At 57.5% G+C, this 56,330-nt stretch carries 57 protein-coding genes and 2 pseudogenes (1 of these 59 running past the window's edge); 35 read left to right on the top strand and 24 right to left on the bottom strand.

From position 1 onward, the window contains the following. Window positions 1-189, bottom strand: the 5' portion of a protein-coding gene (locus ASD32_RS21430; protein ID WP_060640097.1) for a DUF3072 domain-containing protein. Its footprint begins 27 nt before the window's first position; only the first 189 of its 216 coding nucleotides appear in the window; the start codon lies at window positions 187-189; its stop codon lies beyond the left edge, outside the window. 344 nt (window positions 190-533) lie between these two features. Between ASD32_RS21430 and ASD32_RS21420 the strand changes: the two genes are divergently transcribed. Continuing rightward, window positions 534-971 carry a DUF1810 domain-containing protein gene (locus ASD32_RS21420; RefSeq protein ID WP_060640088.1) on the top strand — a complete coding sequence of 146 codons (438 nt, stop codon included), beginning with the start codon at window positions 534-536 and terminating at the stop codon, window positions 969-971. Window positions 972-1,089: 118 nt separating this feature from the next. Here the strand turns inward: ASD32_RS21420 and ASD32_RS21415 are convergent, their stop codons facing one another. From ASD32_RS21415 to ASD32_RS21375, 10 genes and pseudogenes are all read right to left on the bottom strand, one after another. Continuing rightward, window positions 1,090-1,353: a hypothetical protein gene (locus tag ASD32_RS21415; RefSeq protein WP_156383284.1), complete on the bottom strand. Its 264-nt coding sequence runs from the start codon at window positions 1,351-1,353 to the stop codon at window positions 1,090-1,092. Between the two features lie 374 nt (window positions 1,354-1,727). Then, window positions 1,728-2,072 (bottom strand): hypothetical protein, encoded by a 345-nt coding sequence (locus tag ASD32_RS21410; RefSeq protein WP_244490224.1) that lies wholly within the window; start codon window positions 2,070-2,072, stop codon window positions 1,728-1,730. An 8-nt stretch (window positions 2,073-2,080) separates the two neighbouring features. Next, a complete protein-coding gene (locus tag ASD32_RS21405; RefSeq protein ID WP_156383283.1) occupies window positions 2,081-2,251 on the bottom strand; it encodes a hypothetical protein in 171 nt (56 codons plus the stop codon). A gap of 288 nt (window positions 2,252-2,539) precedes the next feature. Next, entirely contained in the window at window positions 2,540-2,986 is a 447-nt protein-coding gene (locus ASD32_RS21400) for a hypothetical protein (protein ID WP_060640084.1), read from the bottom strand. A 67-nt stretch (window positions 2,987-3,053) separates the two neighbouring features. Further along, window positions 3,054-3,497: pseudogene (locus ASD32_RS21395) on the bottom strand (DUF892 family protein); the annotation flags it as partial. Window positions 3,498-3,541: 44 nt separating this feature from the next. Beyond that, on the bottom strand, window positions 3,542-3,958 hold the full coding sequence (locus ASD32_RS30740) for a hypothetical protein (RefSeq protein ID WP_244490223.1): 417 nt from the start codon (window positions 3,956-3,958) through the stop codon (window positions 3,542-3,544). A gap of 41 nt (window positions 3,959-3,999) precedes the next feature. After that, complete coding sequence (locus ASD32_RS21390; protein WP_060640082.1) at window positions 4,000-6,066, bottom strand: ATP-dependent helicase; 2,067 nt, start codon at window positions 6,064-6,066, stop codon at window positions 4,000-4,002. 513 nt (window positions 6,067-6,579) lie between these two features. Continuing rightward, window positions 6,580-6,819 carry a hypothetical protein gene (locus ASD32_RS21385; protein WP_060640081.1) on the bottom strand — a complete coding sequence of 80 codons (240 nt, stop codon included), beginning with the start codon at window positions 6,817-6,819 and terminating at the stop codon, window positions 6,580-6,582. A 137-nt stretch (window positions 6,820-6,956) separates the two neighbouring features. Continuing rightward, window positions 6,957-7,778, bottom strand: coding sequence for a Ku protein (locus ASD32_RS21380; protein WP_060640080.1), 822 nt, complete (start codon window positions 7,776-7,778; stop codon window positions 6,957-6,959). 3 nt (window positions 7,779-7,781) lie between these two features. Beyond that, complete coding sequence (locus ASD32_RS21375; RefSeq protein WP_060640079.1) at window positions 7,782-8,669, bottom strand: Ku protein; 888 nt, start codon at window positions 8,667-8,669, stop codon at window positions 7,782-7,784. Window positions 8,670-8,884: 215 nt separating this feature from the next. Between ASD32_RS21375 and ASD32_RS29095 the strand changes: the two genes are divergently transcribed. Genes ASD32_RS29095 through ASD32_RS21360 form a run of 4 tightly spaced genes read left to right on the top strand, consistent with a single transcriptional unit; the run spans window position 8,885 to window position 13,334 of the window. Further along, window positions 8,885-9,193 (top strand): hypothetical protein, encoded by a 309-nt coding sequence (locus tag ASD32_RS29095; protein WP_082546863.1) that lies wholly within the window; start codon window positions 8,885-8,887, stop codon window positions 9,191-9,193. Window positions 9,194-9,250: 57 nt separating this feature from the next. Then, on the top strand, window positions 9,251-11,914 hold the full coding sequence (gene ligD / locus ASD32_RS21370; protein WP_060640078.1) for a DNA ligase D: 2,664 nt from the start codon (window positions 9,251-9,253) through the stop codon (window positions 11,912-11,914). Between the two features lie 23 nt (window positions 11,915-11,937). Next, the gene (locus ASD32_RS21365; RefSeq protein ID WP_060640077.1) at window positions 11,938-12,801 is read left to right on the top strand and encodes a hypothetical protein; all 864 of its coding nucleotides are present in this window, start codon (window positions 11,938-11,940) and stop codon (window positions 12,799-12,801) included. Between the two features lie 35 nt (window positions 12,802-12,836). After that, on the top strand, window positions 12,837-13,334 hold the full coding sequence (locus ASD32_RS21360; protein WP_060640076.1) for a DUF4334 domain-containing protein: 498 nt from the start codon (window positions 12,837-12,839) through the stop codon (window positions 13,332-13,334). A 498-nt stretch (window positions 13,335-13,832) separates the two neighbouring features. On the opposite strand, the gene ASD32_RS21355 is transcribed toward ASD32_RS21360, so the two are convergent. Then, the gene (locus ASD32_RS21355; RefSeq protein ID WP_060640075.1) at window positions 13,833-14,756 is read right to left on the bottom strand and encodes a LysR family transcriptional regulator; all 924 of its coding nucleotides are present in this window, start codon (window positions 14,754-14,756) and stop codon (window positions 13,833-13,835) included. A 136-nt stretch (window positions 14,757-14,892) separates the two neighbouring features. On the opposite strand from ASD32_RS21355, the gene ASD32_RS21350 reads away from it, so the two are divergent. Then, on the top strand, window positions 14,893-15,222 hold the full coding sequence (locus tag ASD32_RS21350) for a nuclear transport factor 2 family protein (protein ID WP_060640074.1): 330 nt from the start codon (window positions 14,893-14,895) through the stop codon (window positions 15,220-15,222). Beyond that, on the top strand, window positions 15,219-15,998 hold the full coding sequence (locus ASD32_RS21345) for an SDR family oxidoreductase (protein WP_060640073.1): 780 nt from the start codon (window positions 15,219-15,221) through the stop codon (window positions 15,996-15,998). Before ASD32_RS21350 ends, ASD32_RS21345 begins: the two co-directional genes overlap by 4 nt. A gap of 28 nt (window positions 15,999-16,026) precedes the next feature. Here the strand turns inward: ASD32_RS21345 and ASD32_RS21340 are convergent, their stop codons facing one another. Further along, window positions 16,027-16,494 carry a MarR family transcriptional regulator gene (locus tag ASD32_RS21340; protein WP_060640072.1) on the bottom strand — a complete coding sequence of 156 codons (468 nt, stop codon included), beginning with the start codon at window positions 16,492-16,494 and terminating at the stop codon, window positions 16,027-16,029. A gap of 144 nt (window positions 16,495-16,638) precedes the next feature. Between ASD32_RS21340 and ASD32_RS21335 the strand changes: the two genes are divergently transcribed. Both ASD32_RS21335 and ASD32_RS21330 read left to right on the top strand, forming a co-directional pair. Continuing rightward, on the top strand, window positions 16,639-17,433 hold the full coding sequence (locus ASD32_RS21335) for an alpha/beta hydrolase (RefSeq protein ID WP_060640071.1): 795 nt from the start codon (window positions 16,639-16,641) through the stop codon (window positions 17,431-17,433). Between the two features lie 180 nt (window positions 17,434-17,613). After that, window positions 17,614-19,233: a GMC family oxidoreductase gene (locus tag ASD32_RS21330; protein WP_060640070.1), complete on the top strand. Its 1,620-nt coding sequence runs from the start codon at window positions 17,614-17,616 to the stop codon at window positions 19,231-19,233. Between the two features lie 162 nt (window positions 19,234-19,395). Here ASD32_RS21330 and ASD32_RS21325 read toward each other — a convergent pair whose 3' ends face one another. Beyond that, on the bottom strand, window positions 19,396-19,785 hold the full coding sequence (locus tag ASD32_RS21325) for a RidA family protein (RefSeq protein ID WP_060640069.1): 390 nt from the start codon (window positions 19,783-19,785) through the stop codon (window positions 19,396-19,398). A 210-nt stretch (window positions 19,786-19,995) separates the two neighbouring features. Between ASD32_RS21325 and ASD32_RS21320 the strand changes: the two genes are divergently transcribed. From ASD32_RS21320 to ASD32_RS21300, 5 genes are all read left to right on the top strand, one after another. Next, a complete protein-coding gene (locus ASD32_RS21320) occupies window positions 19,996-20,529 on the top strand; it encodes a TetR/AcrR family transcriptional regulator (RefSeq protein WP_060640068.1) in 534 nt (177 codons plus the stop codon). A 71-nt stretch (window positions 20,530-20,600) separates the two neighbouring features. Then, window positions 20,601-22,031 carry an MFS transporter gene (locus ASD32_RS21315; protein WP_060640096.1) on the top strand — a complete coding sequence of 477 codons (1,431 nt, stop codon included), beginning with the start codon at window positions 20,601-20,603 and terminating at the stop codon, window positions 22,029-22,031. A gap of 121 nt (window positions 22,032-22,152) precedes the next feature. Beyond that, a complete protein-coding gene (locus ASD32_RS21310; RefSeq protein WP_060640067.1) occupies window positions 22,153-22,908 on the top strand; it encodes an SDR family oxidoreductase in 756 nt (251 codons plus the stop codon). Between the two features lie 66 nt (window positions 22,909-22,974). Next, on the top strand, window positions 22,975-23,958 hold the full coding sequence (locus ASD32_RS21305; RefSeq protein WP_060640066.1) for an aldo/keto reductase: 984 nt from the start codon (window positions 22,975-22,977) through the stop codon (window positions 23,956-23,958). A 67-nt stretch (window positions 23,959-24,025) separates the two neighbouring features. Then, window positions 24,026-24,715, top strand: a complete 690-nt coding sequence (locus ASD32_RS21300) for an aspartate/glutamate racemase family protein (RefSeq protein WP_060640065.1) — start codon at window positions 24,026-24,028, stop codon at window positions 24,713-24,715. A 49-nt stretch (window positions 24,716-24,764) separates the two neighbouring features. Here the strand turns inward: ASD32_RS21300 and ASD32_RS21295 are convergent, their stop codons facing one another. Beyond that, window positions 24,765-25,676 carry an AraC family transcriptional regulator gene (locus tag ASD32_RS21295; RefSeq protein WP_060640064.1) on the bottom strand — a complete coding sequence of 304 codons (912 nt, stop codon included), beginning with the start codon at window positions 25,674-25,676 and terminating at the stop codon, window positions 24,765-24,767. 91 nt (window positions 25,677-25,767) lie between these two features. Between ASD32_RS21295 and ASD32_RS21290 the strand changes: the two genes are divergently transcribed. The 8 genes from ASD32_RS21290 (at window position 25,768) to ASD32_RS21255 (ending at window position 31,103) form a co-directional block, all read left to right on the top strand. Then, window positions 25,768-26,595 (top strand): oxidoreductase, encoded by an 828-nt coding sequence (locus tag ASD32_RS21290; RefSeq protein ID WP_060640063.1) that lies wholly within the window; start codon window positions 25,768-25,770, stop codon window positions 26,593-26,595. A 57-nt stretch (window positions 26,596-26,652) separates the two neighbouring features. Next, entirely contained in the window at window positions 26,653-27,243 is a 591-nt protein-coding gene (locus tag ASD32_RS21285) for a TetR/AcrR family transcriptional regulator (RefSeq protein ID WP_060640062.1), read from the top strand. A gap of 67 nt (window positions 27,244-27,310) precedes the next feature. Beyond that, a complete protein-coding gene (locus tag ASD32_RS21280) occupies window positions 27,311-27,937 on the top strand; it encodes a hypothetical protein (protein ID WP_060640061.1) in 627 nt (208 codons plus the stop codon). 110 nt (window positions 27,938-28,047) lie between these two features. After that, window positions 28,048-28,902 carry a cytochrome b/b6 domain-containing protein gene (locus ASD32_RS21275; RefSeq protein ID WP_060640060.1) on the top strand — a complete coding sequence of 285 codons (855 nt, stop codon included), beginning with the start codon at window positions 28,048-28,050 and terminating at the stop codon, window positions 28,900-28,902. Then, entirely contained in the window at window positions 28,899-29,675 is a 777-nt protein-coding gene (locus tag ASD32_RS21270) for a molybdopterin-binding protein (RefSeq protein WP_060640059.1), read from the top strand. Before ASD32_RS21275 ends, ASD32_RS21270 begins: the two co-directional genes overlap by 4 nt. Before the next feature lie 34 nt (window positions 29,676-29,709). After that, on the top strand, window positions 29,710-30,039 hold the full coding sequence (locus tag ASD32_RS21265) for a hypothetical protein (RefSeq protein ID WP_060640058.1): 330 nt from the start codon (window positions 29,710-29,712) through the stop codon (window positions 30,037-30,039). A gap of 46 nt (window positions 30,040-30,085) precedes the next feature. Then, window positions 30,086-30,673, top strand: coding sequence for a DUF308 domain-containing protein (locus tag ASD32_RS21260; protein WP_060640057.1), 588 nt, complete (start codon window positions 30,086-30,088; stop codon window positions 30,671-30,673). A 133-nt stretch (window positions 30,674-30,806) separates the two neighbouring features. Further along, window positions 30,807-31,103, top strand: a complete 297-nt coding sequence (locus ASD32_RS21255) for a chorismate mutase (RefSeq protein ID WP_060640056.1) — start codon at window positions 30,807-30,809, stop codon at window positions 31,101-31,103. Between the two features lie 680 nt (window positions 31,104-31,783). On the opposite strand, the gene ASD32_RS21250 is transcribed toward ASD32_RS21255, so the two are convergent. Genes ASD32_RS21250 through ASD32_RS21240 form a run of 3 tightly spaced genes read right to left on the bottom strand, consistent with a single transcriptional unit; the run spans window position 31,784 to window position 34,989 of the window. Continuing rightward, entirely contained in the window at window positions 31,784-32,632 is an 849-nt protein-coding gene (locus ASD32_RS21250; protein ID WP_348270747.1) for a TIGR01459 family HAD-type hydrolase, read from the bottom strand. A gap of 2 nt (window positions 32,633-32,634) precedes the next feature. Then, on the bottom strand, window positions 32,635-33,903 hold the full coding sequence (locus tag ASD32_RS21245; protein ID WP_060640054.1) for an FGGY-family carbohydrate kinase: 1,269 nt from the start codon (window positions 33,901-33,903) through the stop codon (window positions 32,635-32,637). A gap of 3 nt (window positions 33,904-33,906) precedes the next feature. After that, window positions 33,907-34,989: a class II aldolase/adducin family protein gene (locus ASD32_RS21240; protein ID WP_244490222.1), complete on the bottom strand. Its 1,083-nt coding sequence runs from the start codon at window positions 34,987-34,989 to the stop codon at window positions 33,907-33,909. A gap of 203 nt (window positions 34,990-35,192) precedes the next feature. Here ASD32_RS21240 and ASD32_RS21235 point away from each other — a divergent pair, with 203 nt between their 5' ends. The 6 genes from ASD32_RS21235 (at window position 35,193) to ASD32_RS21210 (ending at window position 41,917) form a co-directional block, all read left to right on the top strand. Beyond that, on the top strand, window positions 35,193-35,972 hold the full coding sequence (locus tag ASD32_RS21235) for a DeoR/GlpR family DNA-binding transcription regulator (RefSeq protein WP_060640053.1): 780 nt from the start codon (window positions 35,193-35,195) through the stop codon (window positions 35,970-35,972). Next, entirely contained in the window at window positions 35,969-37,378 is a 1,410-nt protein-coding gene (locus ASD32_RS21230; protein ID WP_060640052.1) for a hypothetical protein, read from the top strand. The genes ASD32_RS21235 and ASD32_RS21230 overlap by 4 nt, the downstream gene beginning before the upstream one ends. Continuing rightward, window positions 37,375-38,955, top strand: coding sequence for a sugar ABC transporter ATP-binding protein (locus ASD32_RS21225; protein WP_060640051.1), 1,581 nt, complete (start codon window positions 37,375-37,377; stop codon window positions 38,953-38,955). The genes ASD32_RS21230 and ASD32_RS21225 overlap by 4 nt, the downstream gene beginning before the upstream one ends. Beyond that, a complete protein-coding gene (locus tag ASD32_RS21220; protein ID WP_060640050.1) occupies window positions 38,952-39,929 on the top strand; it encodes a ribose ABC transporter permease in 978 nt (325 codons plus the stop codon). The genes ASD32_RS21225 and ASD32_RS21220 overlap by 4 nt, the downstream gene beginning before the upstream one ends. A 68-nt stretch (window positions 39,930-39,997) precedes the next feature. Then, window positions 39,998-40,936 (top strand): ABC transporter substrate-binding protein, encoded by a 939-nt coding sequence (locus ASD32_RS21215; RefSeq protein ID WP_060640049.1) that lies wholly within the window; start codon window positions 39,998-40,000, stop codon window positions 40,934-40,936. 84 nt (window positions 40,937-41,020) lie between these two features. After that, the gene (locus tag ASD32_RS21210; RefSeq protein ID WP_060640048.1) at window positions 41,021-41,917 is read left to right on the top strand and encodes a sugar phosphate isomerase/epimerase; all 897 of its coding nucleotides are present in this window, start codon (window positions 41,021-41,023) and stop codon (window positions 41,915-41,917) included. Between the two features lie 708 nt (window positions 41,918-42,625). Here the strand turns inward: ASD32_RS21210 and ASD32_RS21205 are convergent. Genes ASD32_RS21205 through ASD32_RS21190 form a run of 4 tightly spaced genes read right to left on the bottom strand, consistent with a single transcriptional unit; the run spans window position 42,626 to window position 47,228 of the window. Continuing rightward, on the bottom strand, window positions 42,626-43,447 hold the full coding sequence (locus ASD32_RS21205) for an alpha/beta hydrolase (RefSeq protein ID WP_060640047.1): 822 nt from the start codon (window positions 43,445-43,447) through the stop codon (window positions 42,626-42,628). Between the two features lie 20 nt (window positions 43,448-43,467). Continuing rightward, window positions 43,468-44,955: an NAD-dependent succinate-semialdehyde dehydrogenase gene (locus ASD32_RS21200; protein ID WP_060640046.1), complete on the bottom strand. Its 1,488-nt coding sequence runs from the start codon at window positions 44,953-44,955 to the stop codon at window positions 43,468-43,470. 15 nt (window positions 44,956-44,970) lie between these two features. Next, on the bottom strand, window positions 44,971-46,197 hold the full coding sequence (locus ASD32_RS21195; protein ID WP_060640045.1) for an iron-containing alcohol dehydrogenase: 1,227 nt from the start codon (window positions 46,195-46,197) through the stop codon (window positions 44,971-44,973). Next, window positions 46,194-47,228, bottom strand: coding sequence for an Ldh family oxidoreductase (locus ASD32_RS21190; protein ID WP_060640044.1), 1,035 nt, complete (start codon window positions 47,226-47,228; stop codon window positions 46,194-46,196). The genes ASD32_RS21195 and ASD32_RS21190 overlap by 4 nt, the downstream gene beginning before the upstream one ends. Before the next feature lie 87 nt (window positions 47,229-47,315). Between ASD32_RS21190 and ASD32_RS21185 the strand changes: the two genes are divergently transcribed. The 6 genes and pseudogenes from ASD32_RS21185 to ASD32_RS21160 all read left to right on the top strand — a co-directional run bounded on the left by ASD32_RS21185 (window position 47,316) and on the right by ASD32_RS21160 (window position 53,705). Continuing rightward, window positions 47,316-48,017, top strand: a complete 702-nt coding sequence (locus tag ASD32_RS21185) for a GntR family transcriptional regulator (RefSeq protein ID WP_060640043.1) — start codon at window positions 47,316-47,318, stop codon at window positions 48,015-48,017. A 100-nt stretch (window positions 48,018-48,117) separates the two neighbouring features. Then, window positions 48,118-49,605, top strand: coding sequence for a sugar ABC transporter ATP-binding protein (locus ASD32_RS21180; RefSeq protein ID WP_244490226.1), 1,488 nt, complete (start codon window positions 48,118-48,120; stop codon window positions 49,603-49,605). After that, a complete protein-coding gene (locus ASD32_RS21175) occupies window positions 49,602-50,594 on the top strand; it encodes an ABC transporter permease (protein ID WP_060640041.1) in 993 nt (330 codons plus the stop codon). The genes ASD32_RS21180 and ASD32_RS21175 overlap by 4 nt, the downstream gene beginning before the upstream one ends. A 56-nt stretch (window positions 50,595-50,650) precedes the next feature. Next, entirely contained in the window at window positions 50,651-51,601 is a 951-nt protein-coding gene (locus ASD32_RS21170) for a substrate-binding domain-containing protein (protein ID WP_060640040.1), read from the top strand. A 61-nt stretch (window positions 51,602-51,662) separates the two neighbouring features. Continuing rightward, a complete protein-coding gene (locus ASD32_RS21165; protein ID WP_060640094.1) occupies window positions 51,663-52,277 on the top strand; it encodes a DJ-1/PfpI family protein in 615 nt (204 codons plus the stop codon). 255 nt (window positions 52,278-52,532) lie between these two features. After that, window positions 52,533-53,705: pseudogene (locus ASD32_RS21160) on the top strand (DUF3095 domain-containing protein). 113 nt (window positions 53,706-53,818) lie between these two features. Here ASD32_RS21160 and ASD32_RS21155 read toward each other — a convergent pair. Next, window positions 53,819-54,739, bottom strand: a complete 921-nt coding sequence (locus ASD32_RS21155; protein WP_060640039.1) for an AraC family transcriptional regulator — start codon at window positions 54,737-54,739, stop codon at window positions 53,819-53,821. Between the two features lie 72 nt (window positions 54,740-54,811). On the opposite strand from ASD32_RS21155, the gene ASD32_RS21150 reads away from it, so the two are divergent. Then, window positions 54,812-55,546 carry an SDR family oxidoreductase gene (locus ASD32_RS21150; RefSeq protein ID WP_060640038.1) on the top strand — a complete coding sequence of 245 codons (735 nt, stop codon included), beginning with the start codon at window positions 54,812-54,814 and terminating at the stop codon, window positions 55,544-55,546. A 154-nt stretch (window positions 55,547-55,700) separates the two neighbouring features. Here ASD32_RS21150 and ASD32_RS21145 read toward each other — a convergent pair whose 3' ends face one another. After that, complete coding sequence (locus tag ASD32_RS21145; protein WP_244490225.1) at window positions 55,701-56,294, bottom strand: glutathione binding-like protein; 594 nt, start codon at window positions 56,292-56,294, stop codon at window positions 55,701-55,703. Window positions 56,295-56,330: the final 36 nt, after the last annotated feature.

Here is a 56,330-nt window from a genome sequence, read left to right as displayed (position 1 = left end):
CTCGTCAATGCGTTTGGAAGCTTCAGCCTTGCTTAAGTCATCGGCGTAAACCTCAGGCTGGTGGGCCTGCTCTGATAGAGTTTTCAGATATGAGCGCTGTGCACCGGTCATCGGCTCATTTCCGCTGACCCACTCATCCGGGTCTTTCTGCGTGTTGGACGATGTGTCGGTTTTCGGGTTGTCAGTCATAATGATCTCCTGAATTTCAGCAAACGTTCCAATCACCGTCGTTGTTCCCGGTGCCTGGGCAACAGTTTATGGAGTCAAAACGAAAACTCGTCCTCCGCGGTGTTCGTCATCGTTAGAACGAGGCCGCCCACTACGAGATCCGGCGATTTTCGCGCCAGCCAACGTAGCCGAGAGTGTATTTTCGAGATGACCGCTTTCAAATCATACAAACGAGCCGAATTCGCTGAAACGTTCCCCGATTCCGTGATCGCTTCAGAAGTTAAGGCGCCTTTAGTTTTCAAATCAGACATAGTTAAATCTGGAGACGGACCGAAGCACGGCTTTCCTGAATTGGAGTGCATCATATGAGCGACCCCTATAACCTCTTACGCTTCATCGAGGCGCAGGGTCCCGTGTATGACACTGCGCTTGGAGAGCTGAAGCAGGGCCGTAAACGAAGCCACTGGATGTGTTTCATCTTCCCCCAGCTTGCTGGCCTCGGCCACTCTCCAACTGCGCACCGGTTTGCAATTTCCGGGCTCGACGAGGCCCATGCTTACCTTGCCCACCCATTGCTCGGTGATCGTATTCTCAAGTGCACCACCACGATTAACACCGTGCACAATCGCACAGCCAACGAGATTTTCGGCTCTCCCGACGATCTAAAATTACATTCGTCGATGACGCTGTTTCAGGAGACGGCCAACGACCCACAACCGTTCCGGACAGCGATCGAGCGCTATTTTGACGGGAATGCGGACGCGCGGACCTTGAAACTCCTAGCGAAACACAACTCACCATGACGACCGACCCAATGCGTCTTGCGACATGAGCTGCTGCTAAGACCTTCATCCAGACTTTCCTCATGTTTTACAGGGAAGAAATAGACTGGCAACCGTCCTCCAAAACGTCGATCCAAGTTTAATCGAGAAATGCACCGCGTGCGCCGAGAAGCTCATGCGCTAATTTACGGATTGCCTCTTCTGCGACGTCCAACGTCCACCCCATGCTTTCCGCCCTGCGAGCGAGCGCAACAAATACTTCCGGCATGTCTGGCCCAGCCGCAGCCTCGACGCGGACGTTGGCGAGTGAAACGAGATCGTCAAACGATGGCCGAATGGCTTCGACAGCATTATCCAGTGTCGGATCGCCGTCTGGGCGGTGGATTGATTGCATTGGAGGCATTGTGTCGGGTCCTCTTTTTTATGGAGCGGGCTGCGCCTTTAAACAGGCCGCCGGTGAATTCATCAATTGATCACGATCCATTTGCGCTTGAAGCTTGGCTCTGGTTCAGCCCGTCCTGCCGTTTGGCCTCAGGCTGATCGTCGATGTCGACTTCCATCTTGCGCATGGTGTCGTTGATAGTCTGGGCGCTTTCCGTTGCCGACGGATCTCCTCGATGACACACCACGTATAACGGCCGTGTAGAGACGACCTATCCCAATGACCTGACTTATGGAGCGGCTTTGTCACGTGGCCACATCTTGGAACTCCCTGAAGCGATTGGTGATATTTCACCGCAGAGAATTGCGAGATCAACACGCCCAGGGCCTATGCCTTCAACGTGTAGTGCCCCATAGATATCCCACTGCTACCACAATTGCCGCAGTTGCCAGGGGTCGTTCGCTGACAACCTTGCGGAAGTCGCCGAAAAGTGTTTTCGTGTCCTCGACAATCTCGGTCACCAAGGCGGTTGGATCCGGTTTGACGCTGACTCTCTCTGCCTTTTCCGCGTCAGTACGGCCAGAGGGGATAGACGTCGACGTCATGGAAACCGGGTCAGATGCTGGAAATGTATCTTCCAGACCCGTGTCGAGCTCCCCCTTGGCGGCTTGCTCCTGCTGTCGCGCCCGTTCTTGTTGAAGAGATTTGACTGCGGGAGAATTTTTCGGGTTATCGGTCACTATGTACCTCATCTCGCTAATTTAGCCATTTTTGCCTGCAGGATTCTTTCCACTACGCCATCGTCCGTGACTTCGATGAGTTTGAGGCTTCCTGATTTGTGAAGCGCCCCCAATCCACGTTCGATGGCCACGTCGTTGGCCTCCAGTAGAGCCTTCACATTCTCGATGGTCTGGGGCATTGACCCGATCGCCACGAGGTCGCTTTCGATTCGAGGCAGGAAGTAACGCATTCACTTGGTAGTCACCGGATTGCTCCTTAAGAAGGCGGCCAGTTGGATTTGCTCTAACTCACTGGTTGTGCACATGTTCCGATTAGTGATCCAACTCGGTGAAATTTCGGCTGTCGCTGCTTCAGCGTAACGGCAGGCTGTTGAGCAAGCTGTAAAGATCATCCGTCACGGCGGTAGAAAAAAGTCGGCTGTGATTTGATCGCCGTATCGATAGTCGGTTACCTGCGGCCGGCATTCTTAGAGCTGAACGGGCTTAATCGTCGCTACCGAAATCTCGCCTTCGAGCACGCCGCGTGTGAGGTCCAACCGAGCGCGATCGATTTCAATGACGGTATAGAGCTTTTCCGAACGAAACGCGCTGGCATTGCTGGTCGTAACATCTTCGGCCGGGGCGGCGTCGATTTCCATGAAATCAAGTTCGCGCTCTGCAGCAACGATACGGGCATCTCCTGAAGTGCGTGCGGCGACAACAACCACTCCCTGGTGGGGAGAATTGTCCCATCGTGGGTCGTTTGGCTCGGCAATCGGCTCGAGCCGATAGACATTCAGTCGCTCACGCTCAAAGCCACCCGTCGTGACGGCGTCGTCCCTCTGCGCTTTGCTCTCGACAGATTGTCCGAACTCCGTCGGGCTGGTCGCATCGGTAGGACCGACGTGCTTCTGATCGTTGGTTGCGTTCGACATGGTATGGCTCCTCGACCGTCCTGATTTGCTGGATCCGCAGGTCTGCCCCGGATCCAGACTTAATTGTTCAGCCTTCAGCCTTCTGATTGACGACGGTTGTCGCAATCGACGTCAAAGCCAGGTCTGTCGCCTGCTCTTCGTCGAGTGTGGGCTGAAGCAGCCCGGCGGCATCGGTCAGTCCGAGTTCCGAAGCCCATGTGCGAAGGGTGCCGTAGCGCGACATCTCGTAATGCTCTGCCGCCTGCGCTGCCGCCAGAAGTCCGGCGTCGAGGGCAGGGGACCCTTCGTATTCTTCCATGATGTCGGCACCCCCGTCTGTGATCCCGAGAATGGCGTCGCAGGTCTTGGCCTCGGGCTTCTCGCCGATGATCTCGAACACCTGTTCGGGGCGCGCAACATGAACCTCGGTTTCGGCCAGATGCTTGGTAAAGGCGTCCTTGAGCTGGACGCTCGTCGCTGCTTCTTCCATTTTTGGAAGTGTTTCGATGATTTTCTGCTCCGCGAAATAGACTTGTGATGGCTGCTGAACCCAAAATTGCTAAGATAGTTCCATGGTCAATTTGCTGGTGCAATCCAGCGTATTGAACGCTTTGAAATTAGACGTGGGGTTTGGGTGGCCATTGTTGCACTCGTCACCGCCCGGCTTGAATAACCGATCTCGGCCAATAGGATCGAAGGGGTTGACCGTAGTTGGTTATCATCATGCGGTGCGCCATTCTTGCGACGAAGATGGCCACCTGATGGAGGGGAGAGAAGATCTCGTTTAGCGAAGTGGTCAAAAACGCGGTGACGCCCGTAATTCTTCACAAAGGCAGGCGTTGACGGCATGCCCCAGGTGGCCTGTGCAATCTCCCGCTGACCATCCTCTGCGATGCGGATAATTGTTGCCTGATAGACCGGGTAAATATCGAAGCTCGCTTTGTTCCAGCCGGCGAGATCTCCAAGGGCCTTTTTGAACTGGAGAACCGGCACGGGTGGTGGTCACATCGTAGATTTTGCACATCGATCCTCTCCTATTTCCACATGGCTCGCATACGGGCGCCGACATCGATACGGATCTGCTCAGCACTTCGCTCGGAAGCTGCTGCCGAGACCTTCAGCCAGGTTGTGGTCTCGAAAAATTGCAGCAGCGTGGTAGGAATGAACCGCGTCCTCGCCGCATAAACGTGCCGATCCCCTTGAGCGTTCTGCCCGTGGGTAAAAAACCGCTGCGGTGTGACCAGCGCCAAGCTGTCCCTGGCGCGTGTCATGGCGACGTAAAGCAGCCGGCGCTCTTCTTCGAGTTCTTGGCTGGTCCCAGTTCCCAAATCTGAGGGAATGCAACCATCCACCACATTGAGCATGAAGACCGCCCGCCATTCCTGACCTTTTGCCGAATGAATGGTCGACAGGATCAGATAGTCCTCGTCGAGCAGCGGCACACCGGCCTGATCGCTGGTGGCATCAGGCGGATCAAGCGTTAGTTCTGTCAGGAAGCGCTCGCGCGAGGGATAGCCGCTAGCGATCTGCTCGAGTTGCAGCAGATCAGCCTTGCGGGTGTCAGCATCCTCATGGATCCGATCGAGATACGGCTCATACCAAATGCGTGCTTGCCCGATATCCGAAGGCCAGCCATATTCGGTCTTGCGCAGATTAGCGAGCAACTGGACGAAGGATGTCCAATCCTCGCCGGTCTTGGGCGGTGACGGGATTTCGGCAAGGGCCAGCAGCGGCTCCGGGTCGGCTGCCATCGTCTCAAGAATGTTGCCGGCCGTCTTCGGCCCAATGCCCGGCAACATCTGCAGCAGCCGGAAGCCGGCAACGCGGTCGCGGGGGTTCTGGGCGAACCGCAGCACCGCCAGCATGTCCTTGACATGGGCGCTGTCGAGAAATTTTAGGCCGCCGAACTTGACGAAGGGAATGTTGCGGCGGGTGAGTTCGACCTCGAGCGGACCGCTGTGACTGGACGTGCGGAACAGCACGGCCTGTTGCTTCAGCGTGATGCCGCTCTCGCGATTGGCGAGCACTTGGTCGGCGATGAAGTTTGCCTGCTCCGTTTCATCCTTGACGGTGACGAGCTTCGGCGGCTCCAGCGATTGCCGCTCGGTCCACAGGTTCTTGGTGAAGCGCTCGCGGGCAAGATCGATGACGCCGTTTGCCGCAGCCAGGATCGGCTGGGTCGAGCGGTAATTACGGTCGAGCGTGATGATATCGGCGGCCGGGCTGAAGGATGATGGGAAATCGAGGATGTTGCGGATCGTCGCCGCGCGAAACGAATAGATCGACTGCGCATCATCGCCGACGACCGTCAAACCGCCACCGCCGGGTTTGAGCGCCATCAGCACCGAGGCCTGTAGCCTGTTGGTATCCTGGTATTCGTCAACCATCACATGGTCAAAGCGATTGCCGATATCATCGGCAAGATCGGGATCGCTGACCATCTGGGCCCAGTAAAGCAGAAGATCGTCGTAATCGAGCACGTTCTGGACCTGCTTGGCCTCGACGTAAGCGGCAAATAGTTGTTTCAGCTGCTCTTCCCAGGTTGCCACCCAAGGATAGTGCTGGCGCAGGATCTCGTTCAATGGCGTCTGCGAATTGACCGCACGCGAATAGATCGACAGGCAGGTCCCCTTAGTTGGAAAGCGGATTTCGGTCTTGGAAAATCCAAGCTCGTGACGGGCAAGGTTCATCAGGTCCGCACTGTCCTCGCGATCATGAATGGTAAAATCCACGTTCAGACCAATTTGTTCGGCATAGATCCGCAGCAACCGCGCCCCGATCCCGTGGAACGTGCCGGACCAGGCAAGCGCGTCGGTGAGAACCCCGGAATTGGCGCCAAGCACCTGATCGCATATACGCTCGACACGCCGCGACATCTCTGACGCGGCACGCCGTGAAAACGTCATCAGCAGGATGCGGCGCGGATCGGCGCCGTTGACTATCAGATGCGCGACCCGGTGAGCCAGCGTGTTGGTCTTGCCGGATCCGGCGCCGGCGATAATCAGCAAAGGTCCCGCCCTCTGTCCGTCTGCCAGTCCAACGCCGTGTTCCACAGCCTGCCGCTGCTGCTCGTTCAGTTTTTCCAGATAGGCAACCGTCATGCTGTGATCCCCGATAAGTGCCTGTCTGTTCTGGCTGTTTTGGTTTGGATGCCCGTCGCTTGCGCGTCCCATTCCGCCATCCGCGCCCTGCCTACCGCCGAATCAGCATTGACTCATTTGGAGGATAAGAACAAATAATGAACTATCAGCCGCGATAGCCGCTGAAAAGCCCTGAACGGCATGAGAAAGATATCCGCAGCTGTCCTAACTCCGCCTTCAATCCGACAGCTGCAGACTTCTCGAGTGCATCCAGTGCCCTCGAAGGGAGGCTTGAGGGCAAGGTTCTTTCATGCGGACAATAGATCCGGGAACGGAAGGGCTTCCGCGCTAATCTAAACAGCCAGCCTCTTCTCCCGGAACGTTGGCGATCTACGGATTTTCAATATCAACCATCACTAAAGTGGATCAAGTTCCCTCGTAGAGGGTGCCGGAGGGTTCAATCCACGTTTTCGGCCGCACCGGCGAAAGTACGGCTCCCTGCTGCGGTTGTACGGGAGGTGAATCTTCAAATTGTCAGGACGAGCGGCGGAAGACGTCAAGACTTAAGCGCACGTCGGCCCGAGTTATTCCTTCAGCATCTTGAATTTCGATAGCAATCATATTGACAGGACTGATGGGGAGAAAATCTAACGCCAACTCACAGATGGCAACACGGGCCTGCCCAATGGCCTGCTCTAGATCGTCAAATTCAATTTCATCATCAGAACTTGGTGCGGCGAGGTCATACGGGCTCCTAAAAAAAAAGATCGGCATACTTGCCTCCTGCTAACGAGAGCTTGGGTTGGTGGAAGCTCCGTTTCGCCGGCTAGCGGCAGACACAGAAACTCGCATTCTCATCCTTCTCGGGGACTGGTTTAGGCGCTTATCAAGTCGGTATGCGGCAAAAGAGGTTACCCGGTTTTGCGGGATTTCAGCTCCTTTGCAACCGACTTCTTCAATGCGTCCATAATGTTCACAACGTTGCTCTTTTCCTCGTCATCATTCTTCTTGGATTTCGCAGTCATGGCCTTCGACGGCTTTTTGGATTTCTTCTTATCCGCTATCAGCTTCAGCAAGCTTTCCTGGATCGGGTCGGACGCCATTTCCGGCGACCAGTCCTTCAGCCGTTTTTTAATCACTGCCTCAAGTGCGGAAACGCCTTTAGGATCTGACTTTTTATCTATGCCTGTAAAATATTCGCTTTCCGGCCGCACTTCATCTCCGAAGCGAAGGGTCCAGACGACGATGCCTTCGCCGCGCGCCTCCAGCACGACCGCCCGTTCCCGACGACTGAGGACAACGCGAGATATGCCGACGACATCCTCTGCCGCCATAGCTTGCCGTATGACCGCGAAAGCTTCGTCGCCCATTTTGTCGTTTGCGGTAAGATAGTACGGGGTTTCGAGATAGATCCATTCGATGCTGCCACGCGGAACGAACTTTTCGATGTCAATTGTCCGGACCGTCTCCAATTCGACGGAGTCCAGATCCTCGTCGGTCAGGAGCACATAATCGTTCTCACCGCGCTCGTAGCCCTTTGCTTCGTGTTCATCATCGACGGGCTTGCCGGTCACGCTATCCACGTACTGGGAGACCACCCGGTTCCCGGTATCTTTGTTCAGCGTATGAAAGCGGACTTTTTCGGAGTCATAAGTGGCTGGGGTCATTACCACAGGGCAGGTGACGAGCGAGAGCTTGAGGTAGCCTCTCCAATATGGGCGGCGCGGTGCCATCGATCAGCTCGCCTTCTTTTGTGCGGGTTTCGCCCGGCTTTTGGTGGATTTGGAAGCTGTGGCCTTCTTGCCCGAATTGGCATTGGCGGCCTTCGGCTTGCTTGCCGCCAGCTTATCCATACCGGCGCTCTCGCGCAGAGCCTTGAGTAGGTCGTTCGGCCTGGAAACCTTGATGGGCTTGGGCTTCGGCAGAGTCTTGCCCTCCGCCTTCGCCTTCACCAGCGCGGCGAGGGCATCCTCGTAGCGATCATCGAATTTCGCGGGGTCGAACTCGCCCTTCTTGGTAGTGATGATGTGCTTGGCCAGATCGAGCATCTCGGCTTCGATCTTGACCTTCGCCACCTCTTTAAAGATTTCATCGGAAGAGCGGACTTCGTAATCGTAATTGAGGGTCGTTGCGATCATGCCCTTGCCGTGCGCCCGGATGAGGACAGTTCGCATACGGCGGAAGAGCACAGTGCGAGCAATCGCCGTGGCACTGGTCTTGATCAGGGCATCCCGGATGCTGGTGAAAGCGTCATGATCGGCTTCGTCTACCGGGACCAGATAGTAGGGCTTATCAAAATAGATGTCGTCGATCTTACCGCAGGGGACGAATGCTTCGGCTTCCAACATTTTGTCAGAGTCAGGGACAACCGCTGCCACTTCATCGGGATCAATCACGATGTAATCACCGTTGCCGGTCTCGAAGCCCTTCACCTGTTGGTCGCGGTCCACGACTTCCTCGGTCTCACTGTCGATGAACTCGCGTTTCAGGCGGTTTCCGGTGCTCTGGTTGATCATATGGAAGCTGATCCGCTCGGATGTCGAGGCTGCCGTGTAGAGGCCCACGGCACAACTGATTTCACCAATCTTCAGGTGACCTTTCCACTGAGCGCGATGTGCAGCCATTTCCGTCCCTTTAAGTCCGTTCCGGAGGAAACTCAACGCCGCCTAGTTAGTTCCGGCGTTTTCGTTGGGATGGATCATCGTCATTCAGGGCGAAGGGTCAATGTTGAGGTTTCAGTGCAATCGCAGAAAAACCAGTCGCCGAACAGTATGGCAATGAAACCACTGGGGGACCAACAGCGTTTGAATGGGTGATAGAACATAAAGGACAAGTTGCCATGGCAGACGACAGCACTACAACAATACGAGCAACGTTCGAAACACGTGCGGCAGCTGATCTCGCCGTCGAACACCTTGTTCAGCAACACGGTATTTCAAGGCCCGACATTTTCGTCCAGTCCGCAAGTCGTGAAAATACCGCCGGCTCCAAGCCATCCGGTGGTGATGCCTCGCATGAAGGCGGCGCTCGCCAAGATGGGGCATTTGAAGGCGAGATCGAGGTCTCTGCGGATATCGCCGCTGATCAGGTCGCCGCCGTCCAACGAAGCTTCGGAGATGCCGGAGCGGTCCGCGTTTCGGGCAAATAGCAGTTTAAGGGCCGACTTGAGATCGGCCCCGTTTCTCTTGCGTCAGGATTATAAACCATGGCCGACAATCTCTTGACGTACCGCGGCAAGCGCGATTTTAAAAAGACCGCCGAGCCCAGTGGAGAGGCGAACGTCAGTGCGTCCGACCGTCGTCGGTTCGTGATCCAGAAGCATGACGCGACGCGCCTTCACTACGATCTTCGGCTGGAGCTGGACGGAGTGTTTAAGTCCTGGGCGGTGACAAGAGGTCCCTCACTCGATCCCGGCGACAAGCGCCTCGCGGTTGAAGTGGAAGATCATCCGCTCGACTACGGAGATTTTGAAGGCACAATCCCCAAAGGTCAGTACGGTGGCGGGACAGTTATGCTGTGGGATCGAGGCTATTGGGAGCCGGAGGGAAAAAAGACACCGGAAGAGGCGCTCGCCAAGGGTGATTTCAAGTTCACGCTTGAAGGCGATCGCCTACATGGCAGTTTCGTGCTCGTCCGCATGCGGCATGATCGCGATGGCGGCAAACGCACCAATTGGCTGCTGATCAAGCATCATGACGATTATTCTGTCGAGGAGAACGGCGCAGCCGTGCTTGAGGAGAACCATACATCGGTTGCATCCGGCCGGACGATGGAGGCTATCGCATCCGGCAAAGGCAAAAAACCCAAACCGTTCATGCTGCAAGGCGGCGCGGTGGAAGCGGATGCGGTGTGGGACAGCAATCATGGTCTTGCCGCCGAAGAGCGCAAGGCCGGGTCAAAGACAGCCACCAAGTCAGCGAAGAAGCCGGCGGCCGCCAAACGCGCGAAATCTTCGATGCCGGACTTTGTCGCTCCCCAGCTTTGCGAGACCCTGGCGCGACCGCCAACTGCACATGGCTGGATCCACGAGATCAAGTCCGATGGCTATCGCATCCAGATGCGGGTCGAGAACGGTGAGGTCACCCTGAAGACCCGCAAGGGCCTGGACTGGACGGCGAAATGGTCTGCCATTGCTGTGTCGGCGTCTAAGCTTCCCGACTGCATCATCGATGGTGAGATCTGTGCCCTCGATGAAAACGGCGCTCCCGATTTCGCTGCGCTGCAGGCTTCGCTGTCGGAAGGCAAGACGGACGACCTGGTCTTTTTCGCCTTCGATCTCCTGTTCATTGGGGACGAGGATCTGCTTGAATTGCCGCTCACCGCGCGAAAGTACAGGCTCGCTGCATTCTTGTCCGACGTTGGCGACGATCCCAGGCTCCGCTTCGTTGAGCATTTCGAAACGGGCGGCGATGCGGTGCTGAAATCTGCTTGCCGCCTGTCTCTGGAAGGTATCGTCTCGAAACAGGCTGATGCACCCTATCGGTCCGGCCGCACGGATACCTGGGCGAAATCGAAATGCCGTGCTGGGCATGAAGTGGTCATAGGTGCCTATGCCACGACCAATGGCAATTTCCGCTCACTCCTCGTCGGCGTCAATCGCGGCAACCACTTCGTATATGTTGGCCGGGTCGGTACCGGATATGGCGCAAAGGTTGTCGAAACGCTCTTGCCCAAGCTGCGCGAGATGGAAACCTCGAAGTCACCCTTCACTGGCATCGGTGCGCCGAAGAAATCGTCCGACATAGTCTGGCTCAAACCCGAATTGGTCGCCGAAATCGAGTTCGCTGGGTGGACAGGTGACGGCCAGGTCCGACAGGCGGCGTTCAAAGGCTTACGCGAAGACAAGCCGGCCGACGAGGTCGAAGCCGAGACGCCGGCCTCTCCGGTCGAAAACGAGGTGCCTGATCCGGATACGGACAAGCCGGCGCCCAGGAAGTTTCGCAGGGGCGCGAAGGCGGAAGTGATGGGTGTGATAATCTCCAGCCCGGAAAAGCCGCTTTGGCCAGATGCCGGTGACAAAGAACCGGTTACCAAGCTCGATCTCGCGCAATATCATGAAGCCGTCGGCTCGTGGTTGATCGAACATATCAAGGGGCGGCCGTGCTCGATCATCCGCACCCCAGATGGGATCGGCGGCGAGCAGTTCTTCCAGCGCCATGCCATGCCCGGAACATCCAACCTGCTTGAGCTCGTCACCGTCTTCGGGGACAAGAAGCCGTATCTGCAGATCGACCGGGTCGAAGGCTTGGCCGCAATCGCCCAGATCGGCGGCGTCGAGCTTCATCCCTGGAACTGCGAGCCTAACCAGCCGGAAGTTCCGGGGCGGTTGGTGTTCGATCTCGATCCAGGTCCAGATGTTGAATTCTCCACCGTCGTCGAGGCCGCACGAGAAATCCGTGACCGTCTCGAAGACCTGGGGCTTGTCAGCTTTTGCAAGACCACCGGTGGTAAAGGCCTGCATGTCGTCACGCCGTTGGCCGTGCCGAAGGGCAAGAAACTCAGCTGGGATGAGGCGAAGGGCTTCGCCCACGATGTTTGCCAGGATATGGCGCGCGACAATCCGGAGCTCTACCTGATCAAGATGGCGAAGAACCAACGCGAGGGCCGCATCTTTCTCGACTATTTGCGCAACGATCGCATGGCGACGGCGGTTGCGCCTTTGTCGCCGCGCGCACGTCCCGGTGCGACAGTTTCGATGCCGCTTAACTGGAGCCAGGTGAAAACAGACCTGGATCCCAAGCGGTTCACGATCCGCACCGTGCCCGAGTTGTTAAAGAAGAGCACCGCCTGGCAAGACTATTGCGACGGGCAGAGACCGTTGGAACAAGCCGTCGAGCGGCTGGCAAAATCCCGAAAGGCGGCGGCTTGAGTATGGCCACAAGCGATTGAGCGATGGATAGAGAGACCGAGCCACCCGTCGGAGCAACGACTGATCTTCCGCATGATCGCATCACGGTTCAGCGGTTTCGTGAGTCGTTTCCTCGTGCCCGGTGGAACGATAGGCTGAACGCCTGGTTCGTGCCGGGCCGCACTGCCGGCAAGCGCATCGGACGATGGCTCGCGGAGATGGAAGCCGAAGCCGATGCCTTTGCGGACGAAAAGGGCAGGGATGCGTTCGCGTTCGATCCGATCAAAAGCCGCTACCTCGACGCGGCGCCATCCGGTTTGCAGATCCGGACACCCTATTCGCGCACGGTCGTCACCGAAATCCGGGAAATTCGATTGGCGCGCTGGGATGCGGATCGCCGGCTGTGGGTTATCCCTTACCGGTCACTGGATGAGCTACGCCAACGATGGCTAACGATCGAGGCAGCGGCCGAGCGTAACGAGCCCGATGTGCGAAAGGCCCGGCGTGAGGCGTTGAAAGGCACCGAGGAAGATGACGCCGCTAAGGCGAGAACCAGTGAGCGCCGCCGAAAACGTTATCCCGTACCTGTCGATGACGTGCCCCCATTCGATCGTGCGATCGGTACGCACGTGGGCGTCGTCATCTTCACCGATACACATGGCGAGCTGGCAGATCCAGAAGCTGTATACGCGTTCTATTTTCAAACGAAATCAAACAGTGAATACGTCTGGGCGGCTTGGCGGCCGGCGTCTCTTGAGGAACTGGTCACGACATGGCCGGCCCGAACGCCGCCGGGCGAACGGGAAGTGGCCCGCGGCTGGTGGGTGCCGGATCTGGACGAACTTCGGATTGCGCGGCAGAAGGCCAGATCGACACGGCGTGCTCAGCAGCGACGGCAGGAAGATTAGAGTCGAATGGAGGCCCCTTTGATCGGGAACATGCGATGAATGAGATGGAAAGATTTCAGCGGCTGCCACCTGTGGAGCCGCGCGAGATGACCGGGCTGTGGACTGGACGGGGTATCCCATCCGGCCACCCTCTGGACGGCGTGCTCGAAAACCTTGGTTGGTTTGGCAAACGGTTCTCGGCTCAGATGCGTGCCGACGCGCTGTTGTTCCGCGGAGGGGAGAAGCGCCTCGTCGCCACCGATCCGGCCTGGATTCCACTCCGTCTGGCACTCCGTTTCCACAAGATCGGCAGGAGCCGAGCCGCAAGCAACCTGTTTTCCTTTCTGCTGCGCCGGCTGAGAGCCAAAGGTCCGGTAGCATCATTGAAAGCCGTGCCGTTCCAAGGGGTGACAAGTGCTGCGATGGTCTACGACACCCAGCCCATCGTCGATCATTTCCGCAAGGTCGACGATAATCGCCTCGTGGGAGCCATGGTGATCGAAGGTGACGAGCGCGTCTATTTCTTCGAGCTCGAGCGCGTTAAAGATGTGTGAACTGATGCGGCAGGCTCGGCCTGCCGCATCAAGCTAGTTTCGCCGCCGCGAATGGAGCGAAGAGGAGAAGCTTCAGATTGTCGCCGAAAGTCATAGCGGCGAGATGTCGGTCAGTGCTGTTGCGCGGCGGCAAGGTTTGTCGCCTGGTCAGTTGTTCACCTGGCGGCGGAAGTCGCGGAAACAATCGGAGCAGACGTCTACGCCGATGTTCGTGCCAGCGGTGATGGATAAGCCTGCAGATATGCCTTTGAGAGCAACGGTAGTTAGAGAGCGTGAAGTTGAATGAGATCCCGCAGGGACGATTGGCTGTAGCCCAGATGCGTCCTCCGGGGCCTCCACGATGGAGCGGCAGATAGAAAGTCCCATACCAATGCCATCAGGTTTCGTGGTGGAAAACGCGCAAATAAGTGAGAACGCTCTAAATGTCCGTAACGTTCATTTGCCGGGCAGATCGTTGCGCGCCTCGACCCTCGCAAAACAATACTGCGGTAGGGCACTTTAGTCTGCATGTTGTGGTTGTTTTGTTTGCTTCTTCGCGAAATCCCGGGCAGCCTGAATAAATGCGCTGAACGCGGCTGGCGGATTTTTCCTGCCGGGATAGTATAAAGCCAGTGGCGCCAGCGATGGAGTCCAATCCTCGAGAACGCGCACCAGTCGGCCGGCCGCAAGATCATCACGCACGTCCGCTTCCATAACGTATCCGAGCCCGACGCCATTTTGTGCCGCTATCCTGACAAGGCTCGATTCGTCGAGAGTGATCGAGCCTTGTACATCGATCTGGACAGCCTCCCCGTCCTTTTCAAATTTCCACCGAAACAAGGCGTTGTTGGGAAGCCGAGCGCGGATGCAACGAAACCGGTAAAGGTCGGCTGGGACGATTGGCTTTCCGTGAGTGCGCAGGAAGTCTGGCGATGCAACAACTGCATTGCTGCGCTTCAAACCGAGCGGTACGGCGATCATGTCGGCCGGCACCAGATCAGCCGGCCTCAAGCCCAGGTCGAAGCCCGCGGCAACGATGTCAACGATCCGTCCCTCCGTGACCAGATCAATATGCACCTGAGGGTAGCGCTGCATGAACGACATTATGAGCGGTTCCATGACCTCGCGCGCTGCTGTCGCGAAGGCGTTGATGCGCAATGTGCCCGACGGAGTGTCCTGAAGCGATTGGACCGTGAGCATAGCATCGTGGATGTCCATCATTGCGGGGCCAACCCGCTCGGCAAAAGTTTTTCCAGCGTCGGTGAGCGAGACGCTACGCGTTGTACGGTTGAACAGGCGAACGCCAAGACGCTGCTCAAGCTTTGCAACGGCGTTGCTTAATGCTGTTGTGGACATGCCGAGCTCAAGCGCGGCCGCTCGAAACGAGCCCAGGCGCGCGATGCTGAGAACGGCGTCCAGATCGACTAAAACAGAGCGCGTCATTATTCCTCTTTTCGTAATTCCACATCCTTCTTTATCCCAGTTATCGTGTCAACGGTCCTGCCTTAAATTGTGCTTATCGAACTCAAACGGGAACGAGGCCTCCAGCGCGCGATGCTGGAATTGATGGAGGATCATAATGACAATCAAACTTCCCAAGGCGATCGAAGCGTATTTCGAAGCCGACCGGACTGGCAGCCCGGACGCGATCGCTGCCACTTTCACTTCAGACGGCATCGTGAAGGATAAAGGCAAGACCCACCGCTGTGGTGATGCCATCCGCGCCTGGATGGCTGATGAAGCTCAGCAATACAGCTACACGGTGGAACCCTTCTTGATTGCCACCGACAACGGGAAAAGCCAGGTAACGGCCCATGCCGTCGGCGACTTCCCGGGCAGCCCGATCGATCTGCGCTTCTTCTTCGTCCTCGCGGGCGACAAGGTCGCCGAACTGGAGATCACAGTATGACACAGTTCCTCACCTTGCAGGGCCGTCGCGCCCTCATCACTGGCGGCACTTCGGGGGCCGGCGCTGCAGCCGTTGCGCTGTTCAAGGAGCTCGGTGCCAGCGTATTGACCACCGCTCGTAAGAAGCCTGTTGACCTCGCGGGAGCGGCGTTCGTCGAGGCCGATCTGACCACCACGGCGGGGGTACAGACCGTCGTCGATGCGGTGCATAGAGAACTCGGCGGCCTTGATATCCTTGTGAACATGCTGGGCGGCTCTTCAGCCCCTTCAGGCGGCTTCGCGGCGCTCACCGACGAGGACTGGGAGAAGGAGTTCGCCCTTAACTTCTTTCCGGCGGTCAGACTGGATCGCGCTTTGATCCCTGGCATGGTCGCCCAGGGAAGTGGTGTCGTCATCCACGTCACCTCGATCCAGAGAAACCTTCCGCTACCCGAGGCGACGACCGGCTACGCTTCAGCCAAAGGAGCCCTTAACACCTACAGCAAAAGCATCTCCAAGGAGGTTTCTCCGAAGGGTGTGCGGGTGGTACGGGTCTCTCCGGGCTGGATCGCCGATCCGGGTGCAAATGGTCTAGCGCTGCGCATCGCCGCGGAAGCCGGCATCGAGTACGACGCCGCAGTGCAGGTGATCATGAAATCGCTCGGTGGCATACCGCTTGGGCGACCGGCCAAACCGGAAGAGGTCGCCGATCTGATCGCATTTCTTGCATCGGATCGGGCAGCATCGATTACAGGGACCGAGCACGTCATCGACGGCGGGACCGTCCCGACCGCTTGATCGTTCAGTCAGCTCAAACTCTTACAGGTTAGGCGGGTGCGTCCCACCCGCCGATCTGGGAGTAGATCGCGTCACGAAGATGCCGCACGTCGCGGTTCAAGGCTGCAAGTTCCGGAGGGGTCTGGGTCGAGGCTGCCAGCAAAGTATCGCTGAGGCAGCCTGCCCTGTGCTGCAATGCACGACCTTGGTCTGTCAGCGCAACCAGAACCTGCCGTTCGTTGTTCAGGTTGCGCGTCCGACTTAAGTGTCCGGCTGTTTCAAGACGCTTTAAAAGCGGGGTGAGCGTGCTGGATTCCAAGGCGAGCTGATCTGCGATGGACACTACAGTCTGCTCGTCTTTTGCCCAAAGAACGTTCAGGACGAGATATTGCGGATAGGTCAGTCCCAGCTCGTCGAGAAGGGGCTTGTAAGCGCGCTGGATGGCAATGCCGGCCGTGTAAATCGCATAGCACAGCTGGTGGCGCAGGGGCGGGGGGTCGTTATGGCGTTGGGTCATTTTGAACTCCTGTAGCCATCCATATAATCCAACTTATCACGAAAACCAATATCGCGATAAGATTCATATTGACGCGCGGCTGGAGATGTGAAAACTTATAGTTATCGCGATAACAGTTATCGCATTTACCTAAAGGAGATGACCATGACACGCAAGTCCACAACCACCGTTGCCGCGATTGCAGTTGCTACCGCTTTGTCCGCCGCACTATCGGCAAACGCTGCTGACACAATTCCTCATAACCAGTCCGTAAAAAACGTCGTGCTCGTCCATGGCGCCTTTGCCGACGGGTCGGGCTGGAAGGGTGTTTACGACAATCTGACGAAGCGCGGCTATCACGTTACCATCGTGCAGAACCCGTTGACGTCCCTGGCAGACGATGTCGCCGCCACCAAGCGTGCGCTTGAGCGGCAGGATGGTCCGGTCATTCTCGTTGGGCATTCCTGGGGCGGCACGGTCATCACGGAAGCTGGCATCGATCCAAAGGTTTCGGGCCTCGTCTATGTCTCCGCACTCTCCCCGGATGCCGGCGAGACGACGGCTCAGCAGTATCAAGGGTTTGCTCCTGCATCTGAGTTCGTCATCGAGACGACCAAGGATGGTTTTGGATATGTCAGCCCGGCAAAGTTCAAGGCTGGTTTCGCGCATGACGTCAGCGATGCCGAGGCCGCGTTCATGAGCGCTTCGCAGGTGCCGATCAACATGTCGGCGTTCGGCACCAAGCTCGAGAATGCCGCCTGGCGGACCAAGCCGAGCTGGGCCGTCATCGCCACAGAAGATAAGGCTTTCGATCAGGCCATGCTGATCCACATGGCCGAGCGCATCAAGGCGAAGATCACCAGGGTTTCCGCAAGCCACGCCCTGTTCATGACGCAGCCGAAGGTCGTCGCCGATACCATTGACCAGGCCGCCAAAGCCGTCTCGGCGAAGAAGCAGTGACTGATGCCGGGTCATCGGGACAGTCCCCAACTGTCCCGATGACGACGAACAAGGTTCGTTGAATCAGGCGCCTTAACACCAAGATCGCATGTTAGCGCCCGGAAGATTGCGAGCGAGAATTCGTTCGCGCTTCGCCCCCACTTTCAAAATTCACCTAAATCCATTCACGGAGGTAGTCACGTGAAGCTGAATACTCATGAGCAAAATGCACCCCAAGATTCGCGCGGGGTTGGCGATGTTTTCGACTTCATCGTCTGCGGCGCAGGATCCAGCGGCTCCGTCGTCGCGGCTCGACTGGCAGAGGATGGGAACGCGAACGTCCTGCTGCTCGAAGCAGGCGGGGACGATGCGGCAGAGACCGTAACCAACCCTGCGCAGTGGCCGCTCAATCTCGGCTCGATCCGGGACTGGGGTTTTGTCGGGCAACCGGCACCTGGCCTGGACGGTCGACGTCTTCCTCTCAGCATGGGCAAAGGGCTCGGTGGCGGTTCGAGCATCAATGTCATGGTGTGGGCCAGAGGACACAAGGGGGATTGGGACCACTTTGCCGCTGAAACCAGTGATGACGCGTGGGGCTATCAGTCGATCCTTGGCTACTATCGCCGGATCGAAGATTGGCAGGGCGCTCCGGACCTAACCCGTCGTGGCGTGGGAGGGCCGGCTTACGTCGCGCAGCCGCACGCGCCCCAACCGATCGCAGAAGCCCTGTTGAGTGCGGCATCCGCTATCGGCATTCCCGTCTACGATAGCCCGAACGGTGAAATGATGGAGGGCCCAGGCGGCGCATCGATCGCCGAGCTGCGGATCCGGGATGGGAAGCGAGAATCTGTATTTGAATCCTATGTTCGCCCGCTTTTATCGCGGCCAAACCTGACGGTGCTGACCGATGCCCTGGTCACGCGTCTGATCTTCGATGGCAAGCGCGTGACCGGAGTCGAGGTTTTTGTCGATGGCGAGCGCCGTCATTTCACGGCACGTTGTGAGACGGTGCTGTCGCTTGGTGCGATCAAAACGCCGAAAGTGTTGATGCAGTCGGGTATAGGTCCGGAAGATGAGCTGCAGGCCCATGGTATTCCGGTCGTTCAGCACCTACCTGGCGTTGGGCGCAATCATCAGGATCATCTCGCATTCGGCTGCACCTGGGCATATCGAAAACCAGAAGCCGTCGGTGGCAGTGGCTGCGAAGCAAAACTCTACTGGAAAAGCGACGCGCGTCTTTCCCAGCCGGACATTCTTCAGTGCCAGTTGGAATTTGCTGTGCCGTCACCGATCGAGACGGGCCTCGAAACGCCGGAACATGGCTGGACGATGTTCAACGGTCTCGCCCAGCCGAAAAGCCGCGGTCGGCTGCGGCTCTCTGGTCCCAGTACCAATGACCCGATCCTGATCGAACCGAATTCTCTGAGCGAGCCAGAAGACATGTCGGCCGCCTTGGCGGCGGTGGAATTGTGTCGCGAACTCGGCAATAGCGATGGTTTCATGCCACTCGTCAGCGGCGAAACTGCGCCCGGCCCGAGAGATCGATCAGGCATGATCGATTTCATTCGCAAATCGGCCGTCACTTACTGGCACCAGTCCTGCACGGCCAAGATGGGACGCGACAGCATGTCAGTGGTTGACAGCGAGCTCAAGGTGTATGGCATCGATGGCCTGCGCATCGCAGACTCGTCAATCATGCCGCGTATTACAACCGGTAATACGATGGCGCCTTGCGTCGTCATCGGCGAACGGGCTGCGGATCTGATCCAGGATATGCATGGCCTCGCTGGCCTGAGCAGAGGTCTGGCTCGACCCGACTGAAGAGGTTACGTTTGGCGGCTTGCAGACGCGGGCCGCCAACTCTTCTCAGTTTCGGGATTGAGGGACCGTATGTGTTCAAGAGCTTGGGTCCCCGTTCCATGCCGGTATCGCTTTCCGATGGAACACGCATCGCCCTTTCCCGGGTCGGTGTGAACCTAACCGCTATCGCTTCACCGCGACGCATTTCACCTCCGCAAGCAAGCCAGAATGTGCAAGTTCGGATACGCCGATGCGAGTCCATGCGTAGGTTCCTTTTGGAAAGACTTCGTTCTTTGCCGTCCGGAAAATATCCATGTGCTTGGACATCTCCACATGATAGCTCGTCATCTCCACCACGTCGTCGAAGGTGCAGTCTGCGGCCTCAAGGACGATGCGGAGGTTCTCCCATATGGCCCTGAACTGTTCTTGCGGGTCCTCAATCACCTGCAAGTCCCTCGTCCGGCCGACTTGCCCGACGACGTAGATCGTATCGCCAACCTTAACCGCCGGGGCATATCCTGCCCGGGAGACGATCTCGCGCATTTCCTCTGGAATAATGACTTCTCGATCCATTGGCCTGAACTTTCCTGTTAAGATAGGCGGCCCAGGAGGGAAGGGCGGCGCCGCCTTTGAAACCACGAGCGATTACCCTAATGCGAGAAAATATGACTTGCAATAGAAACCGATTGGTTCCATATTATCTACATGGTTAGACGCAGTCAGATATCCCCGTCCGTTGGACGCCCTCGCGAATTCGAACTCGACGTCGCAGTTCGCAAGGCGATGGGCGTGTTCTGGGACCGTGGATATCACGATGCGTCTTTGCCCGACCTGCTCGAAGGCATGGAGCTATCGAGAGGTAGCTTTTACAAGGCGTTCGTGGACAAGCGGGGCGTCTATCTCCGCGCGCTTGATGTCTATATCGAAGACGCCATTCGTAAGCTTGGCGAAATCCTGCATGCCAACCCGTCGCCAAAAGCCGCAATTCGAGAAGCCTTTTCGCGGCAGGTTGACGAGTCCTCAGGCAAAGAGGGCCTGCGCGGTTGCTTTGTCGTATTGTCGGCCGTCGAAATGCTTCCCACGGACGACGAGGTCTCCGCTCGAATTGCACGACTGTTTCGGCGACTGCAGGATCTTTATGCGGCTGCCATCATAAGAGCTCAAGCCCTTGGTGAGATTGATCCTGGGCTGGACGAGCGAGCTCTTGCGAGGTTCCTCGTGTGTCAGATCCAAGGAATGAGAGTTTTAGGGAAAACTGGAGCGGATCGCGACGACACCAGGGCGATGGTCGACTTCGCGCTGAAGCCGCTCGACTGACTTCAATTAGAAACCATTCAGTTCCGAAATTGCGCAATTTGCTGCCCGCTTACGCGGTTTCGCTTCTCGATATGGAGAGAAAGTTGATACAATCCCATGACGCCAAGGACAGTCTTGATCCGCGCAGGTGGACGGCGCTGGCCATCTTGTTGACCGGGGCTTTTCTTCCCCCGCTGGATTTCTTTATCGTCAATGTGGCGCTGCCCTCGATTCGGGAGGACTTTCAGGCCTCCGCCTCAACGATGCAGCTGATTATTTCAGGATATGCCACCACCTACGCAGTCATGCTGATCACCGGTGGTAGGCTTGGCGACCTATACGGTCGGCGAAACGTCTTTCTGGCTGGAATGGTCGCATTCGCCGCCGCATCTGCCTTGTGCGGCTTCGCCTGGTCCCCCTCGGTCTTGATCACCGGTCGTATTCTCCAGGGATTTGCCGCAGCAATCATGGCGCCGCAAGCTTTGGCGTCAATCAATGCGATATTTCCCGAACACGAAAAGTCGAAGGCACTCAGCTTTTATGCCCTGACATTTGGGGTGGCATCAATGGCTGGCCTGTTTCTTGGTGGGGCGCTGATTGCACTGAATGTCTTTGGCCTCGGATGGAGAGCCATTTTCCTTATCAACCTCCCCGTGATCGCAATAGCCGCGCCGGCCGCGCTGGTCATGTTGCGCGAGACCCGATCGGAGCATGCAAGGAAGCTGGATATGGGTGGAGCGACGCTGCTCGCAGTTGCGTTGTTTGCGCTGATCTCGCCGCTCATTGAGGGCCGTGAACAAGGGTGGCCGATCTGGTCGATCTTGATGCTATCGGCTTCCCTGCCACTTCTTCTGCTGTTTTGGCGTTACGAGCTAAGGGTAGGGGCCGTGGGGGGAGATCCGATTGTCGAACCGCGCATGCTCCAGGTCCCTGGACTGACGCGCGGGCTGCTCTCATCCTTGTTTTTCTACGCCTTTGCGGCTTTCTGGCTGACATTTTCGGTCTACCAACAGGGCGGCCTGGGCCGCACGCCTTTCGAGGCTGGAGTTGCAATCCTTCCCGCGGCCCTCGGGTTCGTTTTGGGACCATTCGCGAGCGGGAGCATCCTGCGCGTCTTCGGGAGATATTCTGCCGCCGCAGGCATGACCCTGGAAGCAGCTGGATTGTTCGGGACCGCGGCCCTGATCTCTTTCGGGGCACCACAGTTCCTATTCGTTGCCCTGTTCTTTGTTGGCGCCGGTCAGGGAATTGCGCTCCCAAACCTGGTGAAGACTGTCGTTCAGCGGGTTGACCCGGCGCGGTCAGGTTTGGCCTCAGGCCTGATCAATTCTATGCTTCAGATAGGCGGCGCTTTGGCAACGGCGCTTATCGGCGGATTGTTTTTCTCAATCCTGGGTCCAGCATCCGATGAGAGATCCATCGGCCATGCCTACAGCATCGCAGCCGTCGCGATTGGTATTTGTCTCCTCATTGCAGGTTGGCTTTCCGCTGGTCTGCCATCGGACAAAGAAGTTCACCGATGAGTGCGAACGTTGAGCCATCGGCTCTTCCTTTAAAGGTTTGACCATTCCCACTCCCAGTCGGCCACCCTCGGATAATCCATTTCTCGGCCGATCGACATGCAACATTTTGAGGTAAAATTCCATGAACAACATTCCCACTCCTCCGCTTGCGGGAAGGCGAGCTCTTGTGACCGGTGCGGCACGCGGTATCGGTGCAGCCATCGCTTTAAAACTGGCCGAAGATGGTGCCGACGTTGCGATCACCTATGAAAAGTCGGCCGAGAAAGCCGAAGCTATCGCTGCGGAGATCCGAGTGATGGGCCGCAAAGCCATTGCCATTCAAGCTGATGCCGCGAGCCCAGACGCTGCTAAAGCTGCGGTTGAGCGGACGGTCGCTGACCTCGGCGGCCTCGACATCCTGGTCAACAATGCCGGCGTCCTGTTTGCCGGTGATTTCTCCACACAGCCACTGGACGAGATAGATCTTCAACTGAACGTTAATGTGCGAGGCGTCTTTCTGATCACACAGGCAGCGCTGAAGCACATCCCGGACGGAGGCCGCATCATCAATACTGGCAGCAATGCGGGACTGGCAGTGCCTTTCGCGGGAATTGCTGTCTATGCAGCGACCAAGTCCGCTCTGGAAAGTTTTACACGTGGTCTAGCGCGCGAACTGGGTCCCCGGGAAATTACAGTCAACCTGGTCCGGCCTGGCCCGATCGACACCGATATGAACCCTGCCGATGGCGCTCTGGCACCTGCGATCTTGCCGAGCCTGTCTATTGCCCGATACGGTCGGACCCGAGAGGTCGCAGAGGCCGTCGCATTCCTTGCAGGCCCGGGCGCTGGCTACATCACCGGCTCGGGCATCCTCGTCGATGGCGGCATAAGCGCTTGAACATTAAGCAAGGCGGGAACTGCCGATCGACTAGGCAGGTTCTCGCTGCGGAAATTGGAGATAGACATGGAATATACACGCCTTGGAAATACCGGCCTCGAGGTTTCCCGGCTCTGCCTCGGTTGCATGAGCTATGGCGAGCCCGATCGCGGAAGCCACCCCTGGACGCTAGCGGAAGAACAAAGCCGCCCCTTTATCCGCAAAGCGATCGAATTGGGGATCAACTTCTTCGATACTGCCAACGTCTACTCGGACGGAACGAGCGAAGAAATCCTCGGCCGCGCTGTAAGAGAGTACTCGACGAGAGACGATGTGGTCATCGCCACAAAGGTCAATGGTCGGATGAAGCCCGGACCAAATGGGGCCGGTCTGTCGCGAAAAGCCATTCTTTCCGAGATCGATGCCAGCCTAAAACGTTTGGGGACTGACTATGTCGATCTCTATCAAATCCATCGGTTCGACCATCAGACACCTATCGAGGAGACTCTGGAAGCGCTGCATGACGTCGTCAAGGCGGGCAAAGCCCGCTACATCGGCGCGTCGTCGATGTACGCGTGGCAGTTCTCGAAAATGCTCGCTGTCTCGCAGGCGAACGGATGGTCTCGGTTCGTCTCCATGCAGAACCACCTGAACCTGTTGTATCGTGAAGAGGAGAGAGAGATGCTCCCGCTTTGCAAAGCCGAGGGTATTGGCGTTATCCCGTGGAGCCCGCTCGCACGTGGCCGTCTGACCCGCGATTGGAGCGCGCAAAGCGATCGCTCCGAAACCGACGAGATCGGAAAGGGCCTTTACACCCGAACCACCGAGGACGCCGACAGACGCGTGGCAGAGGCGGTTGCCAGGATTGCGCAGGAGAGGGAAGTGCCCAGAGCACAGATTGCGCTGGCATGGGTTCTGTCTAAATCCGAGATCACCGCACCCATCATCGGCGCAACCAGGTTGCAGCACTTGGACGACGCTGTCGCCTCGCTTTCCATCAGGCTCACCGACGCTGAAATACAAGTTCTTGAGATCAACTACATTCCCCACTCTGTCGTCGGGTTTTCCTGATGACATGGTGTTGGTTCGACTGGCCTGGCCGCAAGAGAATAGAAACATGTGAATATGGAGAAAGCATTTGAAGACAATCGGTATACTTGGCGGCATGTCCGCAGCCTCGACCCAGATTTATTATCGGGAACTCTGCAGGCTTACCCGCGAGAGCCTGGGCGGACTTCATTCTCCTGAGCTTCTGATCAGGTCTGTCGACTTCGATGAGATCGAGAAATTACAGACATCGTCTGATTGGGACGCGGCGGCAGACATCCTCAACGAAAAAGCCATTGCTCTGGAGCGCGGAGGTGCCGACTTGCTGATCATGGCGACGAATACCATGCACAAGGTGGCGGACAAGATCCTGGGCGGGGTGTCGATCCCATTCGTTCACATCGCAGATGCAACGGCGACAGCGATCCTGGACAGCGGATTCCGTAGGCCGGGGCTGATGGCAACCGCTTTCACGATGGAACAGAATTTCTACACCGATCGCCTGACCGACCGAGGACTGTCACCAATAATTCCTGACGCCGATGATCGAGTGGAAACCCACCGCATTATCTATGACGAGTTGTGTCGCGATGTGGTGCGTGAGGAAAGTCGCTTGACGTATGAACGGATTGCGCAGCGACTGATTGATCAAGGCAGTGATTGCCTGATCCTTGGTTGTACCGAGGCAGGGATGCTGTTGGATCAGGATAATGTCGGCGTCCCCGTCTTCGATACGACCCTGGTTCACTGTGAAGCCGCCCTTCGAGCTGCTTTGCAGTGACATGCTGAGCATCTGACGACTGGTTTGCGGGAGTGTGCTAGAGCATCGGTTAGCCCTGCTCACCAAGATGATGGTGGACCCACTTCGCCTCTTCCGACGCCGTGCGTCCAAAATGCCTTCTAAAATCGCGGCTGAATTGGGCAGAGCTGACGTAACCGACCGACGCAGCTACGTCTGCAATGGTCCCGCTCCGGCGAGCGATCATAAGTCGCGCCTCATGGAGCCGCATCGCCTTTACATATTGCATCGGACTTGAGCCGGTCAGGTTTTTGAAATGGACGTGATAGGAAGGGACGCTCATACCCACGTCTCTCGCAAGATCCGCGACGGCGATTTCACTGCTGTAGTTCTCCCGCAGCCATGCCACGCTCTTAAGCAGTTTTCCGGACGTCCCTTTTCGCTGAAGGGCCGCGATGATGGCACCACCTTGCGAGCCAGACATTACGCGGTAATGCAATTCACGCAGGATGGAGCTCCCGAGCACGGCGACATCGACCGGGTTGACGAGCACAGTCAGCAGTCGAAGCAGGACGTCTTCGATATCGCGATCCATTCTGCTTGAGAGCAGCCCTCGCGGTTTGGCGTCTGAGGGACCTGCGAGTTCTTCCACCTGCAGAGCAATCTCGGCCGCCATCTGCATATCGAACTCCAGATAGACGGCAAGCAATGGCCGTTGTTGACTTGCCTTCGAAGTCATCCGGAATGGAACGGGTACCGAAACAGCGAGATAATGGTCCTCGTCATAGAGGTAGACTTCGCCTTCCAGGATGCCTTGCTTGCTCCCCTGCAAAACGAACACTGCCCCCGGCCTATAGAGAACCGGAACGTCATCAAGTACCGCTTCAGTGCGCAGGATACGGACACAGCTGATCGCAGTCTGATTGTGGCCGAGGCGAGGGGCCAGTTGTCCGGCCACGACGACGAGCCGGTCATGGGTGACGGACTGTTCCTTAATAATCATAGAATTAGGCAAAACATTCAGAAAATCCGCAATCGAGTCCAGGTCGCCTTCAGATTATCTGTCATCCATGGTTAATCAAGGAGTTTCAGAAATGTCGAGCAAAACGTTTTTCATAACAGGGGCGAACTCGGGCTTTGGATTGGCGATCGCCACCGCCGCAATGGAAGCCGGTCACACCGTCATCGGGACCGTCCGCTCCGAAGGCTCGCGCGACGCGCTGGTAAAGACCCTCCCGGAACTGCGCCCGGTCCTTTGCGACGTAACCGATTTCGACCGCATCCCTGACGTCGTCCAGGAAGCGGAGGACGAACACGGGCCAGTTGACGTGCTGATCAACAATGCAGGATACGGTCACGAGGGCGTGCTTGAGGAATCGCCACTTGAAGAGATGCGACGTCAGTTTGACGTGAACGTGTTCGGCGCCGTCGCTGTGGCCAAGGCATTTCTTCCGAGGTTCCGTGAGCGCCGCCGTGGCTTTATCGTGAACGTCACGTCGATGGGCGGTATGATCACCATGCCCGGCATCGGCTATTACTGCGGCAGCAAGTTTGCGCTTCAGGGCATTTCCGAGGTCATGCGCTCGGAAATGGCGCCGTTTGGAGTTCACGTGACAACGCTTTGCCCTGGCTCGTTCCGGACAGACTGGGCTGGGCGTTCGATGGTCCGCACAGACAGGTCGATTGCGGATTACGACAGCCTGTTCGATCCGATCCGCGAGGCACGTCAGGCCGTAAGCGGCAAGCAGCTCGGTGATCCCCAAAAACTGGCCGCTGCTGTGCTTATTCTCATCGGGTTGGACAATCCTCCGCCGCAGCTCCTTCTCGGCAGCGATGCCCTCAGCCACGTGACGGCGCGGATCGAGCGTTTGCAGCAGGAACTCGCATCGTGGAAAGCTCTTACAGTCTCCACAGACGGCTAGAAGCAAAACGAGCTTTTTGCTATTGACGATCTGCCTACTAGAAGGTAGACAGATTCCATGAGCAATCTTCCGAACACTTCCGACGAAATCCTAGCCTCTGCGCGCAACCTCATCATGAGTGGGGGTTACAACGGGTTCAGCTATGCAGATATCTCGGAAGTGGTCGGCATACGCAAGGCCAGCATCCACCACCACTTCCCCAGCAAGGTCGATCTGGTGCGTGAGCTGGTCAAGCGTTACCGGGAAGACGGGCAGGCGAGTGTTGTCACTCTCGAACAGAATGTTCCAGACGCATTGGACGTCCTTAAAGTCTATGCAAACCACTGGGCCAAATGCATCGGGGATGCCAGCAGGCCCTATTGTGTGTGTGCTTTGCTTGCCAGTGAACTGCCATCCCTTCCGCCGGAAGTCGCAACCGAGGTGACGAATTTCTTTCGCTTCATTTCATCGTGGCTGACGACGGTTATGGAGCGTGGAGGAAAAAATGGGGCGCTCAATCTCACGAGCGAACCGCATGTTGAAGCCGAAGCTTTTCTAGCGACGGTGTACGGGGCGATGCTTTCGGCAAGAGCCTACGGGAAACCGGAGGTGTTTTCGACAATACTTGCACCGGCCCTTGACCGCCTTACACCGACTGTCTCTCACTAATCCTGCGTGGCTAGGCTGCTCAGGTAAATCGCGTCCAACAAAACTACCAACTAGTAGGAAGATAAAAGTGAATAAAGTTTTCCCAGCTTTGGCCCTCGGGCTTACCAGCATCCTTTCTGTAGCAATCCTTTCGACGCACGCATCTGCCGAAGATAAGAAAGCCGCGCCGATCCATGTCCGCGGCAGCATCGTCGACTACCGGGGTTCAACGCTCAAAGTGAAAACCCGCGAAGGCGAGACAATCGATGTCGCGCTTGCCGACGACTGGAAGGTGGCAGGCGTCGCGAATGCCAAGGTCAGCGACATCAAGCCGGGCGATTTCGTAGGTATCGCATCCATGCCAAAGGCCGACGGCGGAAATGGTGCGCTTGAGGTCCTCATTTTCCCGCCGGCAATGAAAGGCACCGGCGAGGGTAGCTACGGTTGGGATCTGAAGCCCGACAGCAGCATGACCAATGCGACGGTCGCGGATGCAGTTAAGGGCCTTGATGGCCGGACTGTCACCGTGACCTATCATGGCAAGGAAAAGAAGATCGCCATTCCGGATGGGACACCTGTCGTGACCATCGCTGGAGCCACCAAGGATGATCTCGTTCCCGGCGCCGTTGTCTTCATCACCGCCGAAAAGGCTGCAGCAGGCCCGATCGCCCACCAGGTTGTCGTCGGCAAGAACGGCGTGGTTCCTCCCATGTGAAGACCACGCCGTCACTGGCCGGAGCAGCCGCCTTACTGCTTCGGCCAGTGACCATAGATCGACGCTGCTTGATCTTCAGCCGTAAAATGCCACAGATGAAAGACGTTGAGATGAGCGCAAACGCTTCCAATGACAATGTTCAATATCCTCGGACGATCTTCATCCGCCGCCACTCCATTGTGACCCGGCTTACGCACTGGCTAAATGTGCTTTGCCTGAGCTTCCTTCTTTTGAGCGGGCTGCAGATATTCAATGCCCACCCGGAGCTTTATTGGGGTCATTATGGCGCGAACGGCGACCCCGCCGTGCTGACAATCGGCTCCGACGACGATGGTGGTACGCCAAGCGGCTTCGTGCGTGTCGCAGGGCTTCAGATCCCCACAACCGGCGTCCTTGGTGTTTCCAGTGTCGATGGGGAGCCGACTGCGCGCGCTTTCCCGTCCTGGGCAACTGTTCCGTCGTTTCAGGATCTCGCGGCCGGACGTCGCTGGCATTTCTTTTTTGCCTGGCTGTTTGTGATCAATGGTATTCTCTATCTTGGCTTCAGCCTTCTGAGCGGACATTTCAAGCGAGACCTGGCGCCGAAGGTGAACGAACTCTCGCCTCGCCACCTCGGCCGCGAGGTTCTCGACCATGCTCGTCTCCGCTTCCCCGAAGGGGAGGAGGCCAAACATTACAATGCACTTCAGAAACTGACCTATCTGGCGGTCATTGTTATTCTGCTGCCTCTCATGGTCCTGACGGGTCTGACCATGTCACCTGGGGTGGATGCCGCTCTTCCCGCATTGATCGATGTATTTGGCGGACGCCAGTCCGCGCGCACCATCCATTTCGTCACAGCGTCAGCGCTTGTCATCTTCGTCATTGTCCATGTGGCAATGGTCGTCCTTTCCGGGACCTGGAACAACATCCGCTCGATGATCACCGGACGCTATGCAATCCAGGAAAAAGGCCCGCAATCATGAGCAAGCTTCTCACGCGACGTCGCTTTCTCATCGGCGGCACCCTTGGTGCCAGTGCTTTGACCCTTTCCGGATGTGACCTGCTCGACCAAAACGCAAACGTCGCCAATGTTCTCCGTTCAGCCGAGGACCTCACGATAAAGGCGCAGAGGCTGCTTCAGGGGCGTGATGCTCTGGCCCGTGAGTTTGAGGAGAAAGATATTTCTCCGTCGTTTCGCGTAAATGGAACGAGTGCTCCCGACAGCGACGAATATGTTGAATTGGCTGAAGGTAATTTTTCCGCCTGGCGACTGAAAATTGACGGCCTTGTTGAGCGGCCGCGAGAGTTTTCGCTCGCAGATCTAAAGGCACTCCCGGCGCGCACTCAGATCACCCGCCATGACTGTGTCGAGGGGTGGAGTGCCATCGGCAAATGGACTGGCGTTCCCCTCGCCAGTCTGCTGCAGCTGACTGGGCTCAAGCCGACGGCGCGTTATGTCGTGCTGCATTGTGCCGACGAACTCGAAAAGACCCTAGATGGAAGCGGCCGTTACTACGAGAGCATCGATCTCGTCGATGCGGTTCACCCGCAAACCATCCTTGCCTACCGGATGAACGGTCGGGACCTCAGCGTCGGCCACGGCGCGCCATTGCGCCTCAGGGTCGAGCGGCAACTGGGTTACAAGCAGGCAAAATACATCATGCGCATCGAGCTGGTCGACAGCTTCGCCGGATTGTGGGGCGGAAACGGCGGCTATTGGGAAGATCGCGGGTACGAATGGTACGCCGGCATCTGACGAAATCAAACAGCAAACCACGGGATCACAGCTCATGAGCAGACGCCCAGTTCAGAAAGTAATGCCTATCTCAGCGGTCGCTTCCTCGCCACCGGTTGAGATCGGCCAAACCAACTCGATCCTTTCTGATCCCGACGGCCGATGGGTCGCAAAGCGGCAGGGGGAGATCAACGAGGCATTCGAGAAGCGCATGCGCTTGGCGGGCGAACACGGCACTGATTCAGTGACTCCGTCGCACGACGGCGCACAGAACGTCGAGCTCTCAGAGAAGCCAGCTGCGAAACTCTCCGGCGAAAGCGATCGGATCGGCCGACATGAGTGGGATGCGAATACTCCATTTGGCAAGCACGTCGGCTTCTTTTGACAAAGTGCATGCGTGCAGCCCAACCAACCAGAAAGTGGAAGAAACCATGACGAACAACCAGACATCCCGTGCCGCGAGCGGCAGCGAGCAATGGCTCAAGCAGTATTACTTTAGCCGAGCGGCCTTCTCAGTGCTGTGGGTCGCGGCCGCATTGACTATCGGCCGACAGTCCTTTGCGGCGGCTGCCGCACTGCTGATCCTTTATCCGGCTTGGGATGCACTCGCGAACGTCATCGATGCCACTAGGAGCGGTGGCCTTGCCGCAAACCGGAGCCAGGCAATCAACGTCTCAGCGAGCTCCGTCATGACGATTGCCGTGATCGTGGCGCTGACAATGAACATGAACTGGGTTCTCGGCGCTTTCGGTCTATGGGCGATTTTTTCAGGGCTGCTGCAGCTTGGCACTGCTGTGCGGCGTTGGAAAACGAGCGGCGGTCAGTGGGCGATGATTTTGAGCGGTGGCCAATCCGCTGTGGCCGGTGCGCTCTTCATCTTTCAAGCGCAAATGCCGCAGGAGCCGTCTATCGCAACGGTCGCGGGCTACGCTGGCGTTGGGGCATTCTACTTTCTGGTTTCGGCGATATGGCTGAGTGTTTCGCTCTCGCGGCGCGGTATGCGCAGAGCAGAACTGTAAGGTGCAGGCGCTCGGTCGGATTTGGCATGAAGCTACCATGCGAAAGTCGGCGTTATCGAGAGCGCAATCCCCTCTTCGATCCCTCATTTCTTCAGGCCCACGTCGTGCCTGTGAGCACTTTGGAAGATACTCAATGACGACACATGATAAGGCAGAGCAACTTGCGTCCTACCGAAAGACCATCGACAACCTGGATTCAGCTCTGCTCCACATCCTGGCCGAACGCTTTCGCTGCACCGAGCAGGTTGGCCACATGAAAGCGGAACAGGCGCTGCCGGCAGCCGACAGTGAGCGGGAGCGACGCCAAATGGATCGATCACGGATTATCGCCAATGAAGTCGGCCTGAGTCAGCACTTTGTTGAAAGCTTGATGAAGCTGATCGTGAGTGCTGTCGTGGAGCGGCACAAAGAGATTGCGGCCGAGTCGTAGACGCCTCGAAAATTCGGCAGGCTTGTTCACCTCCGTAGTTCCCGACGATACCCGGTCCAGATGTCTCGCGCGGTCGGCGATTTGGGGGAGTACCAGTTCGCAGACGCCCGCGATCCGACCGCTGTCCGTCAGAGCAATTCAAAGCGATGTGGGACAACTCACCGATTGTCCTCAAAGCCGCTCACTGTATGTCGGTGATATCGCGGAATGACAGGCTATCACGCCGATGTCCAAGCGCATGGACGTTTTCCGAGAGGGTTAACACCGACGTGTATCCGCAAGGAAACTATGCGTGGACCCGGATTGGCGTCTCCGAGATCGCCCACCCTGGACTCCTCGCTGAGGTGAAATGTATTGCCTTCGAGCGATAATGGGAACTGTGTTTTCGCAAACGATCCGTTAGATTGAAGCGTAATCGTTATAATCACTTAATGATCCGAGGCGGCAGGCCGGCGGTTCGATTCCGCTCAAGGCGATGGATTACGCAACTGTACGCCGCAGAACCTGTGTACCCAATCCGCGCGAGGTAGCGGCGACATGGGCCTTTAGCCTCACCCGGATGAGCCAGTACACCGGCATCTGTCGTGACTGGCGCTGCGGTCAGAATGGGAAAATGTTGCGCGATGTTTTGCGCTGCTCTTGAGGGTATTGCGGGTTCGTCTTTTGCGGGAGAAGCGAATCTACTGTTCAGCAACGAGGCCAAAGCGCTCTAGCAAGTAGGTGGGCGTGACGTCGAATTGATCGAGCAGCCCCCTTATCATGGAACTCGAAAGGCCCGACATTATTCCGGTCTCAACAAGCGCCGAGGGCAGACCTGCGTTCGTCGCTCCAACAATGTCGTGCTCGATGCTATCGCCGATACAGACAATCCGTTCGGACGGGGTTAAACTCAGAACCGAACGGGCATAGTGGTAGATCTCACTGTGAGGTTTGCCAAGCCACTTGACCGCGCCTCCCAACTCTTCATAGAGTTTGGCAAGGCTTCCCGCGCCCGGTGCGACGGTTCCACCAGCGAGCTTATGGATGTCGGGATTGGTGCAATAGCACGGAGCGTTTTTCTCTGCTGCCGGACGCAACAACGCGCGATAGTCCTCTAGCGAGATGCGTTCGGCCTCGCTGCCGGAGATCACCACAACATCCGCATCGAATGCATCGTCCACTGTAGTCAGACCCAATCGGTCGGCAAGGTTCGTGTCACCGCCACTTGATATGGTCAGGCAGCGGGTTCGGCCCCTGATCAGTGTCAGGTCCTGGGAGAGAATTTCGTAGGCAACGTCGCCTGACGTGACAAAACGATCGAAGCTGGATCGCTCGAAACCGAGCGCAACGAGGCGATCAGCATTGTAGTCGCCGCTGCGCCCCGAGTTCGAAAGAATGATGACCACCTTACCAGCTTTTTTCAAGGCCGCGAGGGCAGGTGGAGCCCCAGGATATGCTCCAATGTCATCGCGAAGGACGCCAAACTGATCTATGAGAAAGACATCGTAGTTTGCAATAAGATCCTCAAGGCGGGCGGTCAGGGGCATCATGCTCATCTCATACTCTCGGCAAGGACCAGAGACGCTGTCCCTACGGCAGCCTCAGAGGATCTTGATGGCAGGAAATCAACGCCGAGAGCGCGTTGACGCAGCTCAGTCCAGACCGGGTTCTTTGCCCCACCACCCACTGTGCGAACTGTCCGCAGTTGAGCGGCGCTGAGATCATTCAGGCGCCCGTACCCAAGACGTTCGATCTCCGTCATGCCCTCGAGAACGCCTTGGAAGAAGACGGCGTCGTCTTTCGGGCGTGGCTCAAGACGGGGTGGGTAGGAAGGATCGTTGATGGGGAAACGTTCGCCTGGCTTCAGCAGTGGATAATATCGGAGCCCGGTTGGATGATCAGCGTTGAGCTTTTCCGTCAGTTGAGCCAACCGATCGTCGCCGAACAGAGCACGAATGACCGCGCCACCACTGTTTGAAGCGCCGCCGACGAGCCAGAAGTCCAGGACGCGGTGGGAGTAGACGCCGTACTCCGGAGCGTTGATCGGCCGATCCGACGCCAGCTTGAGTACCATCGTCGACCCAAGAGCGGTCACGCCGTCGCCAGTCTCTGACGCGCCGGTCGCGAGGAACGAGGCGCAGCCATCAGTGGTCCCGGCGTGAAGGCGGCATGAAGAGGGCAGCCCAATCGCAGCGGCGAACCCGCCCAACATCTGGATCGGCTCTCCCGCGCGGTAGACGCTGGGAAGCTTGTCAATGGCAAGGCCTGCGGCCTCGATCCACGCGGGCCAGGTGGAGGCGTTGAGGTCGTATCCGGTCTTCAGCGCGTTGTTTTCGTCCGTCGCCGGTTGCGACAGGCCGAGTTGCAGCAGAACCCAGTCGGCTTGATGCATAACGTGCGATACACCCGCCCTGCGGGACAGATGAATAGCCCGAGCGAGGCCGGAATTGGCGCCGCGCGCCGGGCTCTCCAGCGGCGCTTCTTGCGCTATTCTCGCAACAATAGACGCATCCGGGCACGGCTTGTTGTACATTAACACGTCGCCAACCGGCGCGCCTGCGCTGTCAGTTGCCAAGACGGTGCCGGATGTCCCGTCAACGGCAATGCCGCGAACGCTGGACAGTGAGCACTCCGACGCCAGGCGCGTCAGGCACAACCGCACGCCCTCCCACCATGCGGCCGGCGATCTCGTTTTTGTGGCATCGGCAAAGGGGTTCGAGGTGAAGCCGACGACGTGACCTTCTTGCGAAAGCGCCACCGTGCGGACGCCGGAAGTCCCAATATCAATGCCGATTGCCGCGGCAGGTTCTTTCACTGACATGTCTCAGCGCCCATTTGTCTTGCGGTCAAGCGCCTGGCGGTATTGCTCTGCTTCCCAATGGGTAAGTTCATACACGTCGTCCGGCGTCAGATATTCAATCGCTTCGCCTCCGGGAATCCGCGCAACGACCTCGGCAAGGCATCTCGCCATCGCAAGACCGCCGGGGGTCAGTGCCTTCGAAACCAAAACGCCTTTGCCCGAAACCGCGATAAGCTTGGGCACTTCCTTGCCTTCGGCGATGCAGCGCTCGACAAACTCCGCCGCAGACTGGCCATCCGGTAGGAGGCCGACTGTGGGGCCGAGAAAAATGACGTGATCGGGATAGAGAGCGCCGCCGAGTGCGAATTGCAGATTTTCCTTGGATAGTGCCGTCTTGTGGCTATCGGGATCGGATGCGGGCTGAAAGTCGGATCCTTCCGCCAGTGCGGACAGTGCGGCGACATCGGGTTTGCCTCCATCACGCGAAGGGCAGGCAAGTGCCTCCGAGACACGCCGGATTCTGTCGGAAACCTCGGCCACATCGCGTCCGCCGACAATAATGCCGTGATTGAACAGAATGAGCACGTCGGGAACGCTGCCGGAGACAGCATCGATTTCGCGGGCGAGGGGCGTTCCAGGGCGGCGATAGGGGATCGTCGCCCATGTCAGGTCGCTGACTGTTGCCATGCGCTCGCTCAAAATCTGCTCGCGGCGCTTGAGAACGGACAGCGCGATTGCATTGACGCAGTGATAGTGCGCAACAACCGAATTCTGTAGGGCCGCATGGAAACTCGTTTCGATCGAGGGACGGAGTCCGCTCGAGTTCAACTCGTTAACAACAAAATCGGTCGCTTTTTCGGCGCGAGGGTCTTTGTTCCTCAGTGCCGCGACAAGCGGCTCCACTTCGACCGGCACCATAATGTCGCGGTCCTTGGCCTGCGAAAGCCATGTGCCGGAAGCCTTGACCCACATTACACCGCCGAACTTCGCGGATGTGTTTCCGCCGGCGCCCTGCGTCTTGAGGATGTCGCTTCCCACAGCCTCGGACAAATTCAAAAAGGCCTGAAAGTCCTTATTCGATCCGACTGATTGAGCGATTGCGGCCACGGTCAACTCCTCCACATCTACGTTTGCACTGCATCATTCCAGTTTGCGCTGCCGTTGCGTCTGGTGAGCAAACTTTCCGCGATATCGTATGGATTTGATCGCATATCGTCAATGATGAAGTTTGTCACTCTTTGCCGCTTGCGAACCGCATCGTTTTGTGATTATCTTTAATCATCGACACGGAGACGTCGGGAGGCATTTCATTGAACGATTCCGAACGCCACAAGGCTATTACCGATCTGCTGCAGGAGACGCCGTTTGCGTCCGTGCGCGATCTGCAGGAGCGCCTTGCGGTCTCACCCGCGACCATTCGCCGGGACATAGACAAGCTTCATGAGTTGGGCAAGGCTCGCAAGGTCTATGGCGGCATTTCTGCCAGCGACGGCGGCTCGGCAGGACGTCTGTCAGCCAGGCCTTATGACGAAAACCGGGATATTGCTGTCGAGGCGAAACGCGCAATTGCAGAAAAAGCTGCGAGCCTTGTGCGTGATGGAGACTCGATCATCGTTCATGCAGGATCGACATGCTACCAGCTCGGCATTCAACTGGCGCAACGCAGCGTCCGGATTTACACCAATTCCATGCCGCTTGCCGCCTATCTCGGTGATCATGCCACCTGCGAGCTCACCCTTGCTGGCGGCGTACTGTACCGAGAGCCCGGTATCATCCATGATGCATCGGCAGGTGCTCCCGGCTACTTCGCCTCGCGGTTTTTTCTTGGCACCCAAGGTGTCAGCAGCGATGGCCTGCTGGAGTCGCATCCGCTTCTGACAAGGGCCATCGGTGAGCTGAGTGGATGCGCCGACGAAATCGTTCTCCTGGCCGATAGCCGAAAATTCACAATCAAGCCTCGCAATGTCGTCCTCCCACTTTCACGTATTGGAACGGTCGTGACAGACGATGGACTTTCTGATGCTGCAGCGAAGATGCTGGAAGATGCTGGTGTCGAGATCCTCGTCGCCAACACTGGAGGATCCAAGTGAGCCAGTCAGCGATCGCGATCTTCGATCTCGGCAAGACGAACTCCAAGCTTTTCGTTATCTCGCGGGAGGGTGCAATGCTCAGCGAAGCTCGCACCAATCCAGTGTGGCGCGACGAAGACGATGTCAGGGTTCTCGATGATGAGACTCTGTTCAACTGGATGAGACGTTCGCTAGTCGATGCCGTCACCATGCATGGTGTCGATCGGATCATGTTCTCTGGTCACGGCTGCACGTTTGCTCTGGTACAGGGCGATCATCTGCTTCATCCCATCCTTGACTATGAGCAGGAACCGCCAGCGGCCGTCGCCGGTAGAATCGACCGGCTCATTCCTGACTACTCCCAAACGTTCTCGCCAAGATTGCCATTGGGTTTTAATTTTGGCAGGCACATACTGTGGCTCGCCGACAGGTCTCCGCAACTGCTCGACATCTGCGACGCCATACTTTGCTATCCGCAATTCTGGTCGTGGAAATTCTCGGGCCGCAAGGTCTCGGAAGTGTCCTATCTCGGATGTCACTCGCATCTTTGGGCCCCGATTGCTGACGATTTTAGCACCCTGGTGGACAGCCAGGGCTGGCGATCAAAGATGCGGGAATTCGCAAGGGCAGGCGAGGAGATCGGGAAACATGATCTTGAACTGGCCGACGGTACCAGCGTTGCTCTCGCAGTTCACAACGGTGTCCACGACAGCAATTCCGCGCTCCACTATTACCGCTCGCTGGGGTTCTCCGATTTCACGCTCGTCTCGACCGGCACCTGGGTCGTGATCTTCAATCCATCCAGCCCGTTGGAAACCTTGGACCGCGAACGAGACATGCTGGCGAACGTGACTGTGGACCACAATCCGGTTGCCACGATCCGCTTTATGGGCGGTCGGGAATACGATGTCGCGAGCGGTGGCTGGAAACAGGCCGTTTCCGCAGAAGCCGTTCTGGCAGTCATTGAGAAGAAGGCCTTCACACTGCCGTCGTTCGCCGCGGGCGGGCCGATGCCCGGCAGAGAAGGGCGCTTTATAGGCCCGCAGCTGCAGGGGGAGGAACGGGCCGCCGCAGCGCTGCTATACGTGGCGCTCATGACAGACCTGTCACTTGATCTGATCGCCTCGAGCAATCCCATTGTGATTGACGGAGGCTTGGTCAAGACCGGGCTCTATGCTGCGGTGCTCGCCGCATTGAGGTCAAGTCAAACCGTATACAGCAGTACCAATGCGGAAGGCAGCGCCTTCGGAGCCGCAGCATTGGTTTTCGAACAGTTCGGTGAAAGCCCGTTCAAAAACGAATGCACCGTGTCGCGTCCGGCCGAGATACCGGGGCTCGAAGCATATCGCGATTTCTGGCGCGCTGAGCTCGACCGCTCCGCGGGCAACATTGTCGAAGACAAGCAACTGTTGGAGAGGCAAGCATGAGCGTCACCGCGACTGCCGCACCGGGGGGGACACCTGTCCTGGAGATGCGCAACATCAGCAAGACGTTCGGCAGCACACGCGCGCTCTCGAATGTTTCGATCACGGTGTTCCCCGGTGAAGTCCATGCGTTGATGGGCGAAAACGGGGCCGGCAAGTCGACGCTGATGAAGGTGTTGTCCGGCGCCCACAAGGCGGATGCAGGCGGAACGATCCTCGTTGACGGGCAGCCGGTTGTTGCGGGCGATCCCATCAAGGCGAAAGCCAATGGGATCTCGGTGATCTATCAGGAGCTGTCGCTGGCCCCAAACCTGACCGTGGAGCAGAACATGTTCCTTGGCGCCGAGCCATCTAGGGCCGGGGTTCTCGACCGCTCGGACACGAGACGACGTGCAGAGCCGATCCTCAAGCGTCTTGGCGTGGGGTTTGGCCCATCCAGCCAGGTCGGCCAGCTTTCGTTGGGCGAGCGCCAGATGGTGGAAATCGCCCGCGCGCTGACCACCAATGCCCGCATCATCGTAATGGACGAGCCGACAACCTCGCTCACAAGCCGAGAGACGGACCGCCTGTTCGAGGTCATTGCCAGTCTCAAGTCACAAGGCATCGCGATCATCTATATCAGCCACCGGATGGAGGAAATCTACCAACTGGCCGATCGCGTGAGCGTGCTACGGGACAGCACCTACGTCGGCACTTTGAATAAGGCCGACCTCTCTGCGTCCAAGCTGGTTTCGATGATGGTCGGACGTGATCTCTCCTCATTCTACAAGAAAGAGCATCACTCGGCGGGCGGCGAGCAGCGCACCGTGCTTTCCGTTCGCAACATCGATGACGGACGAAGAGTGCATGATTGCTCGTTCGATGCGCACGCCGGTGAAGTGCTCGGAATTGCCGGCCTCGTCGGTTCGGGCAGGACAGAGCTTGCACGCTTGATATTCGGCGCAGACGCGAAGAAGGCGGGCAACCTTTTCCTGGAGGGCAAAGAACTCGCGATTGCCGGTCCGCGGGATGCCTTGGACGCCGGCATCGCCTACCTCACCGAAGACCGGAAGGGCCTCGGGCTTTTCCTCGATATGTCCATCAGCGAGAACATCAACATAGGTGTTATCGGATCCGATGCGAAAGCCGCTGGTGTGCTCGACTTTGCCCAGGCGAAGACGCGGGCGGCTCGTGCTGTTACGTCGCTTGCCATCCGCACGAAGAGCACCAGCATCAACGCCGGAGCGCTGTCCGGCGGTAATCAGCAAAAAGTTCTTATTGCGAGACTTCTCGAAACCAGGCCCAAGGTCATCATTCTCGATGAACCAACCCGTGGCGTCGACGTCGGCGCGAAATCAGAAATCTACCGGATCATCGATGAACTCGCCCAGAACGGGATCGCCATCGTCGTTATCTCCAGTGACCTGCCGGAGATCATCGGCATCGCCGACCGCGTCCTGGTCATGCGGGAGGGACGCATTGCCGGAGAGGTGACTGGCTCGAAGGATCATCCGATCGATCAGGAGGCCATCATGGCGTTCTCCACGGGCTCGGCGACATCCGACGCGGAAAAGTCAAAGAAGGACGGAAATCAGCCATGAGCACAACCACGACCGAAAACGCAAATAAACTCAAGATGCGCACGACGCTCACGGCGCTTGGCATGCTGCCGGTGCTCATCCTTCTGGCGATCGGCTTCCATTTGCTCAGTGGCCGCTTCCTGAGCGTAAACAATCTGTCGATCGTCATGCAGCAGGCATCGATCAACACCGTTCTAGCCGCCGGTATGACCTTCGTTATTCTCACCGGTGGTATCGATCTGTCCGTCGGCTCAATCCTGGCCGCCTCCGCGATGGTCGCCGTGATCGTGTCACTGTTTCCCGATATTGGAATGCTTGGCATCCCTGCGGCCATCGCCGTCGGACTGGCATGTGGTTTCGTCAACGGTTCGATTATCGCATTTCTCAAACTGCCGCCATTCATCGTCACCTTGGGTTCGCTGACCGCTATCCGCGGCGTCGCGCGTCTACTGGGCAACGACACCACTGTCTTCAATCCGGACCTGCCATTCGACTTCATCGGAAATGGGAGCGTCCTGGGAGTACCATGGCTTGCGATCATCGCTCTTGCGACAGTCTTGGTCTCCTGGTTCGTTCTCAAACGCACCGTTCTCGGCACGTGGATATATGCGGTTGGAGGCAATGTGGAAGCTGCCCGGCTGACTGGCATCAAGGTCCCGATAGTCCTGCTTTTCGTCTACAGCGTGTCAGGTCTCCTGGCGGGGCTTGGCGGTACTATGTCAGCCGCGCGTCTCTATGCCGCCAACGGCCTCCAGCTTGGGCAGTCGTACGAACTCGACGCGATCGCGGCAGTCATTCTTGGCGGCACGAGTTTTGTAGGCGGTGTCGGGTCCATCTGGGGGACATTGATTGGTGCGCTGATCATCGCCGTGCTGTCCAATGGGCTGATTCTCGTCGGTGTTTCCGACATCTGGCAGTACATCATCAAAGGCCTCGTCATCATCATCGCCGTCGGTCTCGATCGCTATCGGCTGAAAGGACTAAGCCGCACATGATCTGCGGCGAATAGAACCGGATTACCGGGAAACGAAGGCGCCGGGAGCGCCGCAACGGAGGAAAAATAATGCGTACAATTTCGAAAATGCTTCTCGGGACAGCGATCGCTGCGGCAATCACCATGCCGGCCTCGGCTAAGGATTTGCAGAAGATCGGCATCTCTGTCGGCTTGCTCGGCAACCCGTTTTTCGTCGCAACAATCAAGGGCATCGAGGATCGTGCGAGGGAAATCAACCCGAACGTCGAAGTGACTTCGGTTTCGGCCGACTATGACCTCAACAAGCAGGTCTCGCAGATGGAAAGCTTCGTTGCGGCCGGCGTAGACATCATCATGCTCAATGCCGTTGACGCAAAGGCAATCGCGCCAGCGGTCAAAAAGGCTCAGGCGGCCGGTGTGATTGTCGCCGCGTTCGACGTTTCGGCGCCGGGTGCAGACGTCACCGTCATGACCAACAATATCAAGGCAGGCGAAGAGGCTTGCCAGTACATCGTCGACCAAATCAAGGGCAAGGGTGATGTCGTCATCATCAACGGACCGGCGTCTTCATCGATCATCGACCGCGTGCAGGGGTGCAAGAACGTCCTGGCCAAGAGCCCTGACATCAAGATCCTGTCCGACGACCAGAATGCCCAAGGCTCGCGCGACGGCGGCATGGCAGTGATGCAGGGTCTGCTGACCCGCTTCGACAAGATCGACGCCGTATTCGCGATCAATGATCCGACTGCAATCGGCGCCGAACTTGCGGCCAAGCAGCTGAACCGCAACGAGTTCTTCTTCACCGCTGTGGACGGCGCTCCCGATATCGAAAAGTCGCTTTCAAGCGGCAAGTCGATGATCAAGGCATCTGCGTCGCAGGACCCTTACACCATGGCCGGGGACTCCCTGACGCTGGCTGTTGATCTCCTCAACGGCAAGAAGCCGGCACAGGACACCATCCTCCTCGACCCCAAACTCATCACTGCCGATAACATCAAGGATTACAAGGGCTGGACTGCAGCTCGCTAAGGACTCCTCCCGAGTGACCCGCCGTCGTCATCGTGGCGCGGCGGGTCATGATCCAAACACAAAAATCGCAGGAAACGTTGTCCCATGTCCAAAATTGGCGTCCATTCCTTCGTCTGGAGCGCAGGCTCGTCGAAGGACGATTTGGAGAATGCGCTTACCAAGACGTATGACCTTGGCTACAAACTCATTGAATTTTCTTACCTCGATCCAAAGCAGGTGGATGTTAAATGGCTTTCTGGTCGCCTCAAGGAGCTCGATCTCGATGTCGCGATCAGCATGGGTCTTCCTTCCGAGGGTGACATTTCGAGCAGCGATAAGTCGGTTGTCAACAACGGGCGGGACATACTCGATAAGGCCGTCGCTCTCGTCAGGGATCTCGGCGGCACCAAGCTCGCCGGCATCCTGAGTTCTGCCCATGGGAAACAGGAGCAGGCACTTACAAAGAAGGCCTGGGACACAAGCGTTTCAACCTTGTCGAAGGTGGCCGATCGAGCGAAGTCTGCGGGCGTGACGCTGAACCTTGAGATCGTCAACCGCTTCGAGAGCAACATGCTCAACACGGCCTCTCAGGGTCTGGCGTATATCAAAGATACCGGTGCATCGAATGTTCTGCTGCATCTCGATACTTTCCACATGAACATCGAAGAGGCTGATGTTGGGTTAGCCATCCGTCACGCGGCCGACAAGATCGGCTACATGCACATTGGCGAGAGCCACCGTGGGTACCTTGGTACCGGCAACATCAACTTCGCAGGCATCTTCGATGCGCTAGTTGCGATAGGCTGGACAGACTACGTGACGTTCGAGTCGTTCTCGACCACAATTGTCGACAAAGATCTTTCGCTCAAGACCGCGATTTGGCGGAACCTCTGGGACGACAATGTCGCGTTGGCGCGACATGCCCGCAATTTTATTGAACTTGGCATGGAAACCGCAACGATCAAGGCGGCTTTGGTAAAGAAGGCGCATTTCGCGTTCTAAGTAATGGTTTCAATGCCTGGCGGGTCGGCTGAGCATCCCTTAATCGACACAACATGGCCATGGCGGCAAACTTGAGCAGCACCTGCCAACGGCCGCCCGAGCGCGCCAATAGCGGATCGTTCAAAAACTCGCGCAAATCCGTCTCGATTGGAGGACCGAGCCTGGTCTCGCGGGGCAGGGATCGCGACAGGCGCTGCGACCGCCGTCATGATCGTACAGAGTGAGTCATGACGGTTGTGGATACTGGAATGGTCATCGTGGTTATCGGGAACATCGCCGCGGTTACCGGCGCCACACCGACCGCTACTACTACGCCACCCGTCTTAGAACTCTTCGTCCTATAACAACAAAGAGCCGCTGCGCCTGGGACAGCGGCTCATTGTTAGCCTGAAGTGTTTCCAACATTTTGATCCTGAGCAGGCTGCGGTTTTCACGGTGCGGAGGTTCAGGCGGGCGGGTCTGTTGGGGCGCGATGCAGCCCACCGGAGATACGAGGACAATAAAGACATGCATAACGCACCGCTTGCAGGGCGCTTCCGTTCATTTCAGAGCTCTCCGTTGAGACAGAAGACTGAGAGCGCGACGGCCAGGAGAACCTTATAGCCGGGATCGAACAAACGGTTTCGAAACCCTAGGTGCGTTCCTGATCATCAGAAGCGTCGCGCAGTCCACTCGGCACCACGCACCGTCACTGAATGACGATGACTGTCAAACCGCCTTAACGATCGTCTCCAGTAACAGCATGCCTGTGGAACTGGCCGAAAGACCGAGGTCACGCACGCTGCTCATATGGTTGACACCAGCGATTGATCTTTTTGCCACTGCTAGACTCTGCATTTCCAGAAACATCACAAAATCACTTGCCTGCTTGTGAAACGGAGGCGTCTCTTCGACGCCGACCGCGACTGTCACGTGACAGTCACGGTCAAAGGACTTTGAGATCGGTGAAAAGGCCAGGACTTCCTCATCCGTGATGCCGATTTCGTCAGCCAAGAACGATTTCTGAAGCGGCTTGAGGTCATAGATGCCCCCTAACAAAAACGCCGCCGCGATACCTGACCGCTCTTCCTGTGTGTTGAACAGGAAGGTTGCAAGATGCGCTCCGGCTGAATGTCCGCTGACCGTCAAGCGCGACGGATCGCCACCGTACGTGGCTATGTTGTCCACCGCCCATCGTTTGGCACGGCGCACTTGATCGACCAGCACGTCCATACGGACGCTTGGCATCAGGGCATAATCGACGATGATGGCAATCGCCCCGGCACTCGTCACGGTGTTGGCGACATATGAGTAGTCTCGTTTAGAGAACATCCTCCAGTAGCCGCCGTGAATAAACATATGCACGGGTAGATTTTTCCGCGAGCCTTCCGGGAAAAAGATGTCGACGGTCTCGGATGGACCGTCGCCATAGGGAACGTCCGCTGCCATGGGTAAGCTGTCGCGGGTCCGGGCGCTTGACGCGACAATCTCCTCAACGATCGCATCGAACTCGGCGACATGTGCTCGAATGCGGAACGGGTCATTTTCCAAAGCTTCCGCTCCTCGCGTTTCTAAAAGCTGGTAGCGATATATTTCGCTTCCATGAATTCAGCAATGCCATGGTGCTGCCCGCCTTCACGTCCGAGACCGCTCTGCTTGACACCTCCAAAGGGGGCAGCCGGGTCCGAGACCAACCCTCTGTTCAAAGCGATCATCCCTGCTTCCAGGGCGGAGGCGACGCGCAGGCCGCGACCAACATCACGCGTATAGACGTAGGCGGCTAGACCATATTCTGTATCGTTGGCGCGGCTGACAGCTTCCTCCTCGGTTTCGAAACGATAGAGTGGCGCGACCGGACCGAAGATTTCTTCGTGCGCCATCTCGCAGGTGGCTGAAACGTCGACCAGAACAGTTGGTGGGTAGAAGAAACCGGGTCCTTCCGGTGCTTCTCCACCGCATAGAACACGCGCACCCTTCGTTTTCGAATCCTCAACCAGGCGGCCAATCTTTTCGACGGCCTTGCTGGTAATCATCGGCCCGCACTCGGTGGCCCCATCAGTGCCTGCGCCGACCTTCAACGCGGCCATGCGTTTCGACAGGCCTTCCGCAAAAGCGTCGTATATTCCTGACTGGACATAGAAGCGGTTGGCGGCGGTGCAGGCTTCTCCGGCATTACGCATCTTGGCGATCATCGCGCCGTCCAGCGAGGCTTCCAGGTCCGCGTCATCAAAGACGACAAAGGGCGCATTGCCGCCGAGTTCCATCGAACAGGAGATCACGTGTTTTGCCGCTTCCGCCAGTAGATGGCGGCCCACACCCGTCGATCCGGTGAATGACAGTTTCCTGACACGGGGATCCGACAGTATTTCGGCGGTGACAGGACCTGGTGTGCTGGTTGTGATCACATTGACGACACCCGGCGGCACCCCGGCTTCTTCGTAGATCGCTGCGAGCGCGTAGGCCGTCAGCGGCGTTTCACTAGCAGGCTTGAGAATGACGGTGCACCCGGCCGCCAAGGCAGGCGCAATTTTCCGGGTTGCCATGGCTGCAGGAAAATTCCAGGGGGTTATAAGCAGGCAAATTCCGATCGGCTGGTAATCGACGATGATGCGGTTTGTCCCTGCAGGTGCGATCCCGAATTCCCCGGTAATCCGAACAGCTTCTTCCGCGTTCCACCGGAAGAATTCAGCGGCATAGGCGACTTCCCCGCGGGCGTCGCGCAGGGCTTTGCCGTTTTCCATCGAGATCAAGGTCGCGAGCATCTCAGACCGCTCGACCATAAGTTCGAAACAACGGCGCAGGATTTCAGAACGCTTGCGGGGGGGGGTTGCACGCCATAACGGCGCCGCCGCCGCTGCGGCTTCAATGGCGATGCGGGCGTCCTCGACGGTCGCGTCCGGCACAGACGTCAGACGTTCGCCGGTCGAAGGGTCCACGACGTCGATTGTCTGGCCACCGTGCGATGGTTTCCAGCTTCCGTCAATGTAAAGTCCTCGCGAGGCAGCATCGATGTCTGGCGCCTGATTGGCGAGCTGGGATGTTTTTTGTGCAATGGTCATGTCGTTTCCTCGAAGTCAGATGGCGGAAGCGGCGAAGTCGCCGTCATAAGCCGCTCTCACGAGACGCTTCATCGCGTCGAGATCGAACGGCCTGGGGTTGTTCTTGATCAGCCTATCGATGCCGAAAGCCTGCTCCGCGGTCCAATCGACCTTGTCGGCAGGCAGGCCCAGCTCGGCGAGCGTTGGAGTAATGCCGATCGCGGCGAACAGTCTACGGATCTCGTCAATAGCTGCCGTTGCCCTCTGCTCCGCGTCCTGGTTCTGGTTACCGAGGCCTAGCGCGGAACCGATCTGCGCCATCTCAACGGCTGACGTCGACTTATTGTAATTCATCACGTATGGCATCATGGTTGCCACGCCGAGACCGTGCGCTGTATGGGTTAGCGCTCCTGCAGGGTATTGGATGGCATGGGCTGCGGCGGTCCCGGCGGTCCCAAAGGCGCAGCCTGCGGCCAATGCTCCCATCATGACGTCAGCTCTCGCGTCCTCGTCAGATCCATCCCTACAAGCCTTTTCCAAGCTGCGTCCGAGTAGTTTGATGGCGAGAAGCGCAAAGTGGTCCGTGAGAGCACTCTTTCCGATGAACACATGATCCTGCGCCAAGGCGTGGTCGGATCCCCTTCGTGCCGCGGTGAATGCTTCGATGGCATGTGTAAGGGCGTCTGCCCCTGCCACCGCCGTCAAACCGGGCGGACACGTCATCGTCAGATCGGGATCGCAGATCGCCGTTGTCGCTATCAGGTACGGACTGGAAATTCCGACCTTAAGCGTGCGTTCGGAGTCGGAAATCACAGCAACTGGCGTCACTTCGGAACCAGTGCCAGCCGTGGTGGGAACAGCGATGATCGGTAGTATCGGTCCCGGAACTTTAAATTCACCGTAATATTCCTGAAGGCGCCCCCCGTGGCTCAAAAGGAGGGCTGCGCATTTGGCCATATCCAGGCAACTCCCCCCTCCAATGCCGATCACCATGTCAGGACCGAACGCGCGGGCATCGGCGACGCAAACAGCGACGGTCTCCTGCGGGACGTCCGGGAGGACGGCGTCGTAAATCAAAACCTCGACAAATTCAGCTTCCAGGGCATTGACGATTTCCGCAAAAGTCGATGTTGCCGCAAAACGCTCGTCGGTGCAGATCAGGGCTCGTTTCCCAAGCCTGGCAGCGACCTTTGGCAATGCATGACGCTGTCCTTTGCCAAACAGAATTTCGTGTGGGAGCCGGATGGCGGCAAAAAGGGTCATCGTGCATGTCCTTTGGAGAGCGATTTGGTCGTATGAGTAAGGGCGTTGAGGTCTTGCCATAGCTTTGGAGCAATCTCGAAACCCTTGATAAGCGCTTCGGATCGCCTAGCAGCCGCGCCGTCGCCGGGCACAGCGACAGGTGTATTTGCTTTCGAGGGGGGAGAGGCGCGGACCAAGTCCAGATAGGCTGCAAGTCGCACCATCAGATCGGGCTGCATGCCAATGTCGATTGCGATAAACACGTCCCCCTTGTTGCAAACCATGTCCGCATCAAGCGTGCCTCGAACGTCTGGTGCTAAAGCCGAGCCCGCCAAGGCAGCGACGAGGAGTTCAAGAGCCATGCCCAGAGCATAGCCCTTGGCGTCGCCGAACGGAGCAATCGCTCCCTTCGTGGCGCGAGCTGCGTCGGTGGTGGGCTGGCCTGTTTCATCTCGCGCCCACCCAAGCGGGATCGACAATCCGTTGGCCGCATGATGGTGAATTTTACCCATGGACACGACGCCAGTGGCGAGATCGACCACCATCGGCCTGTTCGCAGTCGGGACAGCAATCGCCAACGGATTGGTGCCGAGGACGGCGAGTGTACCGCCATAGGGATGGACCAGTGCCTCGCTCGACGAAAGCGCGATGCCAACTTGGCCGCGGGTCGCGAGCCACTCGACATAATACGCAAGCATTCCCAGATGGTTCGAGTTGCGGATGCCGCATACGGCGACGCCGAAGCTCTCCGCCCGCTCGCTCAACTGTTTCAGCGCTGATACAGCCACGACTGGCCCGAGTCCTTTATGGCCGTCGACCTCCAAAAATGACGGAGACCGCCAGATCGCTATGCCTTCAGTTTGAGGGTCAATAAGGCCACCTTCAATCCGCGTCAGGATTCGAGGTAACCGTTGAAGGCCGTGCGACGGATGGCCTTTGAGCTCAGCATCAACGAGCACCTGCGCCTGTAGTGAAGCGTGGGCAGACGGGGCGTCGCGCTGCTCCAGAAGGGTGGAAACCAACTGTACCGCATCTTCTTGTAACACCCTCATGAACTCTCCAATATAAAATCGTATAGGATATGGGATTGCATATAGGGCACCATCGTGTTAGCTGTCGATCATGTCAAGAGGCAAGATATGCAGAACAGAAATTCCACGAACCTGACCAACGCGCCCGACCACAGCGGCTTTATCCAGCGCAGCAACAGCCTGGCTGAAAGTGTGTACGAGGCGATTTTCGCTCAGCTCATGGCGCTTAAGATCTCGCCTGGGGGCCGCATATCTGTCGATAATATGGTGCGGGAACTGAACGTCTCGCAGACCCCTATCCGGGAGGCGCTCGGCAGGCTCGAGGGTGAAGGGCTGGTCGTCAAGACACATTTAATCGGTTACAGCGCGGCCCCACAAATCACCCGGCGTAGGTTCGACGAATTGTACGAACTGCGCCTGTTGCTTGAGCCGGATGGTGCTGCCAAGGCAGCTGCCGGAATGGATGAGGCGAAGCTTGCTTCACTTCAGGAGGCGGGTGGTGTGATGGGTCGCAAGGAAGGGACCGACGAGCGTATCCGCTATTCGACGTTCGCCCGGCAGGACGCGGTTTTCCACGACAGGATAATGGAGTTCGCAGGAAACGAGTTGATCCGCGAGACGCTCAATCACCAGCACACGCATTTTCACATCTTTCGCTTGATGTTCCATTCACGGGTCACCGAGGAAGCCCTGGACGAGCATGAAGCTTTGTTGGCGGCGTTTACTGCCGGGGATGCGAACGCCGCTGAGAAAGCAATGCGGCTGCACTTAGAGCACTCGCGTGACCGTCTTCTTCCGGCGTTCGAATGAGGGGGCTCCCATGTCGGTTGGTTTGAGTCTCCACCGGGAGAAATGCGACGTGTCGAACCGCGGTAGTGAGGAGCGTCAGCCTGTCCTTCGGGCGGACGGGATGTCAAAGGACTATGGCCCGGTCACTGTGCTGTCCGACGTGTCGCTTGATGTTCTTCCCGGCGAAATTCATGCCATCATTGGAGAGAACGGCGCGGGCAAATCGACTTTCATGCGGCTCCTTTCAGGCTACGCCGAGCCGACAGCCGGAACACTCACGATGGCAGGACGGGAAGTCAGCTTCTCGAAGCCTGAACATGCGCACCAAGCTGGGATCGTCCTGGTCCACCAAGAAATCTTGCTGGCAGATGGCTTGACGGTTGCGGAGAACTTGTTTCTCGGGCGAGAGTTGATGCGCAATGGAATGGTCGATGACCGGACGATGCGCCGGCTTGCAACCGAAAAGCTCTCCCAGTTGGGCTGTCACGTTAAGCCGAACGCATTGGTTCGGGAAATTTCGCTCGCTGATCGCCAACTCGTACAGATCGCTCGCGCACTTCTTGACGATTACAAGCTGGTTATTTTCGACGAGCCGACCGCAGTCCTTACGGGGGACGAAGTCGAGCGGCTTCTGACAATCATCCAGCAGCTCAAAGAACAGGGCGCGGCGGTTCTCTATATCAGCCATCGTCTCGACGAGGTTCAGCGCCTCGCCGACAAGGTCAGTGTCCTGCGCGATGGCAAGCTCGTGGGAACGTATCCGGGCAGTGGCCTCAGCCAAATGGACATGGCTCGCCTCATGGTCGGCCGGGATCTTGCGGCTCTCTACCCAGAGAAGCGTGTTGATGTTTCCGGGGAGCCGTCGTTGGAGGTGCGGGGCCTGATCGTCCCCGGCTATGCCAAGGATATATCCTTCACCGCACGGAAGGGCGAAATCCTCGGGTTCGCGGGTATGATCGGTGCAGGTCGAACCGAGGTGTTCGAAGGCATCATGGGGCTACGTGCATCCAGCGGGTCGGTCACGCTCGACGGCAGGTCGATAGACATCCGCTCGCCTCGGGCGGCCATGGACGCGGGCATCGGCTACCTCACAGAGGATCGAAAAGGCAAGGGGTTGCTGCTCCACGAGCGGCTTGGGCCCAATTTGACGCTGTCCGCGCTGTCGCGGTTTCACCCTGGCCTGATGATGCGCAGGGCTCGAGAGCAGACAGCGCTTATTGACGCCGTCGACGAATACGACATTCGGCTGAAAACGCTGGGCGTCAGGGCAGGCCAACTTTCAGGTGGTAACCAGCAGAAACTGCTGCTGGCTAAAGTTCTCATGACCAACCCGTCCGTGGTCGTCATCGACGAGCCGACACGAGGCATCGATATTGCCAACAAAGCGCAAATCTACGCCTTCATCCACCGATTGGTTGGCGAGGGCAGGACGTGCATCGTCATCTCATCGGAAATGCAGGAGCTGATCGGCATCTGCGATCGAATTCTTGTGATGCGGGAGGGGCGGATCACAGGCGAGGTAACCGGAGGCGGGATGACGGAACATGAGATTGCGCTGCTTGCGACCAGCGATGTGACGACAGCAGACAGGCAGGGAGGAACGACATGAGTGCCATTGTAGGATCGACGCCGCTTCGACAGGAACGGGAATGGAACATCGGTTGGGCAGACGTGGGGCCATTCCTGGCTTTGCTGGCGCTGCTGGTGATCGGCTTTCTCATCAATCCGGATTTTTTGTCAGCCACCAATCTTGGAAACGTCATTACCCGAAGTGCGTTCATCGCCATCATAGCCGTTGGCGCAACATTTGTGATCTCGTCGGGGGGACTGGACCTGTCCGTTGGTTCGATGGCTGCCTTCATCACGGGTATCACCATCCTCTTCATGAACAGCATGGCGCCTGAATGGGGTCTCGCGGCAATTCCAGCAGGGATGGTTGTGGCGATCGTCATCGGCACTGCCTGCGGTCTGATGAACGGTCTCATCGTGACCGTCGGCAAGATCGAGCCGTTCATTGCGACGCTAGGGACGATGGGCATCTTCCGAGCCTTGATCACCTATATGTCTGACGGCGGAACGATCCCGATCGACCGCAGCCTGCGTGAGGCCTATCGCCCTGTCTATTTCGGTACGGTCGGCGGAATATCGGTCCCTATCCTGATCTCGATTGCGGTCGCCGCGGTTGCCTCCTTCGCCCTTTACAAGATGAAGTACGGGAGAAAGTGTGCGGCTGTGGGAGCAAACGAGGACGTCGCCCGCTACTCAGGCATCTCGATCATCAAAACCCGGACCATTGCCTATGCGATCCAAGGCGCATGCGTTGCAATCGCTGCCATTTGCTACGTGCCACGTCTTGGTGCGGCGACGCCGACAACCGGGGTCCTGTGGGAACTCCAGGTCATCACCGCCGTCGTCATCGGCGGTACGGCACTGCGGGGCGGTAAAGGCCACGTCTGGGGAACGGTCGCGGGTGCCGTCATTCTCGAGCTCATCGCCAATCTGATGGTTCTGTCTGATCTCGTCTCGGAGTACCTCGTGGCGGGGGTGCAGGGGGTCATCATTATCATCGCGATGCTCATTCAAAGGTTTTCGAAATAATCCGTGTCCGGACCGCATGGGTGCTTATTTTTGGGTCCAATTCTGGGAGGAATTTAATGTTTAAGACCAAATTGATTGCGGCGGCTGCCATCGGCAGCTTGCTGATTGCGGGACAAGCGCTCGCCGCCGATAAGAAGGTGGTCGCTGTATCGATCCCGGCAGCCGACCATGGTTGGACTGCAGGTGTCGTCTACCATGCGCAGGCGGCCGCCAAGGAAATCAATGCTGCATTTCCCGGCGTTGAGGTCATCGTCAAGACCTCGCCATCAGCAACCGCGCAAGTGAGTGCCTTGGAAGATTTGTCCGCTGGCCGTAAGCTCGACGCCCTGGTCATACTGCCGTATTCGTCGGAGGAGCTGACGACCCCCGTCAAAGCCGTCAAGGACGCCGGAACGTTCATCACCGTCGTCGACCGCGGTTTGAGCGACGCCACAATCCAAGATCTATACCTTGCGGGCGACAATATCGCTGTTGGCCGCAATACGGCGAAGTACATGATCGACAAACTTCGCGGCAAGGGCAATCTCGTAGTTCTGCGCGGCATCCCGACGGTCATCGACGACGAGCGCATCAAGGGCTTCAACGACGCCATCCAGGGCACGGAACTCAAAGTCCTCGACATCCAGTATGCAAACTGGAACAGCGACGAAGCGTTCAAATTGATGCAGGACTACCTTGCAAAGTATCCGCAGATCGATGCCGTCTGGGCCAACGATGATGACATGCTTCTCGGCGTGCTAGAAGCCGTCAAGGAGTCCGGACGCAAGGACATCAAGCTTGCTCTCGGTGGCAATGGTATGAAAGACATCGTCAAGAAGGTCATCGATGGAGATGCGATGACCCCGGTTGAGACCCCATATCCACCAGCGATGATCAAGACAGCGATCTACATGACAGTCGCCAATCTTATCGGACAAGCGCCAGTACGCGGCACCGTCAAGCTCGACGCACCGCTGATCACCCAGGAAAATGCGCAGGAATACTATTTCCCGGATTCCCCGTTCTAACCCCAACCTAAACCGGGGCGGCGCGATGCCGCCCCACTGCATGCAGCAAGAGGAGCAGATCATGCCAGGCAAGAAAATACTGATGCTGACCGGTGAGTTCACCGAGGAATACGAGATTTTCGTTTTTCAGCAGGCGATGGAAGCTATCGGACATACCGTTCACGTCATCTGCCCCGATAAAAATGCGGGCGATCTCATCAAGACGTCTTTGCACGACTTCGAGGGGGACCAGACCTATACCGAGAAACTCGGCCACTTCTTCACGATCAACAAAACGTTTTCGGAAGCCGAGAAGCAGCTCGACCAGTACCATGCGGTTTACGCTGCAGGCGGACGCGGTCCAGAATACATCCGGACAGACAAGCGCGTTCAATCGATTGTTAGGCACTTCCACGAGACGAAGAAGCCAATCTTCACCATCTGCCACGGCGTTCAGATCCTTATTGCCGTCGACGGCGTTGTCCGTGGCAAGAAGGTTGCAGCACTTGGAGCATGCGAGCCAGAGGTGACGCTGGCTGGCGGCACTTACATAGACCTGTCCCCGACAGAAGCCTACGTCGATGGCACCATGGTGTCGGCAAAAGGATGGACGGCATTGGCCGCGTTCATCAGGGAATGCCTGAAGGTGCTCGGCACGGAGATTCGCCACAGTGAAGACGTCGCGAAGGCCGCTTAACACCGTACTGTCCTATGTTGGATAATGACGAATGGCCGCCCTCGGGTGGCCATTCGTTTACCCGACGACCGCACCAGACAGTGCTGGTTCTTATATTGGCGTGGCGAGGCGAAAAAGTTAGACCAATTCCGGCTGCACAACAGCGGCGGCGGGCGCGGTCCCCGATCCTAAACCTTTCACGATCGTGGCAATACATATGTGCCATTCCATGGTTCTTTCGTTATAGTCGACGCCGACCAAACATTTGGGGTGACGATGAACGACCTCGCTGATACCGATTTTTTCCTTCATGTACCGATCGTCAAGAACTTCGCCGATCTTACGAACTTCGAAAGCTATAGACCACTACCAGACGGCTGGGTACTTGCTGTCGCCGATGTAGTCGACTCTACAAGCGCGATCGAGCAGGGAAAATACAAAGCGGTGAACACGGCCGGGGCAAGCGTTATAACCGCGCTGCTCAATGGGCTCGGCAGCCAAGCCTATCCGTTTGTCTTTGGAGGGGATGGTGCCATGCTGGCCTTGCCTGGTCACAAGGCACTTTCCGCGAAAGACATCCTTGCCACACTCACGGTCTGGGTATCCGAAGCAATTCAGCTAACAATGCGTGCCGCGATCGTTCCGGTCAGAGACATTTGAGATACGGGATTAGACGTGCTTGTAGCGCGGCACAAGGCCAGCGATAACGCGACGTATGCGATGTTCTCCGGTGGGGGATCCACTTGGGCGGAAGCCCAGATGAAGAGCGGGCGATATTCTGTTGGCGCTGCGGCACCTGGGTCTAGGCCTGACTTGACTGGACTTTCTTGCCGATGGGATCCAATTCCGTCACGTAATGGCGAGATCGTCTCGCTCATTGTCGCACCAGGTGTTCAGGGGCCGGATGAGAAGTTCAAATCGCTTCTATCTGATATCATATCGCTGGTCGCCGAACAGGAAAGAGACGGTCATCCACTTCCAGCCGATGGGCCGCCGCTCACGTTGACCACTAAAGGGATAGATACAGAGGCGCGAGCGACTGCAGTTGAGGGGCATCTGCTCGTGCGGAAACTTGGTATTTTTGCAGAAACCATGCTCGCTGTCGGGATCGACTACCTCGGATTACCCATCGGCTCATTCGACCCCAGACAATACAAAGTCGAGGTGGCCGAAAATTCTGACTTTCGGAAGTTCGACGACAGTCTGAAGATGACTGTTGACCTGGACTTTGAACGGAGTCGGCGATTGGAGCAGCGGCTGGAAAAGGCAGTTTTGGCGGGTATCTGCCAATACGGCATTCACAGACAATCAGAAGCGCTCATGACGTGTTTTGTACCCTCGCTTCACGCGAAGGACCACGTTCATTTTGTCGATGGTGCAAGCGGCGGGTATGCACTTGCTGCCAGTCGCTTAAAAAAGGGACAACCTTTTTCCCCGATAACGGCTTAAATCCAAGGGCAGTCTGGAGGCATTAGCATCATCCTGCCACTGATGACTGTCGCGCGAATTCTCGCTGTTGACACCTAGTAGGATGTCCTTTCGTCGATTCCGTCTACAGTTCCTCAAGATCGCACATGCGCTTTCGGAGTTGAACCGAAGGTGGATTTGTACGCATGTCCAAATGCACTCTGCGACGCATAGCCAACCTTGCGTGCAATGCTTGCGACCGTCTCATCACCCTCGATGAGCGCCGCGCGAGCGATGGTGAGACGCCACGCCCGCACGTAGGCGAGTGGCGGCTGTCCCACCCGGCTAGTGAACTCCGCAGAAAAGGCGGCCCGCGACATACCCGCCACCCCGGCGAGCTGGGCCACCGTCCACTGCTGCGCGACGTCCCCATGAATGACGCGTAGGACCCGACCGAGCCGGGGTTCCAACAGAGCACCAAGCCATCCGATCTCCACCTGCTCGATACTGCCGGCGTGGGCCCGGATCGCCTCGACGAGCAATACATCCGCGAGGCGGGCACTGACGATCTCGCTACCTATGATATCGCGCTCGATCTCGTCATTCATCAGCCCAAGGATTGTTGCTATCGCTCCGGATGCAGCCGAGGATCGGGGAACGAAAAGGAAATCAGGCAGCATGTCGAGCAGAAAGTCCGAATTTCCAGGATCGAACGTGACGGCTCCTCCGATTGCAATTGTCTCGTCACCCCCCAGACGGGCAACATCGCAGCCTGTACCATAGAAGGCTTGGCCATCGTTGGGCGGCACCTCTGGATCGCTGGCTATTGCATAGGCCACGCGCCCCAACAGGCAGACATCTCCTGCGCTCATACGATGAGGCGCCTGCGCCGGTCTGACGATCCAGGCTGTTCCCCGTAACAGTGCCACAAACTTGAGCCGGTCGAGCGCTGGAAATGAGAGAGCCCATCGTCCTGCGGCCTCCAGCCGGGTGCGGCGACTCACGCTGGCGCCAAGAACGTTGAGTACATCCGATAGGGGATCATTCATAGCTTTAGACGATCGCGATAATTTCATGGACTAACCAGCATAGGCCATCTTGTTCCCCATGCCTATCTTCTTGGACGACATCAATGAAGGAGACTAGCTATGGGTATCGAAGGCAAGGTTGTCGCTATCACGGGCGCAAGCAGCGGCATCGGTCGCGCGACGGCGAAACTTCTGGCAGAACGAGGGGCTTTTGTCGTATTGGGCGCGCGCCGCGAGGAGGCGCTGGCAGCGATCGTCAACGAGTTTACTGCTGCAGGCGGCAAGGCCGTATATAAGGCGACTGACGTCCGCCAAAGGAGCGATCTTGAAGCGCTTGTCGCATTTGCCATCGAGCATTGCGGCAGGCTTGACGTCCTCGTCAACAATGCCGGGATTGGGCCGCTATCGCGTTTCGATGCGCTCCGCGTCGAGGACTGGGACGCTATGATCGACGTCAATCTGCGTGGCACGCTCTACGGCATCGCGGCCGCACTGCCGGTCTTCCAGCGTCAACAATCGGGCCACGTCATCAACATCGTCTCGACTGCAGGCATCAAGATCGTCCCCACCATGGGTGTGTATGCGGCGACCAAGAACGCGGTACGGACCATAAGCGAAACCTTGAGGCAGGAAGCAGGACCGACTCTGAGAGTAACCGAGATTTCGCCAGGGATGATCTCTACCGACTTCGCAAGCTCGATAACTGATCCCGCCGTGAAGTCGGCTATTGAAGAACGCATTTCCAATGTAGCCATCCCACCGGCTTCGATCGCTCGGGGCATCGCCTACGCGATCGAGCAACCGGCCGATGTGGACGTCGGCAGTATTGTTATACGGCCGACCGCTCAAGATTGAACGGCTTGCGGCTGTCAACCTAGCAGCATTACAGATTAAAGCGGGCTGTCTGACGCCAGTGTCAAAGCGGAGGCGTCGCTTCCACTTTGCTGCGTCTCGGAAGCGGAGCCCCATGTAAATGTTGTGGTACTCGCGGCAGGCACGGACTTTGGGTTCAGCTGTTTGCATTTTGTGGGAAAAGTGCCTTGCGCGTTTCGTCATCCAGCACCGCCTTGAACGTATGCGCCGCTTTCAAAGCCAGGGCGTGCTGCACGGCCGGGCGTTCTGACATCGCCGTCATGAAACGCTTGACTGCGGGAAAATCGCCAAGGCCCTTTTCTCCGAATACATAGCCCGCAGACGCTGCCCATCCCCAAAGCGCCATGTCCGCAATGGTGTAATCGTCACCAGCCAGCCATTCTGACGTCCCGAGCCGCGTCTCGAGCACTTGATACGTTCGCTCGATCTCCTTCACATATCGTTTTTCCGCATAGGGAAGGTCTTCGGGGGCATAGTGCAGGAAGTGGATCGCTTGGCCGGAATAGGGGGATAAGCCGGTCGCGACCAGTTGGAACCACGACAACATGACGGCTTTCTTAGAAAGCTCCGTAGGGGTGAACCGTCCGTGCTTTTCAGCCAGGTAAAGCAGGATCGCATGGGAATCGAAAACGGTGACTTCGTCATCGACGAGGGCGGGCACCTTACCGTTAGGATCGACCGCTCGAAACTCAGGCGAATGTTGGGGGGTGCGGACGAAAACTTGGACCACCAAGGAGGTAGTTCATGTATTCCTACGCAGACAGAC

It is taken from the genome of Rhizobium sp. Root483D2 (genome assembly GCF_001426685.1).
Lineage (GTDB): Bacteria > Pseudomonadota > Alphaproteobacteria > Rhizobiales > Rhizobiaceae > Pararhizobium > Pararhizobium qamdonense.
The sequence above is the reverse complement of the archived record's forward strand: the minus strand, read 5'-3'. Positions and strand labels throughout refer to the sequence as shown.

What these genes read in the sequence shown, in the direction of transcription:
- ASD32_RS21265 (WP_060640058.1), top strand. Translation starts at nt 29,710, where the DNA reads ATGAGCAGACGCCCAGTTCAGAAAGTAATGCCTATCTCAGCGGTCGCT.
- ASD32_RS21170 (WP_060640040.1), top strand. Translation starts at nt 50,651, where the DNA reads ATGTTTAAGACCAAATTGATTGCGGCGGCTGCCATCGGCAGCTTGCTG.
- ASD32_RS21155 (WP_060640039.1), bottom strand. Translation starts at nt 54,739, where the DNA reads ATGAAATTATCGCGATCGTCTAAAGCTATGAATGATCCCCTATCGGAT.
- ASD32_RS21325 (WP_060640069.1), bottom strand. Translation starts at nt 19,785, where the DNA reads ATGGATCGAGAAGTCATTATTCCAGAGGAAATGCGCGAGATCGTCTCC.
- ASD32_RS21375 (WP_060640079.1), bottom strand. Translation starts at nt 8,669, where the DNA reads ATGGCTGCACATCGCGCTCAGTGGAAAGGTCACCTGAAGATTGGTGAA.
- ASD32_RS21310 (WP_060640067.1), top strand. Translation starts at nt 22,153, where the DNA reads ATGAACAACATTCCCACTCCTCCGCTTGCGGGAAGGCGAGCTCTTGTG.
- ASD32_RS21165 (WP_060640094.1), top strand. Translation starts at nt 51,663, where the DNA reads ATGCCAGGCAAGAAAATACTGATGCTGACCGGTGAGTTCACCGAGGAA.
- ASD32_RS21290 (WP_060640063.1), top strand. Translation starts at nt 25,768, where the DNA reads ATGTCGAGCAAAACGTTTTTCATAACAGGGGCGAACTCGGGCTTTGGA.
- ASD32_RS21400 (WP_060640084.1), bottom strand. Translation starts at nt 2,986, where the DNA reads ATGTCGAACGCAACCAACGATCAGAAGCACGTCGGTCCTACCGATGCG.
- ASD32_RS21365 (WP_060640077.1), top strand. Translation starts at nt 11,938, where the DNA reads ATGGATAGAGAGACCGAGCCACCCGTCGGAGCAACGACTGATCTTCCG.
- ASD32_RS21220 (WP_060640050.1), top strand. Translation starts at nt 38,952, where the DNA reads ATGAGCACAACCACGACCGAAAACGCAAATAAACTCAAGATGCGCACG.
- ASD32_RS21255 (WP_060640056.1), top strand. Translation starts at nt 30,807, where the DNA reads ATGACGACACATGATAAGGCAGAGCAACTTGCGTCCTACCGAAAGACC.
- ASD32_RS21285 (WP_060640062.1), top strand. Translation starts at nt 26,653, where the DNA reads ATGAGCAATCTTCCGAACACTTCCGACGAAATCCTAGCCTCTGCGCGC.
- ASD32_RS21305 (WP_060640066.1), top strand. Translation starts at nt 22,975, where the DNA reads ATGGAATATACACGCCTTGGAAATACCGGCCTCGAGGTTTCCCGGCTC.
- ASD32_RS21225 (WP_060640051.1), top strand. Translation starts at nt 37,375, where the DNA reads ATGAGCGTCACCGCGACTGCCGCACCGGGGGGGACACCTGTCCTGGAG.
- ligD (WP_060640078.1), top strand. Translation starts at nt 9,251, where the DNA reads ATGGCCGACAATCTCTTGACGTACCGCGGCAAGCGCGATTTTAAAAAG.
- ASD32_RS21350 (WP_060640074.1), top strand. Translation starts at nt 14,893, where the DNA reads ATGACAATCAAACTTCCCAAGGCGATCGAAGCGTATTTCGAAGCCGAC.
- ASD32_RS21185 (WP_060640043.1), top strand. Translation starts at nt 47,316, where the DNA reads ATGCAGAACAGAAATTCCACGAACCTGACCAACGCGCCCGACCACAGC.
- ASD32_RS21295 (WP_060640064.1), bottom strand. Translation starts at nt 25,676, where the DNA reads ATGATTATTAAGGAACAGTCCGTCACCCATGACCGGCTCGTCGTCGTG.
- ASD32_RS21200 (WP_060640046.1), bottom strand. Translation starts at nt 44,955, where the DNA reads ATGACCATTGCACAAAAAACATCCCAGCTCGCCAATCAGGCGCCAGAC.
- ASD32_RS21245 (WP_060640054.1), bottom strand. Translation starts at nt 33,903, where the DNA reads ATGTCAGTGAAAGAACCTGCCGCGGCAATCGGCATTGATATTGGGACT.
- ASD32_RS21180 (WP_244490226.1), top strand. Translation starts at nt 48,118, where the DNA reads ATGTCAAAGGACTATGGCCCGGTCACTGTGCTGTCCGACGTGTCGCTT.
- ASD32_RS29095 (WP_082546863.1), top strand. Translation starts at nt 8,885, where the DNA reads ATGGCAGACGACAGCACTACAACAATACGAGCAACGTTCGAAACACGT.
- ASD32_RS21405 (WP_156383283.1), bottom strand. Translation starts at nt 2,251, where the DNA reads ATGCCCCAGACCATCGAGAATGTGAAGGCTCTACTGGAGGCCAACGAC.
- ASD32_RS21360 (WP_060640076.1), top strand. Translation starts at nt 12,837, where the DNA reads ATGAATGAGATGGAAAGATTTCAGCGGCTGCCACCTGTGGAGCCGCGC.
- ASD32_RS21260 (WP_060640057.1), top strand. Translation starts at nt 30,086, where the DNA reads ATGACGAACAACCAGACATCCCGTGCCGCGAGCGGCAGCGAGCAATGG.
- ASD32_RS21415 (WP_156383284.1), bottom strand. Translation starts at nt 1,353, where the DNA reads ATGCCTCCAATGCAATCAATCCACCGCCCAGACGGCGATCCGACACTG.
- ASD32_RS21390 (WP_060640082.1), bottom strand. Translation starts at nt 6,066, where the DNA reads ATGACGGTTGCCTATCTGGAAAAACTGAACGAGCAGCAGCGGCAGGCT.
- ASD32_RS21250 (WP_348270747.1), bottom strand. Translation starts at nt 32,632, where the DNA reads ATGATGCCCCTGACCGCCCGCCTTGAGGATCTTATTGCAAACTACGAT.
- ASD32_RS21355 (WP_060640075.1), bottom strand. Translation starts at nt 14,756, where the DNA reads ATGACGCGCTCTGTTTTAGTCGATCTGGACGCCGTTCTCAGCATCGCG.
- ASD32_RS21420 (WP_060640088.1), top strand. Translation starts at nt 534, where the DNA reads ATGAGCGACCCCTATAACCTCTTACGCTTCATCGAGGCGCAGGGTCCC.
- ASD32_RS21190 (WP_060640044.1), bottom strand. Translation starts at nt 47,228, where the DNA reads ATGAGGGTGTTACAAGAAGATGCGGTACAGTTGGTTTCCACCCTTCTG.
- ASD32_RS21315 (WP_060640096.1), top strand. Translation starts at nt 20,601, where the DNA reads ATGGAGAGAAAGTTGATACAATCCCATGACGCCAAGGACAGTCTTGAT.
- ASD32_RS21340 (WP_060640072.1), bottom strand. Translation starts at nt 16,494, where the DNA reads ATGACCCAACGCCATAACGACCCCCCGCCCCTGCGCCACCAGCTGTGC.
- ASD32_RS21320 (WP_060640068.1), top strand. Translation starts at nt 19,996, where the DNA reads ATGGGCGTGTTCTGGGACCGTGGATATCACGATGCGTCTTTGCCCGAC.
- ASD32_RS21385 (WP_060640081.1), bottom strand. Translation starts at nt 6,819, where the DNA reads ATGCCGATCTTTTTTTTTAGGAGCCCGTATGACCTCGCCGCACCAAGT.
- ASD32_RS21195 (WP_060640045.1), bottom strand. Translation starts at nt 46,197, where the DNA reads ATGACCCTTTTTGCCGCCATCCGGCTCCCACACGAAATTCTGTTTGGC.
- ASD32_RS21175 (WP_060640041.1), top strand. Translation starts at nt 49,602, where the DNA reads ATGAGTGCCATTGTAGGATCGACGCCGCTTCGACAGGAACGGGAATGG.
- ASD32_RS21270 (WP_060640059.1), top strand. Translation starts at nt 28,899, where the DNA reads ATGAGCAAGCTTCTCACGCGACGTCGCTTTCTCATCGGCGGCACCCTT.
- ASD32_RS21380 (WP_060640080.1), bottom strand. Translation starts at nt 7,778, where the DNA reads ATGGCACCGCGCCGCCCATATTGGAGAGGCTACCTCAAGCTCTCGCTC.
- ASD32_RS21335 (WP_060640071.1), top strand. Translation starts at nt 16,639, where the DNA reads ATGACACGCAAGTCCACAACCACCGTTGCCGCGATTGCAGTTGCTACC.
- ASD32_RS21275 (WP_060640060.1), top strand. Translation starts at nt 28,048, where the DNA reads ATGAGCGCAAACGCTTCCAATGACAATGTTCAATATCCTCGGACGATC.
- ASD32_RS21215 (WP_060640049.1), top strand. Translation starts at nt 39,998, where the DNA reads ATGCGTACAATTTCGAAAATGCTTCTCGGGACAGCGATCGCTGCGGCA.
- ASD32_RS21210 (WP_060640048.1), top strand. Translation starts at nt 41,021, where the DNA reads ATGTCCAAAATTGGCGTCCATTCCTTCGTCTGGAGCGCAGGCTCGTCG.
- ASD32_RS21150 (WP_060640038.1), top strand. Translation starts at nt 54,812, where the DNA reads ATGGGTATCGAAGGCAAGGTTGTCGCTATCACGGGCGCAAGCAGCGGC.
- ASD32_RS21345 (WP_060640073.1), top strand. Translation starts at nt 15,219, where the DNA reads ATGACACAGTTCCTCACCTTGCAGGGCCGTCGCGCCCTCATCACTGGC.